At 64.3% G+C, this 46,709-nt stretch carries 41 protein-coding genes and 4 pseudogenes; 27 read left to right on the top strand and 18 right to left on the bottom strand.

Translation table 11 applies throughout. The annotated features are described in order from the left end of the window. The 3 genes and pseudogenes from ACK4OE_RS13690 to ACK4OE_RS13680 form a co-directional block, all read left to right on the top strand. A pseudogene (locus ACK4OE_RS13690) lies at positions 1–363 on the top strand (dihydrolipoyl dehydrogenase); the annotation flags it as partial. A 266-nt stretch (positions 364–629) separates the two neighbouring features. Beyond that, complete coding sequence (locus tag ACK4OE_RS13685) at positions 630–1,700, top strand: hypothetical protein (RefSeq protein ID WP_409885359.1); 1,071 nt, start codon at positions 630–632, stop codon at positions 1,698–1,700. A gap of 210 nt (positions 1,701–1,910) precedes the next feature. Continuing rightward, positions 1,911–2,981: a hypothetical protein gene (locus ACK4OE_RS13680; RefSeq protein WP_409885358.1), complete on the top strand. Its 1,071-nt coding sequence runs from the start codon at positions 1,911–1,913 to the stop codon at positions 2,979–2,981. Positions 2,982–3,172: 191 nt separating this feature from the next. Here ACK4OE_RS13680 and ACK4OE_RS13675 read toward each other — a convergent pair whose 3' ends face one another. Next, positions 3,173–4,069, bottom strand: coding sequence for a LysR family transcriptional regulator (locus ACK4OE_RS13675; RefSeq protein ID WP_409885357.1), 897 nt, complete (start codon positions 4,067–4,069; stop codon positions 3,173–3,175). A gap of 139 nt (positions 4,070–4,208) precedes the next feature. On the opposite strand from ACK4OE_RS13675, the gene ACK4OE_RS13670 reads away from it, so the two are divergent. From ACK4OE_RS13670 to ACK4OE_RS13655, 4 genes are all read left to right on the top strand, one after another. Beyond that, positions 4,209–4,790: a carboxymuconolactone decarboxylase family protein gene (locus tag ACK4OE_RS13670; RefSeq protein WP_409885356.1), complete on the top strand. Its 582-nt coding sequence runs from the start codon at positions 4,209–4,211 to the stop codon at positions 4,788–4,790. Positions 4,791–4,798: 8 nt separating this feature from the next. Beyond that, positions 4,799–5,662, top strand: coding sequence for an NAD(P)-dependent oxidoreductase (locus ACK4OE_RS13665; protein WP_409885355.1), 864 nt, complete (start codon positions 4,799–4,801; stop codon positions 5,660–5,662). A gap of 1,057 nt (positions 5,663–6,719) precedes the next feature. Beyond that, positions 6,720–8,141, top strand: coding sequence for an aspartate kinase (locus tag ACK4OE_RS13660; RefSeq protein ID WP_409885354.1), 1,422 nt, complete (start codon positions 6,720–6,722; stop codon positions 8,139–8,141). Between the two features lie 130 nt (positions 8,142–8,271). Further along, positions 8,272–9,420 carry an ATP-binding protein gene (locus ACK4OE_RS13655; RefSeq protein ID WP_409885353.1) on the top strand — a complete coding sequence of 383 codons (1,149 nt, stop codon included), beginning with the start codon at positions 8,272–8,274 and terminating at the stop codon, positions 9,418–9,420. A 71-nt stretch (positions 9,421–9,491) separates the two neighbouring features. Here the strand turns inward: ACK4OE_RS13655 and ACK4OE_RS13650 are convergent, their stop codons facing one another. Further along, positions 9,492–9,776, bottom strand: coding sequence for a DUF1731 domain-containing protein (locus tag ACK4OE_RS13650; RefSeq protein WP_409885352.1), 285 nt, complete (start codon positions 9,774–9,776; stop codon positions 9,492–9,494). Positions 9,777–9,995: 219 nt separating this feature from the next. Here ACK4OE_RS13650 and ACK4OE_RS13645 point away from each other — a divergent pair, with 219 nt between their 5' ends. Both ACK4OE_RS13645 and ACK4OE_RS13640 read left to right on the top strand, forming a co-directional pair. Then, a complete protein-coding gene (locus ACK4OE_RS13645) occupies positions 9,996–11,138 on the top strand; it encodes an RDD family protein (protein WP_409885351.1) in 1,143 nt (380 codons plus the stop codon). A gap of 57 nt (positions 11,139–11,195) precedes the next feature. Continuing rightward, on the top strand, positions 11,196–12,797 hold the full coding sequence (locus ACK4OE_RS13640; protein WP_409885350.1) for a hypothetical protein: 1,602 nt from the start codon (positions 11,196–11,198) through the stop codon (positions 12,795–12,797). Positions 12,798–12,800: 3 nt separating this feature from the next. Here the strand turns inward: ACK4OE_RS13640 and ACK4OE_RS13635 are convergent, their stop codons facing one another. Together ACK4OE_RS13635 and ACK4OE_RS13630 are read right to left on the bottom strand one after the other, a co-directional pair. Further along, a complete protein-coding gene (locus tag ACK4OE_RS13635) occupies positions 12,801–14,285 on the bottom strand; it encodes a TIGR01777 family oxidoreductase (protein WP_409885349.1) in 1,485 nt (494 codons plus the stop codon). Positions 14,286–14,294: 9 nt separating this feature from the next. Beyond that, complete coding sequence (locus ACK4OE_RS13630; RefSeq protein WP_409885348.1) at positions 14,295–15,044, bottom strand: DUF4166 domain-containing protein; 750 nt, start codon at positions 15,042–15,044, stop codon at positions 14,295–14,297. 245 nt (positions 15,045–15,289) lie between these two features. Between ACK4OE_RS13630 and ACK4OE_RS13625 the strand changes: the two genes are divergently transcribed. The 5 genes and pseudogenes from ACK4OE_RS13625 (at position 15,290) to ACK4OE_RS13605 (ending at position 21,114) form a co-directional block, all read left to right on the top strand. After that, a complete protein-coding gene (locus ACK4OE_RS13625; protein ID WP_409885347.1) occupies positions 15,290–17,176 on the top strand; it encodes an ATP-binding protein in 1,887 nt (628 codons plus the stop codon). After that, a pseudogene (locus ACK4OE_RS13620) lies at positions 17,173–18,168 on the top strand (sigma-54-dependent transcriptional regulator); the annotation flags it as partial. The gene ACK4OE_RS13625 and the pseudogene ACK4OE_RS13620, both read left to right, overlap by 4 nt. Before the next feature lie 126 nt (positions 18,169–18,294). Beyond that, positions 18,295–18,627 (top strand): helix-turn-helix domain-containing protein, encoded by a 333-nt coding sequence (locus ACK4OE_RS13615; protein WP_409885361.1) that lies wholly within the window; start codon positions 18,295–18,297, stop codon positions 18,625–18,627. A 223-nt stretch (positions 18,628–18,850) separates the two neighbouring features. Further along, the gene (locus ACK4OE_RS13610) at positions 18,851–20,035 is read left to right on the top strand and encodes a hypothetical protein (protein WP_409885346.1); all 1,185 of its coding nucleotides are present in this window, start codon (positions 18,851–18,853) and stop codon (positions 20,033–20,035) included. A 101-nt stretch (positions 20,036–20,136) separates the two neighbouring features. Next, a complete protein-coding gene (locus tag ACK4OE_RS13605; protein WP_409885345.1) occupies positions 20,137–21,114 on the top strand; it encodes a class I SAM-dependent methyltransferase in 978 nt (325 codons plus the stop codon). A gap of 3 nt (positions 21,115–21,117) precedes the next feature. On the opposite strand, the gene ACK4OE_RS13600 is transcribed toward ACK4OE_RS13605, so the two are convergent. The 5 genes from ACK4OE_RS13600 to ACK4OE_RS13580 all read right to left on the bottom strand — a co-directional run bounded on the left by ACK4OE_RS13600 (position 21,118) and on the right by ACK4OE_RS13580 (position 26,404). Then, positions 21,118–22,398 carry a TRAP transporter large permease subunit gene (locus tag ACK4OE_RS13600; RefSeq protein WP_409885344.1) on the bottom strand — a complete coding sequence of 427 codons (1,281 nt, stop codon included), beginning with the start codon at positions 22,396–22,398 and terminating at the stop codon, positions 21,118–21,120. Continuing rightward, positions 22,395–22,919 (bottom strand): TRAP transporter small permease, encoded by a 525-nt coding sequence (locus ACK4OE_RS13595; protein WP_409885343.1) that lies wholly within the window; start codon positions 22,917–22,919, stop codon positions 22,395–22,397. The genes ACK4OE_RS13600 and ACK4OE_RS13595 overlap by 4 nt, the downstream gene beginning before the upstream one ends. Positions 22,920–22,934: 15 nt before the next feature. Further along, complete coding sequence (locus ACK4OE_RS13590) at positions 22,935–24,368, bottom strand: FAD-binding oxidoreductase (protein WP_409885342.1); 1,434 nt, start codon at positions 24,366–24,368, stop codon at positions 22,935–22,937. A 93-nt stretch (positions 24,369–24,461) separates the two neighbouring features. After that, positions 24,462–25,493: a TRAP transporter substrate-binding protein gene (locus tag ACK4OE_RS13585; protein ID WP_409885341.1), complete on the bottom strand. Its 1,032-nt coding sequence runs from the start codon at positions 25,491–25,493 to the stop codon at positions 24,462–24,464. Next, complete coding sequence (locus tag ACK4OE_RS13580) at positions 25,490–26,404, bottom strand: fumarylacetoacetate hydrolase family protein (protein ID WP_409885340.1); 915 nt, start codon at positions 26,402–26,404, stop codon at positions 25,490–25,492. Before ACK4OE_RS13580 ends, ACK4OE_RS13585 begins: the two co-directional genes overlap by 4 nt. Positions 26,405–26,516: 112 nt before the next feature. Between ACK4OE_RS13580 and ACK4OE_RS13575 the strand changes: the two genes are divergently transcribed. Then, on the top strand, positions 26,517–27,206 hold the full coding sequence (locus ACK4OE_RS13575) for a GntR family transcriptional regulator (RefSeq protein ID WP_409885339.1): 690 nt from the start codon (positions 26,517–26,519) through the stop codon (positions 27,204–27,206). 36 nt (positions 27,207–27,242) lie between these two features. On the opposite strand, the gene ACK4OE_RS13570 is transcribed toward ACK4OE_RS13575, so the two are convergent. Then, complete coding sequence (locus ACK4OE_RS13570; RefSeq protein ID WP_409885338.1) at positions 27,243–27,818, bottom strand: TetR/AcrR family transcriptional regulator; 576 nt, start codon at positions 27,816–27,818, stop codon at positions 27,243–27,245. 263 nt (positions 27,819–28,081) lie between these two features. Between ACK4OE_RS13570 and ACK4OE_RS13565 the strand changes: the two genes are divergently transcribed. Together ACK4OE_RS13565 and ACK4OE_RS13560 are read left to right on the top strand one after the other, a co-directional pair. Continuing rightward, positions 28,082–29,605 (top strand): MFS transporter, encoded by a 1,524-nt coding sequence (locus ACK4OE_RS13565; RefSeq protein ID WP_409885337.1) that lies wholly within the window; start codon positions 28,082–28,084, stop codon positions 29,603–29,605. A 227-nt stretch (positions 29,606–29,832) separates the two neighbouring features. Next, entirely contained in the window at positions 29,833–31,161 is a 1,329-nt protein-coding gene (locus ACK4OE_RS13560) for a patatin-like phospholipase family protein (protein ID WP_409885336.1), read from the top strand. A gap of 50 nt (positions 31,162–31,211) precedes the next feature. On the opposite strand, the gene ACK4OE_RS13555 is transcribed toward ACK4OE_RS13560, so the two are convergent. The 3 genes from ACK4OE_RS13555 to ACK4OE_RS13545 all read right to left on the bottom strand — a co-directional run bounded on the left by ACK4OE_RS13555 (position 31,212) and on the right by ACK4OE_RS13545 (position 33,295). Then, complete coding sequence (locus tag ACK4OE_RS13555) at positions 31,212–31,715, bottom strand: flavodoxin family protein (RefSeq protein WP_409885335.1); 504 nt, start codon at positions 31,713–31,715, stop codon at positions 31,212–31,214. Between the two features lie 145 nt (positions 31,716–31,860). Beyond that, positions 31,861–32,643 (bottom strand): hypothetical protein, encoded by a 783-nt coding sequence (locus ACK4OE_RS13550; RefSeq protein ID WP_409885334.1) that lies wholly within the window; start codon positions 32,641–32,643, stop codon positions 31,861–31,863. A 163-nt stretch (positions 32,644–32,806) separates the two neighbouring features. Further along, the gene (locus ACK4OE_RS13545; protein ID WP_409885333.1) at positions 32,807–33,295 is read right to left on the bottom strand and encodes an EVE domain-containing protein; all 489 of its coding nucleotides are present in this window, start codon (positions 33,293–33,295) and stop codon (positions 32,807–32,809) included. Positions 33,296–33,371: 76 nt separating this feature from the next. Between ACK4OE_RS13545 and ACK4OE_RS13540 the strand changes: the two are divergent. From ACK4OE_RS13540 to ACK4OE_RS13530, 3 genes and pseudogenes are all read left to right on the top strand, one after another. Then, positions 33,372–34,112: pseudogene (locus tag ACK4OE_RS13540) on the top strand (class I SAM-dependent methyltransferase); the annotation flags it as partial. A 333-nt stretch (positions 34,113–34,445) separates the two neighbouring features. Continuing rightward, positions 34,446–34,655 carry a hypothetical protein gene (locus tag ACK4OE_RS13535; protein ID WP_409885332.1) on the top strand — a complete coding sequence of 70 codons (210 nt, stop codon included), beginning with the start codon at positions 34,446–34,448 and terminating at the stop codon, positions 34,653–34,655. Continuing rightward, positions 34,652–35,329, top strand: coding sequence for a cupin domain-containing protein (locus ACK4OE_RS13530; RefSeq protein WP_409885331.1), 678 nt, complete (start codon positions 34,652–34,654; stop codon positions 35,327–35,329). The genes ACK4OE_RS13535 and ACK4OE_RS13530 overlap by 4 nt, the downstream gene beginning before the upstream one ends. Before the next feature lie 170 nt (positions 35,330–35,499). Here ACK4OE_RS13530 and ACK4OE_RS13525 read toward each other — a convergent pair whose 3' ends face one another. Then, positions 35,500–35,994 carry an EVE domain-containing protein gene (locus tag ACK4OE_RS13525; protein WP_409885330.1) on the bottom strand — a complete coding sequence of 165 codons (495 nt, stop codon included), beginning with the start codon at positions 35,992–35,994 and terminating at the stop codon, positions 35,500–35,502. Between the two features lie 294 nt (positions 35,995–36,288). Here ACK4OE_RS13525 and ACK4OE_RS13520 point away from each other — a divergent pair, with 294 nt between their 5' ends. Continuing rightward, positions 36,289–38,082 (top strand): DUF3592 domain-containing protein, encoded by a 1,794-nt coding sequence (locus tag ACK4OE_RS13520; protein WP_409885329.1) that lies wholly within the window; start codon positions 36,289–36,291, stop codon positions 38,080–38,082. A 13-nt stretch (positions 38,083–38,095) separates the two neighbouring features. Here ACK4OE_RS13520 and alkB read toward each other — a convergent pair whose 3' ends face one another. The 3 genes from alkB to ada are packed head-to-tail and all read right to left on the bottom strand — an operon-like array spanning position 38,096 to position 40,655. Next, positions 38,096–38,749 (bottom strand): DNA oxidative demethylase AlkB, encoded by a 654-nt coding sequence (gene alkB, locus ACK4OE_RS13515; RefSeq protein WP_409885328.1) that lies wholly within the window; start codon positions 38,747–38,749, stop codon positions 38,096–38,098. A gap of 23 nt (positions 38,750–38,772) precedes the next feature. Further along, positions 38,773–39,525, bottom strand: coding sequence for a 2OG-Fe(II) oxygenase (locus ACK4OE_RS13510; protein ID WP_409885327.1), 753 nt, complete (start codon positions 39,523–39,525; stop codon positions 38,773–38,775). Then, positions 39,522–40,655, bottom strand: coding sequence for a bifunctional DNA-binding transcriptional regulator/O6-methylguanine-DNA methyltransferase Ada (gene ada / locus ACK4OE_RS13505; RefSeq protein WP_409885360.1), 1,134 nt, complete (start codon positions 40,653–40,655; stop codon positions 39,522–39,524). The genes ACK4OE_RS13510 and ada overlap by 4 nt, the downstream gene beginning before the upstream one ends. 377 nt (positions 40,656–41,032) lie before the next feature. On the opposite strand from ada, the gene ACK4OE_RS13500 reads away from it, so the two are divergent. From ACK4OE_RS13500 to fur, 6 genes are all read left to right on the top strand, one after another. Further along, a complete protein-coding gene (locus tag ACK4OE_RS13500) occupies positions 41,033–41,506 on the top strand; it encodes a hypothetical protein (RefSeq protein WP_409885326.1) in 474 nt (157 codons plus the stop codon). After that, positions 41,503–43,308: a DUF3592 domain-containing protein gene (locus ACK4OE_RS13495; protein ID WP_409885325.1), complete on the top strand. Its 1,806-nt coding sequence runs from the start codon at positions 41,503–41,505 to the stop codon at positions 43,306–43,308. Before ACK4OE_RS13500 ends, ACK4OE_RS13495 begins: the two co-directional genes overlap by 4 nt. Next, a complete protein-coding gene (locus ACK4OE_RS13490; RefSeq protein ID WP_409885324.1) occupies positions 43,308–43,907 on the top strand; it encodes a DUF3592 domain-containing protein in 600 nt (199 codons plus the stop codon). The genes ACK4OE_RS13495 and ACK4OE_RS13490 overlap by 1 nt, the downstream gene beginning before the upstream one ends. After that, positions 43,888–44,433: a DUF3592 domain-containing protein gene (locus ACK4OE_RS13485; protein WP_409885323.1), complete on the top strand. Its 546-nt coding sequence runs from the start codon at positions 43,888–43,890 to the stop codon at positions 44,431–44,433. The genes ACK4OE_RS13490 and ACK4OE_RS13485 overlap by 20 nt, the downstream gene beginning before the upstream one ends. A gap of 317 nt (positions 44,434–44,750) precedes the next feature. Next, on the top strand, positions 44,751–45,956 hold the full coding sequence (zigA, locus tag ACK4OE_RS13480; protein WP_409885322.1) for a zinc metallochaperone GTPase ZigA: 1,206 nt from the start codon (positions 44,751–44,753) through the stop codon (positions 45,954–45,956). Positions 45,957–45,984: 28 nt separating this feature from the next. Continuing rightward, complete coding sequence (gene fur, locus ACK4OE_RS13475) at positions 45,985–46,461, top strand: ferric iron uptake transcriptional regulator (protein ID WP_409885321.1); 477 nt, start codon at positions 45,985–45,987, stop codon at positions 46,459–46,461. Positions 46,462–46,525: 64 nt separating this feature from the next. Here the strand turns inward: fur and ACK4OE_RS13470 are convergent. Further along, positions 46,526–46,709, bottom strand: a pseudogene (locus tag ACK4OE_RS13470) (IS1595 family transposase); the annotation flags it as partial.

Genomic DNA, 46,709 nt, shown 5'->3' with positions numbered 1-46,709 from the left:
GTGGCATGGGTGGGCCTCACCGAAGACCAGGCCAAGGCGCAAGGCATCAAGGTCAAGAAGGGCCTGTTCCCTTGGACCGCCTCCGGCCGCGCCATCGCCAACGGCCGCGACGAAGGCGTCACCAAGCTGTTGTTCGATGACTCGCCAGAGGCCCACGGCCACGGCAAGATCCTCGGCGGCGGCATGGTCGGCACGCATGCGGGCGACATGATCGGCGAGATTGCGCTGGCCATCGAGATGGGGGCCGACGCGGTGGACATCGGCAAGACGATTCACCCGCACCCCACGCTGGGCGAGAGTATTGGCATGGCTGCTGAGATTGCGCACGGCAGTTGCACGGATGTGCCCCCAGCGCGCAAGTAATCAGCGCTGAAGTTCTGAACGCAAAAGCCTGAACTGGCAACAGTTCGGGCTTTTTGCTGTCTGGCGGTTTGCTGAGTTCTCGCCACTGGGCCCTCGACGCTCAAGCTACTCGGGTCAGAGGCGTTTTGGAGGTCTACAACCCATGCCACACTTGCCTTGAAACGGTTGAATTTTCTATCCGCTTTCCTATCCGTCGCAGTGGCAGGCCGGGGTGGGAGGCCGGTGATGCGCCGTGGGCACAATGCGCGGCATGTGAGGAGTCCATCATGAGTTATGTCATCCACATCTGGGACCACCCCAGCCCTGCGACCTGGGCCGAGGCTCAGGCCGTCTTCCAGCGCCTGGCGAATCGGGCGGCTCCGCGCAACCCGCGTTTCGCCGAACTGGCGCGACGCATCCAGGCCGCTTGGCCGGATCTGGCCGACGAATGGACGCTGGACGCACCCGATGGCGCCATCGACGAAGCCGTCTGGTCGCTGGGGCTCGATCGCGGGCTGCCTGAGACCTTCTATCCCCGGCTGATCGATGCGGCGCTTGCCTTGGGGCTGAGCGTCCACGACGAACAGGCCGGCGAATGCTTCGTGCCCGGTCCCTGGCGGCTGTCGGAAGCCGGGCGCGAGCCACTGGCTTGGCCGACAGCCCCTGCTGCGGCGCCCGCACTGCTGGACGTGCAAGGGCGTGCCCGCGCCTTGCTGCTCCCGCGACTGGCTGCCCACGGTTTCGAGCTGGAGACGCCGCCGTCACGCGGCAAGATGGTGCGGACCGTGCTGCGGCGTTCGACGCCCCTTGGGCGGCAGTGCATCGAGATCGCATGGACTGGCGACGCGGCCAGCCACCATGACGCCACGATGGTGTGCAGCATCGAGCCGGCACTGCCCGAGCCGGTGGCCAAGCTCTGTGGAGCCCAGTCGATCATCGGTCTCCGGATTCTCGACACGCCTCAGCTCAACGGCTTCCTGTACGGTTTCGTGCCCGAGCAGCCGACGGGGCGCGAGTACCGCGCCTCAGGCAGGGCGGGGCTGGATGCGCTGTTGTCGGCGTTAGCCGATTGGTTGCTGCAGGAGCTGCTGCCCATCCTGGACCGCTGTCAGACCCTTGAGGGTTTTCTCGCCCATGAGCGCGGAGAGCCCCGGCATCCGATCAGCGTGAAGCCCTATCTGGCCAACCTCGCCTTGGCCCATTGCGCCGGCGTGTCCGACCTGGACGAGCGCTTCGACCAGCTCATGCTGCGCCGCCGCGAGGCCAGATTCAATCCGGGGCAGATGGCCGAGGCTTACGAGGGTCTGCGGACGCAGGCTGCCAGTTACTTCGGCAGTTTCAAGGAGGCTTCGGCTTGAGTACCGGCATGGGTGAGTTCCTGGTTCGCGCCGTGGCCTGCGTCATGGTGGCGGACGAGCGCGTCACCCTGAGAACCTGACCAACACGCAGGCCGTAGGCCGCACCCCAAAGGCAAGAAGATTGCCGTCGGGTCGGCCATTTGTCTGCGCCAAAGCACGCATCGCTGTGTGCCTGAGGCAAGGCGCGCGGCGCATGGGTAGTATTCCATCATGAGTTACGTCATCCACATCTGGGATCAGCCCACCCCTACAAGCTGGCGCGAGGCGCAGGTCCTGTTCGAGCGTCTTTGGGATCAGCGGGCTGCACTGAATCCGAAGTTCGTCGAGCTGGCCCAACGCATGAAAGCGGCGTTCCCGGAATACGGCGACGAATGGGACTTCGGCTCGCCCCATGACCTGCCCAACGAAGCCGTGTTGGCTGTGGACATCCATGACCTGACTGTTTTCTATCCCCGGCTCGTGGATGCTGCGGTGGAGCTGGGGCTGAGCGTGTACGACGACAGCTCGGGAGAATGTTTCGTGCCTGGTCGCTGGCGACTGTCGCCAGAAGGGTGCGAGCGTTTGGCCTGGAGCAGCCCGGCGCCAGCGCCTGCGAAGCTGCCCGATGTGGAGCACCGCGTGCGAGCTTTGGTCCACCCGCGACTGGCAACGCACGGATTTCGGCTGGACATCGAGAGGTCGTCACCTGTCACGATGCAAGCCCACTGGCTGCGGGATGTGCCGCTGGGCCAGCAGCGGATTTCACTGGGATGGAAGAGTCGCTCTGAAGGTGCCCTGTATGAGGCGCGCACGTCGGCGGGCATGCGCCCGGCACTTCCGGCAGAGCTGGGAGCTGTGTGCAACCCGCAGCACATGATCGACCTGCACATCATCCATGCGGGGCCGCTGCAGCGCTTCGTCAGCCCTTTGCGGTCAGGCCCCTACGACACCACCCCAGTCGAGATTCCGAACGCCAGCCAACTGGACGAGTTTCTGGCCGCGACAACGGACTGGCTGGAGGCCGAGCTGCTGCCGGTGCTGGACCAATGCCAGACGTTGCCTGCGTTGCTGGCTTACGACCTGGGCGAGCCCCGACAGGCCATTGCCGTCAAGCCCTACCAGGCCAACCTCGCTCTCGCCTACTGGGCTGGCGACGCAGACTTTGAACGACGATTTGAGCTGCTCGTTCAGCGCTGTGTTCACCACAACATGACTCCCTATTTTCTGAAAACCACCCATCGCGCGCTGCAGGAAGACAGCTTCCAACCTGTGTTCGGAAAGGGGCCGGGAAGCACCGCCTGATCTGCAACAGTCAATTTTTTGGTCGCGCCATAGTCCGAATCACGTCATGGTGCCGACGCTGTGGGCAGAATGTGACGCACGCGCAGCGGTGCCTCAGCCGGTGCCAATCAATACTCTATCAATTGAATAGCTGCCGACACTTGTAAAAAAGGGGGAGGAGATCCTGCGGCCCGAAACCAGTGGCGCGTCCCTCAGCCCTGCAGTTTCGCGCGCAAAAAATCTGCCATCACACGCACCTTGTTCGGCAGGTAGCTGCGGCTGGGGTAGACGATCCACGCGGCCGTATCAAAGGTGGTGGCCGTGGCGGCGTAATCAGGAAACAGGTGCACCAGAAGGCCCTGGGCGACGGCATCGGCCACCAACCAGTCCGGCAGCAGCGCGGGGCCCAGGCCACCAAGGGTCGCCGTCAACAGCGCACTGGCCGGCGCAAAGGTCAGATTCCCCTGAATCTCCACACGCTCCTCGTGGCCCCCAGCATCGCGAAACAACCAGTGTGTGCGGTACGCACGCAGGTTGAACAACAACACTTGGTGTCGCGACAGGCCGGAGGGTTGCATGAGAGGTGGATGCCGGGCCAGGTAATCCGGGCTGGCATAAACGCCATAGCGCGTCTCAATGAGCTTGGCCACCACCACGTCGCCCCCGACGGCAGGAGCAAGCCGGATGGCCAAATCCATGCGCTCTGAAACCAAGTCCAAATTCTCATCGCTGAAGATGCACTCGACTTTCAGATCCGGGTAGCTGGCATGAAACGCGCCCAGCAGGGGCACGACACACATTTGCCCAAACGTCACCGATGCCGTCAGCCGCAACAAGCCACGTGGGGCACTGCTGACTTGCGCCGCCGCGTCGCGCGCGTGCTCCAGCTCGTCCAGCAAGGGCTCCAGCCGCGCCAGGTAGATTTCGCCCGCTTCGGTCAGCGTCATGGATCGGGTGCTGCGCTGAAAAATCCGCAGACCCAGCTCACCTTCAAGGTCCGCAATGGCGCGGGATACCGACGACGGGTCCATATCCCGCTCTTTGGCGACTGCGGCGAAGCTGCCGCGGCGGGACACGGCCAATAGCAAGTGCAGGCTGTCAATGTTCATTCATGCATTATTTGCACGTTATTGATGAAGTTAAAGATATTTATCCGTCGTTCGGTCATCAATACAGTCCATTTCCAGGCCCACAACACGCAGTTGTCGGCCAGTGACCCTCCTGCTGGACCCTTCAGAAAGACTGACCATGACCACCTTCACTTCCTATACCCTCGACACCGCACCTGCTGCCTCACAAGCCAAGCTGGCCGAAGTCGCCCAGGCCTGGGGTTTCGTGCCCAAGCTGCACGGCAATCTGGCTGAGAGCCCGCTCGCGCTCACGGCGTATGACATGCTCTTTGGCTTGGTGGCAGCCCAGTCCACGCTCACACCGATTGAGCAGCAGGTGGCATATCAGGCTATCAACGTGATGCACCAGTGTGAGTACTGCACCGCTGGACACACTTTCTTGTCGCGTTCGGTGAAGATGGACGAAGCGGCTATTGCAGCGCTGCGCAACGGCACGCCCATCCCAGACGCCAAATTGCAGGCCTTGCGAGTTTTCACCGAGTCCGTAGTGCGAGAACGCGGGTTTGTGAGTGACGAAACAACAGACAATTTCATCGCCGCTGGCTTTAGCAAAGCCCAGGTGTTGGAGGTCGTGACGATTGCGGCGACTAAGACCATCTCCAACTACACCAATCACCTGACCCGGACGCCGAAGGAAGCCTTCATGGCCGACCCGGCCCTGGTCTGGGTGGCGCCTCGTAACCGCGCCAAGTCGGCATGAGGCAGGCCATGCAACGCATTGCATTTCTGGGTTTGGGCGCCATGGGTGCGCGCATGGCCACGCATCTCGTCAAGGCGGGCTACCCTGTAACGGTGTGGAACCGCGACCCCGCCAAGGCCTTGTCACTGCAGCAAAGCGGCGCCGCGCTGGCGAACACGCCGGGTGAAGCGGCGCGAGACGCGGATGTCGTGATCTCCATGGTCAGCGACGATGCCGCCGCGCGCAGCATCTGGCTGAATCCGCACACGGGCGCTGCGGCCCGGTTGCAAGCCAACGCCATTGCGATCGAGTGCTCGACGGTCACGCCGGCATGGGTACGGCAACTTGCAGGCGCGGTGCATTCGCGCGGCGCCCAGTTGCTGGATGCGCCCGTGGCGGGATCTCGGCCGCAGGCCGACGCGGCGCAACTGGTATTTATGGTGGGCGGAGAGGACCATACGCTGACGCGAGTGCGCCCTGTACTGAGCACCATGGGTGCCAAGGTGCTGCGTGTGGGCACAGTCGGCCAAGGCGCAGTGCTCAAGCTCGCGATCAACGCACTGTTTGCAGCGCAGCTGCACAGCGTTGCCGAGTTGCTGGGTTTCCTCACCCGCAACGGCTACGCGCCCGCCGAGGCGGCAGATCTGCTCGCTGAGTTCCCCGTCGTGGCTGCCCCAATCAGCGCTGCGGCAAAAATGATGGCGGCACGGAACAGGGAGCCTTTGTTCACGATTGACCTGATCGAAAAAGACCTGGGCTACCTTGTGGATACCGCCCAGGTCAGTGGCGCAGAGTTGCCCGGCGTCGCTGTTGCGCGCATGACCTTTCAGCGCGCACAGCGGCTAGGCCTGGGCGGAGCCAACGTCAGCGGTGTTGCAGCGGTGTTTGAGTGAGCCTCAGCAATTGCACGCACATGCCGGTCGCACACGACGTAGATTGCGCGTTCGCACCTTTCATCGAGGCCCACGCTGAGCGCCTGACTTGCCGCCGGAGGTGTAGCAGTACCTGCGCGGCAAGCGCTTCTTCGCGATGATCGTGCTTAGGGCATGGGAAGACCTTGGGTTTGGGCACTTTGCCCACGCGGCCTTGGTCACGCGGCTGGCCACGGTCAACGTGTCGGCTGTGGCGACAGCCATGGCGCCCGACTCTATGGTGCCTGCCGAGCTCGCTGACGCCGGCCTGTCTGAATGCGGCAGAAAAGGTGATCCAGATGGATAACTTCAGGCCTTGAGGCGCTCTGCATGCGCCAATGGTCGCGGCAATAGCCGCTTTGCCAAAGCTCTATTGCTATATAAAAGATAGCTGCTTACGCTTTATTGATAGGCGCTAGCGTCTGTTTTGACTGCATTTTGGACCCGCCACGTGTGGGCATTTGCAGCAGGCAGCCTGTGCTGCAGGCCGCCACCAGCCTGCGAGACCGACGGGAGCCGACCAGCAAGGAGTAGAAGACGCAGAGTCAGGTCATCATCAACGCTTTCAAGCGGCAGAACCAGCTGACGGATGAGCACATGGCCAAGATCATCCAAAGCTACCAGTACCGCTCGGAAGATCCTCGCTATCCACGGCGGGTGGAGATGGCTCAAATTGAGAAGAACACTTCAACCTGAATATCTCGCGCTACATCAGCAAAGCAGTGGGTAGGCGGAGATTGATCTGGATGCGCCCCACCGGGCGTTGTAGGACATTTAGCAGGCAATTGCTGCCGCCAAGGAAAAGCACAACGCCTTTTTAAAGCAGCTGGGTCTGAAGCTGTTGCCGTAGCTGTCGGCTCGTTGTGCATGGATGCGGCGGCCGTGCGCCGCATGGTCCCCGAACGAGGCGGAAGGGTCGTTGGGACTGCTGAAGGTGCCCCCACAAAAGTAATGGAAAATACCGGGTTTGCTGCGCAGGCTCTGGGCAGCAAGCATTTTTGCCCGTTTGTCCCATTCCTCTGCTCCCCTGAGCCTCTCCATGCAAGACGTTCAAAACTCCAAGATCTCTGTCGAGAAAATCGGCGGCACTTCCATGACCGCATTTGGCGATGTGTTGCGCCACATCGTGCTGCACGATCCCAAACGCATCAACGGTCGGATTTATGTGGTGTCCGCCTATTCGGGGGTCACCAACCAGCTGCTAGAGCACAAGAAGACGGGCGAGCGCGGGATTTACGCACTGTTTGCGGAAGGACAGGGCTACCAGGATGCCTTGACCCAGTTGGCCACCAGCCTGAAAAAGCTGAACGCGGGCTACGCTGACCTGGGCCTGCCACTGGCGGTGGCAGATGCCTTTATCGACCAGCGCATTGGCCAGGCGCGCGAGTATCTGGGCGCCATGCAGCACGTGCTGGCCAGTGGCTACCTCAGCCGCAAGGATGTGCTGCTGGCCGCGCGCGAGGTGTTGGCCTCGATTGGCGAGTCGCACAGCGCATTCAACTCGGTCGAGATACTCAAGGCCAACGGCGTCAACGCCATCCTGATGGACCTGGCCGGTTTTGACGACAACGAAGCCTGGACCATTGACGAGCGCATTGCCCACAGCTTTAGGGGCCTGAACCTGAGCGACAAAGTGGTGGTGGCCACCGGCTACACCAAGGGCACCGAAGGCATCATGCGCGAGTTTGACCGAGGTTACTCCGAAGTCACCTTCAGCAAGATCGCCGTAGAAGTGCGCCCCGCCGAGGCCGTGATCCACAAGGAATTCCACCTTTCGTCTGCCGACCCGAACCTGGTGGGCCTGGAAAACGCCATCGTGGTGGGCGCCACCAACTACGACGTGGCCGACCAGCTGGCCGACGTGGGCATGGAAGCCATTCACCCCAAAGCGGCCAAGCCCATGGAGCTGGCGGGCATCCCCATCCGCCTGAAGAACACCTTTGAACCCGACCACCCCGGCACGCTCATCACCAAAGATTTTGTGGGCGAGCGTGCGCGCGTCGAGATCGTCACTGGCACCGACAAGGTCACGCTGATCGAGATCCACGACCCCAGCATGGTGGGCACCGTGGGGTTCGATGCGGGCCTGATGAACGTGTTCTGCAAGCACGACGTGAGCTACATCCTCAAGGCGACCAACGCCAACTCCATCGCCCATCTGGTGTGGGACAACCAGGTCACGCCCGAGCTGGTGGCCGAGCTGCAAGAGGGCTACCAGGTCGTGACGATCAAGCCCAGCGCCATCGTGTGCACCATTGGCTCCAACATCAGCATCCCAGGCGTGCTCGCCAAGGCAGCGCAGGCGCTGGCTGATGCGCAGGTCAACGTGAACTGCGTGTCGCAAACCCTGCGGCAAGTGAACATGCAGTTCGTCATCGAGCGCGAGGACTACAAGACCGCGATCAAGGCCCTGAACCTGGCGCTGTGCGTGAACTCCGGCACACCCGTTCCGCGCGTTTGATCTCGCAAGTTATTTGCTGAAAGCCCGCTGCCAGCGGGCTTTTTTGTGGGCCGCGCCAAGCCATCCAGGCTATTTACCTTTTTTTATCTAAACCAGATAATTAACCCGTTCTAGATAACTTGAGGTAACCATGGCCCCTGATGTCTTCCACCGCACCACCTACGCCGAGCAAATGGCCCAGCAGCTGCTGCAGCCATCGCCCCTGCACATGAACGTGCGCTCAGGCGTGCTGCTGTCAGGCATACGCCGCGTGGGCAAAACCACGTTTTTGCGACAAGACCTGGTGCCAGCGCTGGAGGCGCGCGGGGCGCTGGTGATTTACGTGGACCTGTGGGCCGACCGCAGCAAAAGCCCGGCTGTGCTGGTGCTCGATGCCGTGCGCGCCACGCTGCTACAAATGCAAACCCCAGGCTCAGGCTTGCTGCAGCGATTCAAGGGGCTGAACCTGGGCGCGGCGGGCATCACGCTGGGTTTTCAGGTGGAGCATTTGGGCACGCCGGGTGGCACCACGCTGGCGCAGGCGTTTTCAGAGCTGGTGGCCAAGGCCAAGGTGGATGTGGTGCTGATCGTGGACGAAGTGCAGCAGGCCCTGGGCACCGAAGACGGCACCAGCCTGCTGCACGCCCTCAAGGCGGCGCGCGATGCCGTCAATGCCCAGCCCGGCACGCCAGGGTACTTCTTGTTTTTGGGCACGGGCTCGCACAAGTCGCTCATCACCGACATGGCCACGCGCCACTCGCAACCCTTTACGGGTGCCTTGACCACGGCCTACGAGCCACTGGGGCAAGACTTTGTGCAATGGCAACTTCAGCGCATTGCAGGCAGCCCAGGCGTGGTACTGCCCACCACCGAAGTAGCTTGGGCCGGCTTTCAGTCACTGGGCCACCGCCCTGAAGAAATGCTCAAGGCCCTGGTGCAACTGCAAAGCGCCCAGGCCCCGGCAGACCAGGCGTTCCTCATCATCTGCGCCACGCTGGCATCGGCCGCTGCCGATGTGGAGCTGCGCGCCATTGAAGAATTTGGCGAGCTGGGCCAAGCGGTTTTCGACTACATCGCCCAGGGCAGCGAGACCGGCGTATCGGGCCTGTTTGGCGAAGAAGCTATGGCCAGCTACACCGCCCGCACCGGGGGCAAGGTGCCCACATCGCAGGTGCAAAAGCTGGCCGAAAAGATGATCAGCGCCAACCTGATCGCCCGCCCAGGCCACGGCATCTACACCGTGGCCGATCCGTTTGTGCGCAAAGTGTGGCTGGAGCGGCGGCGGTTGCTGCAGCGTTGATCTGAACGTTGTTCTGCAGCGGCGGAAAGTCACTTCAAATTTAATAGCTGTAAGCGCTTTACCAATAGGCGCTAGAGCCTGTTTTGACCCATATTTTGGAGTGCGGGGGCAGATTGTGTCACTTCAGCCTGCGCAAGGTCGACCAGTGCGCCGCCCAGTTGAGGGTGCACAAATGGGAAGCCGTGGGTCAGCGCTGCAGTCGGTACGGTGTTCTGCCCGTCCAACGCCAGATGAATCCAAGGAGCAGGTTGGTGACCATGCCCCAGCACGGCGCCCAGGCCCAGGCGGGCAGCCAGCGCCTGCATTGGGTAGGCGCCACCACTGTGCGCCAGCACCACGCCAAAACGCAGCCGCACCACGCGCGCGCCCAGGGCTTCGGCGCGACGGGCCTCGTGCTCAACGGCGGCGCACAGGTCGTATTGGAACTCGCCGGGGCGAGGCGGTTTCGTCTAGCGGTAATGGGACAATCTCGTATTCAGTTTAGGAACGGTGCGGCTACTACCCCCATGAGCCTAGAAGTATTGGCAATTTATCTCCCTGCGCGCGCTCCCCGTTTCCCCAGCCTCCCCATTCCCATGAAATGTTCGACATGCCAGTGGCACAACCCCGGCGAAGCAACCCACTGTGTGATGTGCCGCGCCCCGCTGGCTAGACGCGGCGAGCCTGATTTCGCCTCAGACTTCGCGCAACCCTCGCCCGTGGTTGTGGCCACACCAGTGGCCGTCTATCTGGCCACCGACCTGAGCCGTACCGCTGCCACCGTGATCGATGGCGTGCAAATGCTCGTATCTGCCGCGTTGTGGCTGGTGGTGGTGTGGGATGTGTCCTTTTCCATCTGGCTCAAGCTGCTGGGTGCCGTAGTGCTGTTTTTTCTGCCAGCCTTGCTCGACGCAGGACCTGGATCGCTGGGCAAACGGTGCCTGAAGATTCAGGTGGTGACGACTCATGGTGAAAAACCGCCGCTCGTCATCAGCATCTGGCGCCACTTCATCAAGTACGTCTTGCACATCGCGCTGCCCATCGTGTGGAAGCTGGTCGAGCCGTGGCTGACCGGCGGACGGTATCTTCACGATGTGTGTGCAGGCACCACGGTCATCGAGCGCTTGCCTGCCAGTGCCCGTGCGACCCGCGCCGCGCCGGAGCTATTTCATGAAGCGCTGATCATGCAGGCCCACGGCGTGCAGGCCGGCGCAGCGCCGCAGGCTCCGGTGCGGGCCGATGTGAAGAACGCTAGGCAGCAAGTCACGCGGGCGTCCAGGGCGTTCGATGTGTTCAAGAACCTGCTGGCGTGGTGCATTGCATGTGCGTTGCTGTGGCTCTTCGTTCCGGCGGTGTGGTCTTTGTACAAGGAGTCACAGGACCCCACCATGTCCGCCGTGTCAGACGCCAAGGCCGCCACCAAAAAGCTCACGCACCTGCTCAGCCAGCGATTCGAACAAGGCAAGAGCCTGGAGCTCGACTGGAGCGACCCTGCGTTGGCAGCTCTGGAGGCAGAAATGGGCGCAGTGTTCACCAGCATCACCACCGAGCCCAGCGGGCCCGTCACGCTGCAGATCAAGCGCGGGCCAGTGGCGGGCAAACACATCGTGCTTTCGCCGGAGTACAACTTCAGCAAAAAGTCCATCAAAAAATGGACCTGCGGCAGCCCTGACATCGAGCGGGCGCTGCTTCCCACCGGGTGCAAGGCCACGCTGAGCACGGCGCCTACCACCCCTTAATTTGGTTGGTGGCCGCCACTTCAGCGCGGCACCGATCGCACCAATACACCACCGACGATGACTGCTTTGTCCCAGCACCAACACCTTCTCGACCCTGTCGTTCTCAACCACCCGCAACGGCAATTCGCCTTGAAGGTGATGGACTTGCTCAAGACTGGGCAGTTCGACGCGCTCCAGGCGCTGCTGGCGCCCAGCTGGGCTGCCTTCGAGTCGGGTGCGTTGTCTGACTTGGGGCTGTCGCGCACGTGGTCCCACCTGAGATTGCAGCGTACCGATCTGATCGAGCCTGCCCAGGCGTGGGTGCAGGCGTACCCCAACAGCTTTGCGGCCCTGTTGTTCGCGGCGCAATTGCACTGCTCCGTGGCCTGGCAGGCGCGTGGTACTGCCACGAGCAACAACACCAGTGAAAAACAGTTTGCGGTGATGCAGCAGCATTTCGATGCGGCGTTTCCGTACCTGCACCGCGCCCTGGCGGCGGCCGCGCGGCCCACGCTCGCCATCGCAGTCGGGATCGCGATGGCGCGTGCGGGCAGCGATGACCCCGAACACGACTACATCGCGCGTGCCCAGCCCCACTTGCCGCACAGCCCGGTGCTGTATGGCTGCTTGATGTGGGCGCTGAACCCCCAGTGGGGCGGGTCGGTGGCGGAGGTCGACGCGTTGTTCCGCGCCGCACAACAGTGGAGTGCCTCGTGGCCTGACGAGGAGCGCAAACGTGTGCATGCCACCCACAGATCTGAACTGGCGAATATTGAGGCTTGCAATGGTGATTCGGATCGCGCCATCGCCTTGCTCAACGGCATCCTGCACGATGCGCCCGATTTCGACGTCGCGCACTCCCAGCTGGCCAGGCAATACAACTACAAAGACCAGATGCAGCGGGCCGCCGACCACCTGCTGCGCGCAGTGCGCATCATGCCGGAGGCGGACCGGTTTGACCGGCTGGGCGACTACTACGAAGAGCTGGGCCAACAGGACGTCGCCATGGCGTATTTTGAAGAGGCCATGCTGTGGGGCAGCGGCAGCGCGGCAGGCTCCGTGGCGAATTTGCTGAGCGACCAGCTCACGAGCGCACGCGCCGACCAGCGCCCCGCAATCGAAGAGCAGCTCGGACGGGTGGCCCCATACGGCATGCAGCAGTTTTCGCCAAGAACCATGTTCGTGATGGGCTCTATAGAGTTCTTTCAGCGTGGCGACGAAGCCGCCAAGGTGCGCGCATACGACTGGTGGCGCGAAGCCGCGCGATGGGGGCACAGCGGTGCCATGTTCAACCTTGGCATCGCGCACTTCGACGGCGAAGATGGACAGACGTTGAACAAGGCGATGGCCATCCAGTACTTGTCACGGTCAGCTTCGCTGGGTCATCTGTCATCCCATGAGCGCCTGGGCAAGGCATTGCTCACCGGCGACGGCATAGCGCAAGACCTTGAAAGCGCTGCCTACCACCTGGAGATCGCGGCCGATGGAGAAAACGTCTATGCCATGCGCGACTGGATTTGTTGCCTGTGGTTCGGGCGGGGCACGCCGCAGGACCGGGACACTGCCAAGCAATTGTTGCAACGCCTGAAAGCATTGAGCCCGGAGATGTACGAGTCGGCCCGCGAGCGCATCGGCCTGGGCGCCAGCATCAAGAATTGGGTGGGAAAGCTGTTCGCCTAGCGGTCAGGCCTTTTGACCCTTTGCAAGGTGAGCCAGGGCTCCACTGAGCAACGGGTGCACAAACCGGTATCCCTGAGCCAGCGCGGCACGCGGCACAGCGTTCTGCCCGTCCAGCAACAGGGTCGACATTTCCCCCAACATGGCCCGCAATGGCAGCCTCGGCATACGCAGCCAAGCACGCCGCCCAAACGATGCTGCCAAGGCCTGCGCAAACGTGGCCTGCGTCACCGCATCAGGCGCCACTGCATTGACAGGGCCTTGCAGTGTTTGGTGCGCCATCGCAAACCGCACCAGCCCCACCGCATCGGCCAAATGAACCCACGGCGCAGGCTGCCGACCATGACCCAGCACGGCGCCCAGGCCCAGCCGGGCGGCCAGCGCTTGCATCGGATACGCACCACCACCGTGCCCCAGCACCACCCCAAACCGCATGCGCACCACGCGCACGCCCAGGGCTTCGGCCCGCCGTGCCTCGTGTTCAATGGCCGCGCACAGGTCAGACTGGAACTCGCCCGGGCGGGGTGGGGCGGTTTCGTCCAAGGGCTCCATCGACGCGTTGGACGATGCGCCGTAGAAGCCCACGGCCGACGCGCTGACCAGCACGCGTGGTGCCTTGTGCAGGCGCCGCATCAGGCTGACGACTGCCACGGTGGTGTCTACGCGACTGGCCAGCAGTTGGCGTCTGCGCGCCTGGGTCCATGGCATGCCCAGCACGCGGGCGCCTGCCAGGTTGACCACGGCGTCGATGGTTGTTTCAGATGGGATGGCGTCCAGCGTGTCCACCACCCACACGCCGGGTCCAAAGCTGGCGCGGGCCTGCAGGGCGTCGCGCGTCAACACGATCACCCGCTGGCCGTCGCGCACCAGGTCGGCCACCAGGGCGCTGCCCACAAAGCCGGTGGCGCCGGTGACCAGGGTGGCGGGCTGGGGTTGGAGGCCACGGGTGTGCCGGGCACTAGATAGTGCAGGCTGTGCGGGCGGGGCCGTGCGGTAGAGCTGGATGGCGGCCAGTGTGTTGCGCACGCTCCAGGCCCACACGCCGACGGCGTAGGCCGTAAACAACCACGACACCCAGCCGTGCGGGGTCAGCACCATGGCGGTGGGTTGCTGCACCCAGTCCCACAGCACGGGGGCGATCAGGCCCAGGAATAGGCCGTAGCTGATGGTCAGCACGGTGTGCAGCACGCGCTCGAACGGCGGCAGGCGGCGGGTGCGGTCTTCTTCCAGAAAGTCGACCAGGGTGATGCCCAGCTCGACCAGCAGCAGGGCCGCCAGCACGGCGGCAAAGGCGCCGCGCCATTCAAACCAGGCCAGGCCGAAGAAGACGACGCCGTAGATGGCTTCGCGCGCGGCGTGCAGTGATATTTCATACCGGGCTGAGGTGCGCTGCGGCAGGCGGGCCTGCAGCTCGTGGTGCCACAGGTTGTCAAAAGCGCCCAGGGCAGCTTGCACGGTGAGCAGCAGAAAGAGGGTGTTCATGGTGGTCATGGCGTGGTCTTAAAGAGAGGTGGCGTTGAAGTGGGTGGCTGTATGGGCGTCTGTTTCCGTGTCCGTGTCTGCGATGGGGTCGGTGAAGACGCCGGACTGGTGAAACGTCTCGCCCCACCAGGGGTGAACCATGCTCAGCGTGAAGCGGAACTGGCCCGCGCCCAGGTCGGTGTGCGCCACGCGGCAGGTGCCGGGGGTGAGCAGGGCGGGCACGGGGATGCGCAGGCTGCCCAGCACCCAGAAGAAGCGGCGGCTGCGAAACACCAGGGCGCCGTCTTCTTCCAGTACGTCGAGCGACATGCTCAGGCCGCCGTCGGTGCGCTCCACCAGGCCGCCGTCGGTGCCCAGCTCCTTGGTGGAGCGCACGGTGCAGTCGCTGTTGCTGATGCCTCCGCTGCTATTGCTATTGCTGCCGCTGTGAAAGCACCGTTCCCACACCACGCCGCCGCGCCCGTTGTCGCTGACGCGCACGGTGGCGGGCAGGCCGGTGGTGTTGAGGTGGGTCAGCGGGCCGCCCCAAAACCTTGCCAGCGCCGCAAACACGTGGCCGATGCGTGAGCAGCGCAGCTCCATCACGCCCTCGTACGCGACGTCGGCGTGTGCTGCGGCAAAACGGCGTTGCACGGCGCGCGGCAGGCGGGCCCAGGCGGCGGGGCCGGCCAGGGCGGGCAGGTCCAGCGGGCGCGTTTGCGGTGCGGTGGCCTGGGGGGCGGTGGTGTTGATGGTGTTGGCAGCGGTGGGGGTGAACAGGGCAAACATCGGAGGCCTTTGCTGGAAGTGGCGTTTGCACTTCTTGTGACTCTCTATTGCGAAAGTCGGGCCAGCCTCTGTGCAGGTTGCAAGTCGTTGATTTCATTGGAAATCGCCCGTTGACCTGCATACTTGGTTTACAGTCTGCCGTCGGCAAATCGTCAACCGCAGGAACAGGTCGGCCACCGGTTGGCAACGTGTTGGCGGCCTCTTTCACAGCCTTTCATCCCCTTTCGTTTACAGATTCATCACCCATGCTGATCCACGCCGTTCTCGGGTTTGCACTGCTGGAGACCCTGGTGCTGGCCGCTGTGCTGCTGGCCTTTGCCGACCGGGTGGCGGGGGCGCGGCTGCTGTCGGCGTTTCTGGTGGGGATCTCGGTGTGGATGGTGGGCAACGAGCTGCCCAACTGGCTGGGGCCCCAGACCGAGCGGGTGATGATGTTTTTGCTGTCCACAGCGCCGTTCACGTCGGTGCTGTTCTTTCATTTCTGCGTGGTGTTCTGCCGCGTGAACATTGGCCGCGCCGGGTTGGCTGCCGCTTACGCCTTGGGCGGGGGGGCCACGCTGGCGGCCATGGTGATGGTGCCGGGCCATATCGAGCAGCACCCCGACATCGGCTGGATTGCCGTGGCAGACACGGTGGGCTGGGTGGCCAGCATGGCGTGGGTGGTTCTGGGCATTGGCGGGGTGTCGGTGCTGCTGCACGCGTTGCTGCGCGCGCGCAGGGAGGGCGACGGGCAGAAGTTTCGGCAGATTGCGGCTGTCACTGCGTCATGCCTGTGGGGCATGTTGTGCCTTACGGGCTATGGCATTGCAGTGCTGGGCTGGCCGGTGTACCCGTTTCCGCTGCTGGGCCTGCCGCTGTATTCGCTGATTCTGGTGTACGGCATCTTGCGGTACGGCGTGTTTGTGGCCAACGCCTGGGCGCGCAGGGCGCTGGTGTGGGCGCTGCTGCTGGCGCTGGGGGCAGGGGTGGTGGCGCTTACGCCGCTGCTGCCGTTCGAGTCGCGCTGGCTGGGCGGGCTGGCGGTGGCGGCCAGTGTGCTGGCGCTCAACGGCCCGGTGCGCCGTGTGGCCGAGCGGCTGGTGTACCCCGGCGGGCGCGTGTCCATTGCCGACCTGAGCGCCTGGCGCAGCGCGCTGCTGCCTGCCGAGACACCGCTGGCCTTGGCGCAGCAGGCCGCTGCACTGCTGAGCCACCGCATTGGCACCCAGGTAGAAGTGCACATTGGCGAGCCACCCCAGCCCGCCAGCAGCACGCCGCAATTGGTCTGCATACGCGGAAGCAATGGAAGCAGCAGCAACGACAGCAGCGGTGACAACGGCTGGCACGCCACGCTGCAAGGCTGGGACGCCGCACCGCCCGGCCCGCGCCATGTGGCCGAGCTGTTTGGCACCGTGGTGGCCGAGGCCGCCGCCCGCGTGGAGCAGGCCCAGCACGCCGCCGCGCGTGAGCGCGACCGGCAACTGCAGGCGCGCCTGGCCGAGCTGGGCACCCTGGCGGCCACGGTGGCGCACGACATCCGCAACCCGCTCAACATCATCTCCATGGCCGTGGCCGCCGCGCCGGGCGACACGCGGCGCGAGGTGGCCGAGCAGGTGGCCCGCATCTCCAACCTCACGCACGACCTGCTGGACTTTGCCAAGCCCTGGAAGCTGAGCCCCAGCACCATCGACCTGGCCACCCACGTGCGCAACGCCGCCCTGCGCCTGCCCGACGTGAGCCTGGGCGCGGGGCTGGACCAGCCTTTGCTGCTGCAGGCCGACCCGCGCCGGGTGGACCAGGTGCTGACCAACCTGTTTGAAAACGCGCGCATCGCCACCTCAATCGCCGATGACGCCACCGACGACCCCGCCACGCCCAGCAAGGCCGCCACGCACAGCCATGTCCACATCGACGCGGAACGCACCGCAGATGCCGTGCTGCTGCATGTGTGCGACGCGGGCCCCGGCGTGCCGGTGGAGATCCGCAGCCGCCTGTTCGAGCCGTTTGCATCGCGCAGCCCGGGCGGCACCGGGCTGGGCCTGGCCATCGTCGCGCGCATCATGGCCGCGCACGGCGGCTCGGTGGTGCTGACCGAGCGCCCGCCGTGGAGCACGTGTTTCACGCTCCGTTTTCCGTTGACGACATCTTCATGACCGCCATGCCAACTTCCGCCACAGACACCGCGACCGAAATTGCGACGGACAACCCAGGACAAGAGCCTGCCGCAGCAGCCGAACCCCAGAATGGCCATGTGCTGCTGGTGGACGATGAGGCCGCCTTTCAGCGCCTGGGCGGCGCCTTTTTGCGCAACCTGGGCCACACGGTGACGCTGGCGGGCGATGGCGAGCAGGCGCTGGCCGCCTTTGCCAAGCAGCCGCCCGAACTGGTGCTGCTGGACCTGGCCATGCCCCCGCACATGGACCCGGAGATCGGGTTGGAGCTGATTCCCCGTTTTGCCCGCGTGCCCGTGGTGGTGCTGACCGGCCACGGCGACCACGGCCTGGCCCTGCGCGCCACCGAGCTGGGCGCGTGGGACTTTCTGACCAAGCCCATCGACCCCGACATGCTGCGGTTTGTGGTGGCGCGCGGCCTGCGCAAGGCGCGGCTGGATGCAGAACTGTCGGCCCTGCGTGCGGGCCAGGCGCTGGATGACCTTGGAATGGTGAGGCAGGCTGCGGCCACGGTGCAACTGCGCGCCCTGGTGCGCCGCGTGGCGCCCACGCATGTCAGCGTGCTGGTGCTGGGCCCCACGGGCACCGGCAAAGAGCTGGTGGCCCGCGCCTTGCACGCCTGCAGCGCCCGCAAGAGCGAGCCCTTTGTTGCGATCCACTGCGGCGCGCTGTCGGCAGAGTTGCTGGAGAGCGAACTTTTTGGGCACATGAAAGGCAGCTTTACCGGCGCCTACCGCGACCAGCCCGGCCTGGTGGAGGCCGCGCACGGCGGCACGCTGTTTCTGGACGAGGTAGGCTAAATGCCACCGCCCATGCAGGTCAAACTGCTGCGCTTTTTGCAAGAGGGCGCTTTTGTGCCCGTGGGCGGCCGCGTGCAAAAGCGCGCCGACACCCGCGTGGTGGCCGCCACTCACCGCGACCTGGAGGCCATGGTGCGGGAAGGCACCTTCCGCGAAGACCTTTTCTACCGCCTCAAAGGCGTGGTGCTGCGCACCCCATCGCTGGCAGAGCGCCCCGCCGACATCCCGCTGCTGGCCACACGGTTTCTGCACCGCGTGGCGCAGCGGGCCAGCCTGTCAGCCAGCGCCCTGGCGTGGCTGATGGCGCGCGAATGGCCGGGCAATGTGCGCGAATTGAAGGCGGTGGTGGAGTCTGCCGGGGCCTTGCTGATGCCCGACCAGCGCGAGGTAGATGCGGAGCTGCTGCAACTGGCGAGTGGCGATATGCCCGACCCGATGGCGCAGACCCAGCCAGACCCATCGCCCCCTGCAGGCAGCACCGGGCCTTTGGACGCCGCACTGATGGAGCTGGAAGTGCGCATGGTGCGCGACACGCTGGCCGCAGCGGGCGGCAACCAGTCTGAAGCGGCCCGGCGGCTGGGGATATCGCGGGTGGGGTTGGTCAAGAAGTTGACTCGGCTGGGTTTGAAGTAGTGCATTGCTGACGGAAAGCACAAACGCGGTTTTTTACTTGGGGCGGCCCGGGGAATACGCGGCAGAGCCGTTCACGGCCCGCAGCACTGCGTAGCGCGGTGGGTGATTTCAAAATCAGATCAACACCCGAAGCTACCCCCGCGGCGGCTCTTATGATTTCAGGGTCTATCGCCTGCGCTGTGCTGTGCTGTGCATCTTTTGACCACTTAACCCCATCATCCCCATGAGCTTCATCGTCCAGATCTTTGACCGAGTCACCGCAACCGACGTGCGCAGTGCGCTGGCTGCCTGTAACAGTGATAAGCCCGTGACCCCGCGCGTGGCAGCCATGTTCGATCAGTTCCTGCAGGAGGTGCAGCGCTACTACCCTTTGGCGGCCCATGCCACAGGGGGGGAGCCCCACATTTGGTCCGAGGGCCTGCCGCTCGGCCCGGTGACCAGTTCGCCGCTCAACCTCGGCGTTGAGGTCAACGAACTGAATGACACGGTGCTGTCCACGCTGGGCCATGTGGCGGCTGATGCGGGGTTGCAGTTGTTGGAGCCGCAGGGCGGGGCGCTTTATCGGCTGGATCGGCAGGTCATTTTTGATGACGGCAGCGCTGAGCCATTCGCCGAGCGGGCGCCGCAGGCCGCACCGCGCGCAAAGGCTACCGAGGGGTTCGACCCAACCAAGGTGGGCTATTCGCTGGACGTGCTCTGCGGTGCGCTGATGGAAAAGCTGGCGCCTTTCGGGTTTGAAGTGATGCCGCACCCGCTGTGGGAGCACACGCGCTGGGTACAGCGGACCTTTGGCCCTACCGTGCAGGCATTCAGCGTGAAAGTGCAATCAGAGCAAGACAGGCAGATCGTGCACTTCTCAGTGCAATGGCGGTTGCCTGCGGTGCGCGAAGCGTGGCTGGAGCGCCTCGACGAGATCGGTGGGCCAGCGCTCCGGGAACGCATCCATCCGAAATTCATGCCTGAGCATGAACGGATGTTTGGCGACTTCTATGGACCACGCGATCCACGGCTCGCCCAGTACTCGTTGCGCAGCGAAGGCGACCTTCAGGCCTACGCCCAGGCCCTGGCCGAATGGTGCGCTGGGCAAGGCATGCACTTCCAGAATTCGTTCAAGGGCATGACAGATGTGGGCAAGTGGATGCTGTCGGTAGACCATCTGAACGGAGTGCTCAAGGCGGGTGAAGCGGGCGTACATGGCTCGTTTTATTTGCACCAGCAGATGGCGCTGCTGGTGCTGGCATTGACCTGCAAGACACCGCTGCGCGCGGTGTGGCTGGAAACCCTGCGTCACCGGCAGAGGACCACCCAGCACGTGCAGTGGAAGCACGTGACAGGCGGCGATGGCAATGCGCTGTTCGAGGACATCCTGGCGAGCTTGATCGCAAGGCCTCCTGTGCTGGGCAGTTGAGGCCAGCCGGCCTTGCCAAGCAAAGGGCTTTTGCTATCCAAATAGTAGCTGCTAGCGCTTGATGGATAAGCGCTAGAGGCCAAAAACAATCAAATTTTTCTATGCAAGCCCTGCTCGACACCATTGCCACCATGCCTTTGCCCACCGACGCCACGCGCGTCTTTCATGGCCGGGGTGGCAAACACCCGGGCGATGAGCAGTGGGCGCTGGATGCGTACCCGCCCGTTTTCGTCGTCACCAGCTTTTCCCCGGCCACCGACGAGCAACTGGCCACCATTGGCACCGCGCTGCAGGCGCGCTGGGCGCAGATTGCCCCGGCGGGCGAGCCGCTGAACTGGGTGTTTCAGCACCGAGGCGAGGCCCTGCGCATGGAGGGCCGCAGCGAAACGCGCCTGATGGCAGGTGCCGTGCCCGACCCGCATGGGGTAACCGAGGCGGGCGCGCGCTACCGCGTGCATGTGCTGCGCGGCCAAAACCACGGCCTGTTTCTGGACATGGCCGAGGGGCGGCGCTGGGTGCGCGACTATGCCGCTGCCCGCAGCACCGACCGCTATGGCCTCAAGGTGCTGAACCTGTTTGCCTACACCTGCGCGTTTTCTGTGGTGGCGCTGCAGGCGGGCGCCAAGCAGGTGGTGAATGTGGACATGGCCCATGGCGCCATTGCGGTGGGCCAGCAAAACCACCAGCTCAACGGCATCACCACCGGCGCCGCGTTTTTGCCGCACGACATTTTCAGCAGCTGGGGCAAGATCAACCGCAGCGGGCCGTATGGCTTGGTCATCGTCGACCCGCCCAGCTACCAAAAGGGCAGCTTTGTAGCCACCAAGGACTACGCCCGCCTGATGCGCCGCCTGCCCGACCTGCTGGCGCCCGGCGGCCACGCGCTGCTGTGCCTGAACGCGCCCGAGCTGGGCCTGGCTTTTTTGCAGGACCAGATGCGCGAACTGGCGCCCGAGCTGCAGTTTGTGGAGCGCGTGGCCAACCCGGCGGTGTTTGCCGATGTGGACGAAGAGCGGTCGCTGAAGGTGCTGGTGTACCGCGCGCCTTTGCTGGACGAGCCTGCAGCAGTCCATGAGTAAACGTCAGCGGGTAAAGAAGGCCAGCGGCGCCAGCACGAGCTGCGGGAACAGGATGAGCAGCAACAACACCGTCATCTGCGCCGCCAGGTAGGGCAGCACTGCACGGATGACCGGTTCCATCCGCTCTTTGGCCACGCCGCACACCACATTCAGCACCGTGCCCACGGGTGGGGTGATGAGGCCGATGGCATTGTTCATGATGAACAGCACGCCAAAGTACACGGGGTCGATCCCCGCCATGCGCACCACGGGCATCAGCACGGGCACCAGGATGAGGATGGTGGGCGCAAAGTCCAGCGCGGTGCCCACCACAAACACTATGGCCATGATGGCGGCCATCAGCAGCACGGGGTTGCTGGCCAGGGGCTGCAGCATGTCGGCCACCACCATGGGGATGTTGGCCGCGGCAATCAACCACGCCGATACCTGCGCGGCTGCAACGAGGAACATGACCACTGCCGACGTCTTGGCTGCGGCTAGCAGCAGGCCGTACAGCATGGACACGCGCAGCTCGCGGTACACCACAAACCCGATGAACAGCGCGTAGAACACGGCGACCACGGCTGCTTCGGTGGGGGTGAAGTACCCGGCCTTGAGGCCGCCCACGATGAGCAGCGGCAGCATCAGCGCCCAAAAACCCGCCACGGTGGCCGACAGCCGCGCGCGCATGGGCATCTTGTCGCCGCGGGGAATGTGGTCGCGCTTGGCCTGGTACGCCCAGGTGGCCACCAGCGCCACCGCCATCATCAGCCCGGGCACGATGCCCGCCATGAACAGCTTGGTGATGGAGATGTTGCCCACCACGCCCAGCATCACAAACCCGATGGACGGCGGAATGATGGGCGCGATGATGCCGCCCGAGGCAATGAGGCCCGACGCACGCGGAATGTTGTAGCCCGCCTTGCGCATCATGGGGATGAGTAGCGCGGCCACGGCGGCGGTGTCGGCAATGGCCGAGCCCGACAGCGACGCCATGATCACGCACGCAAAGATGGCGACATACCCCAGGCCACCCTTGAAGTGGCCCACCCAGGCGCCCGCCACATTGACTATGCGCCGCGATATGCCGCCTGCGTTCATCAGCTCGCCCGCCAGCACAAAAAACGGGATGGCCATGAGCGGAAAGCTGTCTGCGCCGGACAGCAGGTTCTGCGCCATGATCTGCGCGTCAAAGATGCCCATGTAGGCCATCATGGCCATGCTGCAGGTCAGCAGCGCAAATGCAATCGGCACGCCCAGTGCCATGGCCGCCAGCAGCGACACCACAAAGATGGCAACGATCATGCGGCGCTTTCTTCGTGTGATGCCACCAGGGACGCGGCCGTGATGCGGCCCGCGAGCAGCCGCACGATGTTGACCACCGCCATCACCCCGATGGAGGCAGCGCACAGGTACGCCACCGAATACACCACGCCCAGCGATATGCCCGTGACCAGCCCGATGTTGGCCACGTTCAGCGCATGCTGGCGCAGCATGCCCCACAAAAACACCGCGCAGCAGGCCAGCACCAGGCACTGGGCCAGCAGCACCGTGACAAACAGCGCCTTGCCGCGCAGGCGGTGCACCAGCATGTCCATGCCCAGATGCCCGCCCTCACGCATGGCCACGATGGCGCCCAAAAAGGTGAGCCAGATGAACATGAAGCGCGACAGCTCTTCCGATATGTTGATGCCTGAGTCAAACACGTGGCGCAGCACCACGTTGCCAAACACCATGACGCACATGGCGCCCAAGCACAGCACGAGGATGACATCCAGTGCCTTGAAGTACCAGTTGATGAGTCGTTTCAGACCAAGTTGGGGCATTTGTTTTGTGGGTATTTAGAGGTGACCAACGGCCGAGGGCTGGCTGGCAGGGCTGCCAAACGTGAAGATCTTGCCGGGGTTCAGCAGGTTGTGAGGATCCATGGCCTGCTTGATCTGGCGCATCACCGCCACAGCGGCCGGGCCCAGTTCATCGACCAGGAAGCCCTGCTTGTGCAAGCCCACACCATGCTCGCCGGTGCAGGTGCCGTCCATGGCCAGGGCGCGCTGCACCAGACGGGCGTTCAGCGCCTCGGCGCCTTCGACCTCGGCAGGCACGCTGGCGTCCACCAGCATCTGCACATGAAAATTGCCATCGCCCACATGGCCCACCATGGGCGCCAGGATGCCGGACTGCTGCAGGTCTTGCGCGGTCTGCACCACGCAGTCGGCCAGGTGGGACATGGGCACACACACGTCGGTGACGACAGATCGGCAGCCAGGGCGCAGCTGCAGGGCCGCAAAGTAGACGTTGTGGCGCGCCTCCCAAAGCCGCGTGCGCTCTTCGGGCGTGCCAGACCACTGGAACTGCGCGCCACCGCCGTCCTGCGCCAGGGCCTGCACCACGGCCACCTGCTCGCGCACGCCGGATTCGCTGCCGTGGAACTCAAAGAACAGGTGGGGTTGCTCTGGCAGCCCGGTCTTGCTGTACAGGTTGAGTGCCCGGATGGCAACGGCATCTACAAACTCGCAACGGGCAATGGGCACGCCCAGCTGAATGGTCTGGGTGACTACATCGACGGCGGAATGAATGTCTGGAAATGCGCAGACCGCTGCCATCACGCTTTCTGGCAATGGGTACAGGCGCACCGTGGCTTGCACGATCACGCCCAGCGTGCCTTCAGACCCTATGAACAGCCGCGTCAGGTCGTAGCCTGCGGCGGACTTTTTGGCGCGGCGTGCTGTGGTGATGACCTCGCCATCTGCCGTCACCACGGTCAGGTTCAACACGTTCTCGCGCATGGTGCCGTAGCGCACGGCGTTGGTGCCGCTGGCACGGGTGGCGCACATACCGCCAATGGTGGCGTCCGCCCCCGGGTCGATGGGGAAGAACAGCCCTTCGTCACGCAGCGCCGCGTTCAGTGCCTTGCGGGTGACCCCCGGCTGCACGGTGGCGCATTGGTCGTCCGCGTGGATGGCGATGACCTGGTCCATCTGCTGCAGGTTCAGCGTCAGTCCGCCCTGGGTGGCCAGGGTGTGGCCTTCCAGCGAAGAGCCCGCGCCATAGGGCACCAGCGGCACGCGGTGCTGTTTGCACAGCCGCACGATGGCCACCACTTCGTCGATGCTGCGCGCATAGGCCACGGCGTCGGGCGGCATGGCGGCAAAGATGGACTCATCTCGCCCGTGGTGCGCGCACACGGAGGGGCTGGTGGACAGGCGCTGGCCCAGAAGCTGGCCAAGCGATTCCAGAAAGGCAGGGGGCAAAGGCAGGGGCAGGCGGGCGTTCATGGCGGTGGGTGAATGTCGAAAATGCAGCCCGCGCTCTGAGGACTGACCCTGAGCGCGGGCTGGTGGCAAAAAGCGCTGTGGCCTTTGATCGAACTACTTGGCGCGGGCTTTGCCGATCTCGGTGCGCACCAGGGTCATGAACTCTGGACCGATCTTTTCGAGGTGCGGCGCAATCGCTGGTGGCACGCGGTCGCGGATGACCTGCAGATCGGCTTCAGAGAACTGGGTGACCTGCACGCCCTTGTCCTTCATGCCCTGCAGGGCCGTGCCTGCCTCAGCGGCGGTGGACTTGCGCTGGAACTCCGTGGCCTTGCGCGCGGCGGTGTTCATCATCTTTTGTTCATCGGGAGAGAGGCTGTCCCAGAACTTCTTTGACACGGCAAAGATCAGCGGCGAATACACGTGGCCCGACAGCGTCATGTACTTTTGCACTTCGTAAAAGCGCTGGGTGTACATCAGCACTACGGGGTTCTCCTGCCCGTCAAACGCCTTGGTCTCCAGCGCCACGAAAAGTTCGGACCATGGCAGCGGCGATGCGTTGGCGCCAATGGCCTTGAAGGCATCCAGCGTGAGCGGGTTGGGCTGGGTGCGCAGCTTCAGGCCCTTGAGGTCGTCGATCTTGTTGACCGGGCGGCGCGAGTTGGTGATGTGCCGAAACCCGTTCTCCCACCAGCCCAGCACGTGGATGCCCACGCCGTTGAGCTTGTTGTTGAGGTACTGGCCCACAGGGCCGTCAAACACCGCATGCGCCTCGGCCTCGGTGTTGAAAAGGAAGGGCACATCCTGAAACCCCAGCTCTTTGACCTGGCCCAGCAACGCCAGCGCGCTGCCGGTATAGAACTCCTGCACGCCGCCTTGCAGCGCGCCCAGCATCTGCGGGTCGGGGCCCAGGGCTTGGTTGGCGATGACGGCGATCTTCATCTTGCCGCCCGTGGCCTGGTCCATGTCGGCGGCGAACTGCTTGGCCGCCTGGCCCGCGGGGTGGGCGTCTGCAAGGCCATGGCCGAAGCGGGCAGTGCGCGCCTTGACGTCCTGCGCGTGGGCAGCGGTGACTGCCAGCGTGGCAGCGGCGCCCAGAACGGCGGCGCAAAGAAAACGGTGCAGTCGCGTGGTCTTCATCTTCATGATGTTGTCTCCTCTAGGGGTTGGGCTGGGGCCGGGGTTTGGGGGGCTGTGGCGGCGCTTTGCACCCGGTTGCGCAGCAGGCCGATGCGTTCGATTTCCACCTCGCAGATGTCGCCGGGTTTCATGTACAGGCGCGGCTCGCGGGCATGGCCAATGCCTGCCGGGGTGCCAGCCACGATCAGGTCGCCCGCTTCGAGCGTGATGGCCTCGCTGATGGTGACGATGAGCGATTCGACGTCGAACACCATGTCGCTGGTGTTGGCGGACTGCACGGTCTGGCCGTTCAGGCGCGTTTCCAGCAGCAGGCCGCGGGCACCGGGCGGCAGCTCGTCGGCGGTGACCATGCAGGGGCCGAACGCGCCGGTGCCGTCAAAGTTCTTACCCATCGTCCATTGCGGGGTCTTGAACTGGTATTCGCGCACGCTGCCGTCGTTGAACACCGAATAGCCCAGCACGTGCGACAGCGCGTTTTCACGCGTGATGCGGTAGCCGCCCGTGCCAATCACCACCACCAGTTCGCCTTCAAAGTCCAGCGTGTCTGACAGCTCGGTGTGCAGCAAGGGCGCGTTGTGCGCAGTGACGCTGGAGTTGAAACGTGCAAACAGCGTGGGGTAGGGCGGCTGCACAAAGCCGCTTTCGGCGGTGTGGTCGCGGTAGTTCAGGCCCACGCAGATGATCTTGGCGGGGTGGGCGACGGGTGCCAGGAACTGCACCGCGTCCAGGTCCACCACGGGCTGCCGCGCCATCGCGAGGGCTGCGGCATCCAGGGCGGCACGGCCCTGGCGGATCAGGTCGTCCACGTCGCCCGGGTAGCCGGGCTGGTTGTGGGTGGTGCCGCGCCACGCGGTGGTGGCGGCATGCCACACGGCCCAGCCCTGGTGCCCGTGCGATTGAAAACGAACCAACTTCATTTGTTCTCCTGGTAGGAGCGCACCGTGGTGAGTACCGTCTGCGCTGATAGATATTTGAACGAATAATCTATTATTCTGCAGTTGGTACATTCCCGCATACAATCCGACCGCCATGCTGACCACCTCGATTACGTTGAACAAGCGCACCCAGGCCGAAACCGCCTGCGACCTGATCCGCACCGAAATCCTGGACGGGCGACTGACGCCGGGCGCGAAGCTGAACATCAAGGCGCTGGAAGAACGGTTCGAACTGAGCCTGGGCGCCGTGCGCGAGGCGTTGTCCCGCCTGGGCGCCGAGGGCATGGTGATTGGCGAGTCGCACCGCGGCTACCGCGTGGCGCCAGTCAGCAAAGACGAACTGCTTGACCTGACGCGCGCCCGGGTCGAAATGGAATGCCTGTGCCTGGGCCAGGCCATGCGGCATGGCGATGTGGAGTGGGAGACACGCATCGTTGCGGCCGCCCACCGCATGGAGCGGCTGCAGTCGCAAACCTCGGACGTCGAAGCGCGGTCCACCAAACCCTGGAACGATGCCCACGGCGAGTTTCATGAGGCGCTGGTCAGCGCTTGCCCCAATCAGTGGCTGCTGCGCATGCGCCACATGCTGTACGAGCAAAGCGAGCGTTACCGCCGCCTGTCCGTACCCCTGAGCACGGACGAACGCGACGTGCGCAACGAACACCGCCAGATCATGGAAGCCGCACTGCGCCGCGACCAGGCCAGCACCTTCGCGGCGCTTGAGCAGCACCTGCTGGCCACGGCGCAGATCATTCTTCGGTCGCCGCTGCTGCAAGGCGACTGAGGCAAGGCCGAGCCCGTTACTCGCCGGTCTGCGGAATCAAGCCTGTGCCTGCGCCAAAGCGCCACGCATGAACAGTGTCTCCACCATCCCCGACAACCCAGCCCGCGCCACGCGTCCCCGGCGCTCGGCATCGACCATTCCCGTCACCAATGAGATGAGTGCCTCCATCATGGCTGGTGCGCTGATGTCGATGCGGAAGACGCCTTCACGTTGCCCTCTGAGAAAAAACGCATCCATCTTCTCCTCGAATTCGTTCCACAGGATGGCCCAACGCGTGTCCTTTTCTGAGTCCGGTCTCCAGTAGAAGGTGAGGAAGGCTGCCATTTCTCTGTGTTCTAACAGGCCTTGAATGACGCGGCGCAGCGCATCCACTGGTGCGCCGTCATCCACCGCTGCGTATGCCAGTGCGCGGTGCATGACCTGGGCGCCATGCGACATCAAGCGGTCCACCAGCTCCTCGCGCGTGCGGCAAAACCGGTAAAGGGTGGCTTTGCTGACACCGACGGCCTGGGCCAGTTCCTGCAGGGTTGCACGAGGCTGGCTCACCAAAGCTTGCGCCAGCAACACCAGCAGGCGTTCATCGTCGAGCTTGGTGGCGGGTGAAATGGTCATGGAGCTTGCCTTCATGTCGCTGTTTGATGCGCGCGGTCAACGTGTCGATGTGTCGATGTGTGGTGCGGGCGATGTTGTGCACGGGTTGTCGTTTTTGTCTTGCAGCGACAAGTTTAACCACACATGCATCATATGAATCATTTTTGATTCATATGATTTCATAAAGACTCATAAAATGCTTGTTTGACTCTGGACAGGCTTCGCCAGAGCCGCTCTTTCGTGTGTTTTAGTGCCGCCCAACGCCAGCCACCTCCAAGTGAACCATGTCCGTATCAACCGCTGAACCCAAACGCTGGCTTGTGCTCATTGCCGTCATGCTTGCTTTCCTGCCAGTCGTGCTGGACATGACGATCTTGCACGTCGCCGTGCCCAAGCTGACTCTGGACCTGGGCGCGAGCAATACGCAGGTCTTGTGGATCATCGACATCTATCCGCTGTTGATGGCTGGTCTGCTCGTGCCGATGGGCACATTGGCCGATCGCGTCGGCAACCGGCGCCTCTTGTTGATTGGGCTTCTGGTCTTCGGCACCGCGTCGGGGCTCGCGGCTTTCGCACCCAACGCGTACATGCTGATCGCCGCCCGGGTGTTGCTGGCCGTTGGCGGGGCGATGATCATGCCCTGTGTACTGGGCACCATCCGTCGCACCTTCGAGGATGAGGCAGAGCGCGCTACGGCGCTTGGCCTGTGGGGCATGGTGGGGGCTGCGGGCGCTGCTGTGGGCCCGCTGATCGGTGGCGGGCTGCTTGAGCATTTCTGGTGGGGCTCTGTCTTTTTGATCAACGTGCCGTTGGTCTTGGTGGTCGTTCCCGCCTGCTACCTGTTGCTGTCAAGGGTCGAGGTGACGACACCCGGCACGTGGCCCATCGGCCAGGCCGCCCTGCTGATTCTGGGCATGGTTTCGGTGATTTATGGCATCAAGGCGGCCTTTGGCGCAACCCAACCCACGGGGGTGGTGGTTCTCATGATCATTGCGGGTGCGGCACTGTTGGTTCTGTTCGCGCGCAAGCAACTGCAGTCAAAGACGCCCATGCTGGATCTGACACTGTTCTCACGCCCCGCCATCCTGGCAGGGATGATCATGGCCATGGTGACCGTTGGCGCACTGGCCGGGGTTGAGCTGACACTGGCCCAGGAGCTGCAATACGTGCTGGACAAAACGCCTTTGCAGGCGGGCATCTTCATGATCCCGATCATGGCGGCAGCGGCCGTTGGGGGGCCATTGGCCGGCAAGCTCAGCAGCCTTTTCGGGTTGCGCCAAGTAGCCAGCCTGTCGTTGATGGTGGCTGCAGGCGCGCTTGCGCACCTGGCCTTCAGTGACTTTCACCAACCAGGGCTGATTGTTCCGGCCTTGCTCGCCGTGCTGGGCCTGACACTCAGCATCGGGCTGACCGCGTCCTCCATCGCCATCATGGGTTCGGTTGAGGCCAGCAAGGCTGGCGCTGCAGGCTCACTGGAGGCCACTAGCTATGAATTGGGTACCGGGCTTGGTATTGCGCTGTTCGGCGTCTTCATGTCCAGCGCTTTCAGCCGGGCGATGCAACTGCCGTCTGACCTTGCACCAGATCTTGCGCTGCAGGCCGTTCGCTCCATCGGTGACACCTATCTGGTGGCAGCACGTTTGCCCTTCGATCAGGGCGCGGCATTGATCGCTGCGGGCAAGACTGCTTTTACAAGCACGCATTCGGTTCTGCTCTCGACCTCCGCAGCAATGATTGGCTTGCTGGGCATCGTCGTTTTCTTCTTGCTCGCCAGCTATAGGGGGGCGAGCAGTGCAGAAAGCGCCTGAACTGAAATGCAGCGTCATGGCACGCGAATCGTGCGATGGCCGGACAGCAATGCCTGCTGGCGCGTGTGCGTGTATGAGTACGTGTACATGTACGTCTACGTCTACGTCTACGTGTCACGCCATGGGTTTGAGCGCCCTTGATACGACTGCAATGTGTCCACGCCGTATTTAGGTTGCCTTGGGGCAATGCGTGCGGCAGCATGTGCGGCTTCAACCGGGAGAACCCCATGGCCCTTACTGCAGCAGATTTCCAGTCCATAGCCGCCCCCGCCGTGGCTGCCATGCGCGCCCAAGGGCTGGACCAAAAGCACTACAGCGACACCCTGGACGCCGCAGGCCGCCAGTATGTGGACCTGGTGATGGAAGGCGGCGGCGTGCTGGGCATTGCGCTGGCGGGCTACATCTACCTGCTGGAGCAGGCCGGGTTGCGGTTTGCAGCGCTGGGCGGCGCGTCGGCCGGGTCTATCACGGCGCTGGTGCTGGCGGCGCTGGACGAACCCAGTGCGGCCAAGGCCGACCGGCTGGTCGAGATCGTGGCCAACATTCCCATGGCCGAGTTCATGGATGGCAAGGACGACCGCGACGATGACGCGCGGGACTTCATCAGCACCATGCTGCAGCGCCCAGGCCTTGCCAAAGGGTTGTGGAAGGCCATGCAGATTCTGGACAACCTGGACGAGATACAGGGCCTGAACCGGGGCGACCGGTTTCATGCGTGGCTGACCGAGGTGCTGGGCCGCAGCGGCATTCGTACCACCCTCGCGCTGCGCCAGCGCATGGCGGCCACGCCACTGGGCTGGCACCTGCGCCCAGGCAGTGTGCACAGCGTGTCGCAACTCGATGGAAATGCCACATTGCAGCCGCTGGACCCAGCCAAGGACTACCTGTGCATCGTCACGGCCGACATTGCGACCGAGACCAAGGTGGAGTTCCCGCGCATGGCTGCGCTGTATTGGGATGCACCTGGCTCGGTGAACCCGGCAGACTATGCGCGGTGCTCCATGTCCATCCCGGTGTTTTTCAAGCCGTATAGGGTCCCACTGAAAATCCGGGACCAGAGCCATCGGGACTTGTGGTGTGAACTGGCCGGATTGGACAAGCGCGACCTGGACCCGGCGCGCGTACCGCCGTTTCCGCCGCCCGAAGCCTGCTTCATTGACGGCGGGGTGCTGTCCAACTTTCCCATCGACGCGTTTCACAACACCAACAAGGTGCCCGCCCGGCCCACGCTGGGCGTCAAGCTGCAGTGGGACGACCGCAGCCACACCATCACCAAGCTGACCAAGCTGGTCACCCAGACATTCAACTCATCGCGCCATTGCCTGGACTTTGAGTTTCTGCGCAAGAACCCCGACTTCAAGCAACTGGTGGCCTACATCGACACGGCCGACCATGATTGGTTGAACTTTGAAATGAGCGACCCCGACAAGCTGGACCTGTTCCGCCGCGGCGCAGAAACCGCGCGGGCCTTTCTGGCGGGGTTTGACTGGGGCAAATACAAGCAGACGCGCCAGTACCTGGTGGGTGCCTACGCACAGGCGTGGGACGGTAAATAGCACAGCAGGCTGCAGACCTGCAGATCTGCACAACAGGACTGCAGCGCGCGTCAGTACACGCCCATGGCCAGCCCGGCGGCCAGCGCTGCGCCCACATCGCGGCAGCGCTGCAGGTCTGCCTCGCCGATGCGTTTGGGCGCCAGGATGGCCTCGGGCGTTTGCGCATGGGTGCACACAATCAGCGGCTCTGCCACGGCTTTCAGACGCCAGCCGGTGGCAATGCGGTCCATCTGCCGCGCAGCGTTGCTGCCATCGCTGCCCGCACAGACCAGGCTGGCATACGGGCGGCCGTTGATCTGGTCGAGCACGCCGTAGTAGCTGCGGTCAAAAAAGTCCTTCATCAGCCCGCTGATGGCCGCCAGGTTCTCCGGGGTCGCAAACACATAGCCATCGGCCGCCAGCACATCGGCCGCGTGGGCCTCGGGCGCATGCAGCAGGCGCACTGCCACGCCAGGCTCGGCATCGGCAGCGCCTTGGCACACGGCTTGAGCCATCTGGTGCGTGCCGCCCGTCATGGAGTGGTAGACGATCAGCAGGGTTTTGGATGCAGGCATGGGGAGGGCGGTTTTGCTTCTAATTTAATAGCTGCTAGCGCTTTATCAGTAGGCGCTAGAGGCCAAAAACACTGAAAATTTGGATTGGATTCTTGAGACGCGCGCCCTAGCGGGCGGCATTGCATTGTTTTGCTACGCCATCGCATCATGGGGTGCCGCTGCTGGGTGGCTCGCCGCCGCCCACACGGTCTGCGCCGACGCCTGCTCCGGAACCCAGCGCCATGGCGCCCATGCCACCACCACCACCACCACCGGCGCCTCCACCGCCCGCCCGTCCACCGGCGGCGCCCGCAGCGGTACTGCCCCGCCTGCCTGCTGCGCCGCCTGCGCCGCTGCCACCTGGCCGAAGGGGGCCTTGGTTCGGAATGGCAAGGCTGGCGGGGATGGGCTCCAGGTCCAGCGCCGCGCGGATGAAGTGGCGCAGCGACACCACCAGCTGCGCCACCTCCACATTGCGCCCGGCCACCATCTCGTTGGCGGCGGTGGCAGCCAGTTGCACCTGTTCTTCGGTGCCCAGCAGGATCACGTCCGACAGCGCGGCCTCTACCGCGTCGCGTATGCGGCGCTGGCGGTCAGAGCTACTGCCGGGTTGCAGTGGCGCATCAGGGTCTGCGCTGATGGGGTCCGTGATTACGTCTTGCGCGGTGTCTGTGGCAGACGCTGGTTTGCGCTGTTCCATGGCACGCAGATCCCGCATGTGTGCCGGGCTGACCTGCAGCTGCCCGGTGAACGACCCGCCCAGGGTTTTGTAGGCCGCCATCAGGGTCTTCAGGCGCTCGTTAATCTGGCGGTTTTCGCGTTCGCGGCGGCGTTGCATGGTCTGCATGAACACCAGCCGGATGCCCACCATGACCAGCGTGGCCACCAGCAGCCCCATCACTGTGGAGAGCAGGGCGGACCATGAGCTGAAGTCGAGGATGTTGCGCATGGCGTGGGTGCGGGCCGGTGGCCGTGGGCGTTGTGGTCAGCAGGCCATGATAGGTGCGCGCCTGGCCGCAGGCGGTAGGCGCACACCGCGCGTATAGGTGGCGTGTATAGGTGGCACGTACATCTGGCGAGTCTCGGGGCGCTTCTCGGTGCGTGCAAGGCTCTCAGTCCGCGCCCAGCAGCGCCACGATGCGATGCCAGTGCGCGGCGTCCACCGGCGTGATGGACAGGCGACTGCCTTTTTGCAGCATGCGCAGGTCCGCAAGGTCTGGTCGCTCGCGCAGCTCGGCCAGGGGCATCAGCCGGGTCTTGCGCAGGGCCTGCACGTCCAGCAGCAGCCAGCGGGGCGCGTCGGGCGATGACTTGGGGTCGTGATAGGGCGATGCGGCATCAAACTGCGTGGGGTCGGCCCGGGTGCCGCTGGCCACGCGGGCAATGCCCGCAATGCCTGGCGCCGGGCAACTGGAGTGATAGAACAACACGCCGTCGCCCACCTGCATGTCGTCGCGCATGAAGTTGCGGGCCTGGTAGTTGCGTACGCCCGTCCAGGGCACCGTGGCGTCGGGCGCCGCCAGGGCGTCGTCGATGGAGCACTCGTCGGGCTCGGACTTCATGAGCCAGTAGTGTGTGGGGCGGGGTGTGGGAGAGGACATGCGGCATTCTGGCAAACACGGCATGCAGTAAGTCGGGGGCTAGCACTAGCCGCGGTGCAGGGTCCTCGGTAGTACACCTCTGACTTGGGTTGGTGAGAGTTTCAGGTTTCAGTTCTTCAAAGTGGCTGATACGGTGGAGGGCCGCAGCGAGACGCGCCTGATGGCAGGCGCCGTGCCCGACCCGCATGTGGTCACCGAGGCGGGCGCGCGCTACCGCGTGCATGTGCTGCGCGGCCAGAACCACGGCCTGTTTCTGGACATGGCCGAGGGGCGGCGCTGGGTGCGCGACTATGCCGCCGCCCGCAGCACCGACCGCTACGGCCTCAAGGTGCTGAACCTGTTTGCCTACACCTGCGCGTTTTCTGTGGTGGCGCTGCAGGCGGGCGTCCGGCAGGTGGTCAACGTGGACATGAGCCACGGCGCCATCGGCGTGGGGCAGCAAAACCACCAGCTCAACGGCATCACCACCGGCGCCGCGTTTTTGCCGCACGACATTTTCAGCAGCTGGGGCAAGATCAACCGCAGCGGGCCGTATGGCCTGGTCATCGTCGACCCACCCAGCTACCAAAAGGGCAGCTTTGTGGCCACCAAGGACTACGCCCGCCTGATGCGCCGCCTGCCCGACCTGCTGGCCCCCGGCGGCCACGCGCTGCTGTGCCTGAACGCACCCGAGCTGGGCCTGGCGTTTTTGCAGGACCAGATGCGCGAACTGGCGCCTGAACTGCAGTTTGTAGAGCGCGTGGCCAACCCAACCGTGTTTGCCGATGTGGACGAGGAGCGGGCGTTGAAGGTGCTGGTGTACCGCGCGCCTGAGTGAGGGGGGATGGCACGCGCGAACGCGATCTGGACGAGGGCGCGAACCATGTTCATGCGAAGCCCCAGGAGTGGGGCGTTTGGATGGCTGCCCGTTGCGAACTGTGAACCTACGGACGCAGGAGAAATCGCCCTGTTGCGTGGGTGCAGGGTGTATTCGGCTGCGTTGCGCCAAACGGGTGGCCTTAGAACAGGTTCTTAGGCAATGCCCTGCGCCAGGCACCGGCTACCTTCCTCCACCGACAATCCTGGCTGGCCGGTCAGCCGGTCGCTGGAGCAGGTTGTGCTCCTGTTTCGGCCTTGATTATTTCTTCCACGCCCCATATCGGAGAACCTTATGCCAGACGATGACCGTTGTTGCGGCACCGGCACCTGCATCATTGATACCCAGGGGCGCTGCTGGTGCGGGCAGGTGTGGAACGGCGAACAAATGTGCCGACCCGCGCTGACGGACGCCATTCCCGACGCTATTACCGACGCCACCCCTGACGCCACCCCCGCTCGCGGAACATCTGCCCCTGATCAGCCGGCAGGCACGGCTCCATGAGCGCCATCGCCCACACGCTGCTCAACAACGACTACGCGGCACGCTGCGTGATCGATAGCCAGGCATTGCCCTGGCAGCAGTCGCCATCGCCGCTGGTGCACCGCCGCCTGCTCGAGCGCGACGGGGGCGAGGTGGCGCGTGCGACCTCCATCGTGCGTTACGACGCCGGTGCGCGGTTTGACCACCATTCGCATGGCCTGGGTGAGCAGATCCTGGTGCTCGAAGGCACGCTGAGCGATGAACTGGGTGACTACCCCGCAGGTACGTATCTGCAAAACCCGCCGGGTTCCGGGCACGCGCCGTATTCCATTGATGGCTGCACGCTGTTCGTCAAGCTGCGGTATCTCGACCCCGCTGATACGGAACGGGTGGTAGTCAACACCCGCACTGCTTCCTGGTTTCAGGGCATGGTCGGCGGGCTGACGGTGCTGCCGCTCAGTACTTTCGGCTCCCGTCACACCGCCATGGTGCGCTGGGCGCCCGGCACCTATTTCAATCCGCACCGCCACCATGGCGGTGAGGAGATCCTGGTGGTCGAAGGCGTGTTCTCCGACGAGCATGGCCACTACCCGGCTGGCAGCTGGCTGCGCAGCCCGCATGGCAGCCAGCACCAGCCCTACAGTGTCGAGGGCTGCCTGATTCTGGTCACCACGGGGCACCTGCTCAATACCTGACCGGACACGCCGTCCTGTGTGTCCAGTTCGCCCCCGCCCGTGGGGGGCGCCGCAAGGGGTGCGCCATCTGTGCTCCAACTCAGTGTTTCCGTGATCGGGCCTGGCGCTGGTGGGCGTGGGCCTGACCGCCTTCGGGGTCTGGCTGGCGCGCCGGTGATCCGCCGCGGGCACTATCCCAGCGTCATCAGTTCGGTGGTGATCACCGTCCACTCGTCTTCCGAAACGGGTGTGATCGACAGGCGGCTGCCACGCTGCAGCAGGCGCATGGTGACCAGCTCGGGCCGGGCCCGCAGCTCGGGCAGGCCGATGAGCCGGGTCTTGCGCAGCGCCTGCACGTCCAGCAGCAGCCAGCGGGGCGCGTCTGGGGGCGACTTGGGGTCGAAATAGGGCGATGCGGGGTCAAACTGCGTGGGGTCGGCCCGGGTGCCGCTGGCCACACGGGCAAGGCCCGCAATGCCGGGCGCCGGGCAACTGGAGTGATAGAACAACACGCCGTCGCCCACCTGCATGTCGTCGCGCATGAAGTTGCGGGCCTGGTAGTTGCGCACGCCCGTCCAGGGCACCGTGGCGTCGGGTGCGGCCAAGGCGTCGTCGATGGAGCACTCGTCGGGCTCGGACTTCATGAGCCAGTAGTGCGGCGGGCGGGGCGTCGGGGCGGCAGTCATGGGCGCCATTTTGGCAAAGGTGTGGTGGTGCGCATACAGGGCATGCCGCGCATGTTGTTGCCACAGAGCTTCAATTTTGATAGCTGCTTGCGCTTGATGGATAAGCGCTGGGTGCCATTTTGGTTTGCATTTCTGCGTCAGAACTGCGGCAGAACCTGCCCCACAAAACCACAAGGGCCCGTAGGAGTTGCAAAACGTACTGGCCCGCCGCCGCAGCAAGCCGCAGAATCAGCGCCGCCCGGATTCCGGAAGAACAAAAGCCCCCAGCAAAGGGGACACGCAGAGGGAGGGTGTATGGCCAACCAGGCACGACAGCGCACCAATGGTGTCAACCATAAGACCAAGGCAAGCAACAACGGCGGCTCCTGGTTTCTGATGCTGTTTGCGCTGCCGTTTTCAGCCGTGGGCATTGGCATGCTGCTGCTGGGTGTGCTACCAACGCTGTATGACTGGTCGCGCATGCAGTTCTGGAACGAGGTGCCTGCACGGGTGGTGTCGGCACAGTTCCACACCCACCGGGGCAGCAAGTCCACCACTTACAGCGTGTCTGCGCACTACCGGTATGAAGTGGCCGGCGTTGCCTATGACGGTCATCGCCCTGCTATCAACACGTCAGCCGACAACCAAGGCAGCTTTTATGCAGACCTGGGCCACCGCCTGGAGAGCGCTCAGCGCAGCGGTGCACCCGTGACCGTGTGGGTCAACCCATCGCACCCCCAAGAGTCAGTGGCTGACCGCACCTTGCGCCTAGGTTTGCTGGGTTTTCGCATGATCTTTGTGGTGGTGTTTGGCGGCTTTGGGCTGGGCATGCTGGCCTGGGGTTGGCACATGCGCGGCAGCGGTGCCCGCAAGACCCAGCGCCTCCAGGTGGTGGGCGACGAACCGTGGCTGGCCAACAAGGCCTGGGCCGACAACCGCATCCGTTCCAACAAGCGCTGGGAGGTGTGGCTGGCATGGGGCTTTGCCGTGGTGTGGGGAGGCATTGCCTACCCGGCAGCCCTGTCAGCCCTGCCGCGCGCGTGGCACAACGAAAACTTCATTGTGGTGGGGGTGCTGACCCTGATGGTGGCCGTGGGGCTGGGCCTGCTGGTGTGGGCCGTGCGCGCCACGCTGGATGCGCGGCGCCATGGCGAGGTCTGTCTGGTGATGGACCCGTTTCCGGGTTCCATCGGCGGGCATGTTGGTGCCACGATGGATCTGCCCACGGTGCCCTACCGGCCTGATCTGCGCTTTGCCGTGACGCTGCGCTGTGCCTACCACTACCAGACCCGCACAGGCGATAGCGACAACAGCACCGAGTCGCGCGAGCAGGTGGTGTGGCAGGGCGAAGGCGCGGCGCAGGTGCGGCCCCAGGGGGCGGGCAGCCGCGTAGCGTTCCGGCTGAATGTGCCCAAGGGGCTGCCCGAGTCCGAACAACCGCTGGGGCACAGTGAACACCAATGGACGGTGCTGCTCGAAAGCACCGATCCTGCACTGAAGTTCTCGCGCCGGTTTGACGTGCCCGTGTTTGCCACGGGTGCCGAATCGACCTGGCTTGCGCAAGACGCGGCCCGGCACCCGCAGGCGCAGGCCCAGCGCGACGCCGAGCTGGACGCGGTGAGCGACATCGAGCCCGTGGAAGGCGGCGTGCGGCTGTACCAGCCCTACGGCCGCCTGTGGCGGCAGAACCTGCTGTGGCTGGTGATGGGCGGCGCTTTCTTTGGCATGGGCATGTTGGCGGGCTACAGCGGCGCGCCAACGTTGTTTCCGGTGGCGTTTGGCGGTGTGGGTGGTGCCATGCTGGTGTGGGGCTTTTACGCGCTGTGCAACAGCCTGACTGTGCAGCTGGACCGGCAGGGCCTGCGCACCGAACGCCGTCTGCTGGGCCTGATGCTGGCCTGGCAGCGCGTGCCCGCGAAAGACATTGCCCGCTTGCACATCAAGGAAAGCTACACCCAGCGAAGCGGCCACCAACACACCACCTTTTTCCGCGTGCAGGTGCACCTGCGCAACGGCAAGAGCGTGACCATTGCCGACAGCCTGCGCGGCCGCCCCGTGGCAGAGCAGATGCTGGCCAGGTTGGCCAAGGCGACCGGCTACCCCCGGTGAATGGGGCGCAGCGTCAGCCCGCCTTGCGAAACGTGAGGTTAATGCGGTGCGCCCCCGTCAGCGGGTGGCTGGACTCGGGCAGCGGCAGCACGCCATGGAACCGCAGGCGCGCCGGGCCGCCCCACACCACCACGTCTCCGTGCATCAGACCAACGCGCCGCGCCTTGTCGGCCCTCTGGGCACCGCCCCACAGAAACACGGCGGGTATGCCCAGTGACACCGACACGATGGGGTGCGCGTAGTTGCCCTCGTCCCGGTCCTGGTGCAGCGACAGCCGTGTGCCGGGTGCGTAGCGGTTGATGAGGCAGGCATCCGGCGCAAAGCCGGGGAACCCGGCTGTTGCAGCCGCTTCGAGCGCCAGCTGACGGAATAGTGGCGGCATGGCAGGCCAGGGTTTGCCGCCGTCGGGGTCGATGGGGTCGTAGCGGTAGCCGTTGCGGTCGCTCACCCAGCCCAGATTTCCACAGTTGGTCATTGCCACCGACATGCGCAGGCCGCCGGGGGTGATGAGGTGCCTGAAGGGCGCTTGTGCCGTGATCTGCTGTACCGCTTGCAGAAGGTCCGCCGCCTTTTCGAGCGCAAACCCGCGCAGCACCATGGCGCCGGGCTCTAGCAACTCGGGCGGCTGGGCGGGCTGGGGCGGGTCGTCGAAAAGGCTGAAGGTCATCACGCGGTCAATCCCTGGGGCGATCATTCAGCATCATGAAAAATGATGCCCAGCGTATGCCGCTGCCCGCTGCGCAAGCGGCTTACGCCATGTCGCATCTGCACGCGGTAGGGCCCGCGCGCGCCTTGCACGGGGCGGTGGTGCACGGCAAACACCACGGCGTCACCTTGGCGTAACGGCACCACCTCGGCCCGCGACTGCATGCGCGGGCGCTGCTCGGTCAGCACGAATTCGCCACCCGTAAAGTCGCACCCCGGCTCCGACAGCAGCACCGCCACCTGCAGCGGAAACACGTGCTCGCCATACAAATCCTGGTGCAGGCAGTTGTAGTCGCCGGGGCCGTACTGCAGCAGCAGCGGGGTAGGGCGCACCTGCCCGGCGGCGTGGCAGCGGGCGATGAAGTCGGTGTGTTGCGCGGGGTAGCGCACATCAATGCCCATGGCGGTGTTCCACTGGTTGGCGATGGGCGCCAAGTGCGGGTACAGCGCTTCGCGCAGCCCGGCCGCCACAGCGGGCAGTGGGTAGCTGAAGTAGCGGTATTCGCCTTGGCCAAAGCCGTGGCGCTGCATCACCACGCGGCTGCGGAAGGTGTTCTCATCCGCGTTGCCATACAGGCGGGCCAGCGCCTCACATTCGGTGGCGCTGAGCAGTTGCGGCAGCACGGCGTTGCCTTGCTGGTGCAGGGTCTCGGCGGCTTCGGTCCAGTGGATGGCCGCCGCGCGTTGGGCCCAGTCTGTGATCCGGTCAGGTGTTGGCGTCAGGGGGACAGCGCTCATGCAGCCTTCTCCACGGGTTGCGGCGCCGGGTCTGCGGCGGATTCGCGCGTCAACAGCGCCCGTTTACGCTCTACGCCCCAGCGGTAGCCCGACAGCGCGCCATCGCTTTTCACCACCCGGTGGCAGGGAATGGCCACCGCCAGCGCGTTGGCTGCACAGGCCTGCGCCACCGCGCGCACCGCAGTGGGCGAGCCAATGCGCTGGGCCACTTCGGCGTAGCTGGCGGTCTGCCCGGCGGGGATCGCCTGCAGTGCCTGCCACACGCGTTGCTGAAACGCGGTGCCGCGTACATCCAGCGGCAGGTTCAGCCCCAGGCCCGGTGCCTCGACAAACGCCACCACCTGCGCCACCAGGGCTTCAAACGCGGCATCGCCACCGATCAGGTGGGCGTGTGCAAACCGGTCCTGCAGGTCGCGCACCAGCACTTCGGCATCGTCCCCCAGCAAGATCGCGCAGATGCCCCGGTCGCTTTGCGCCACCAAGATGGCGCCCCGCGAGCACAGGCCAAAGGCAAACCCGATGTCTTGCGCCGCGCCGCCCGCGCGGTAGCGGCTGGGCGTCATGCCCAGCACCTGGGCCGATTGTTCGTAAAAGCGGCTGCTGGACTGGTAGCCCGCGCTGTAAATGGCGTCCGTCACCGAGGCCGTGGGCGCGTTGTCGAGCGCACTGCGCAGGCGCTGCGCGCGCTGGGCGGCGGCATACGCCTTGGGCGTGAGGCCTGTGGCTTGTTTGAAGATGCGATGCAGGTGCGATGGGCTCAGGCCCATTTGGGCGGCCAACGCATCCAGCGTGGGCGCCCCACCTGCGGCAGCGCCTTCGATGATGCGGCAGGCCTCAGTGACCAGCGCTGCATGGTGCGACAACGCCGTGGGCTGCCGGGGCTTGCAACGCTGGCAGGGGCGAAAGCCTGCGGCTTCTGCATCCGCGCAGCTGTCGTGAAACCGCACGTTCTCTGGCCGGGGTGCACGTGCCGCGCAGCTGGGGCGGCAATACACGCCCGTGGTCTGCACCGAATACCAGAAGCTGCCATCCGCCGCCGCACTGCGCGCCGCCACCGCCGCCCAGCGCGGGTCGGCCTGGGTGGCAGCGGCTTGCTGGGCTTTGGCTAAAACAGTGGCGCGGGTGGGCATGGTGACGAGGTGTCGGGCGGGTGTGTTGGCGCTGCGGTGGGTGCTGGCGGTGTTCGGGTTCATGGTGCATGGCTCACACGGTGGATTGCGATGCCATGCACTTTAGGGACGGGGTGCGCGGTGCGCACTCCGAAGCTTGCTTTTGAATTTTGCGCCAGGCAGGTCGGCTGCGCGAAGTGCGGGCTTCACTCTCGATTTCATAGCTGTTAGCACTTGATAGATAACCGCTAGAGGCCAAAAACACCAAGAAATACAGCGCTCAAGGGGTGGAAATCCTCGCGCCGCCTCTCTTTTAAACTGCACACGGTCTGCCGCCAGCACGACGCCAGCCAAACAACCCCAAAGCAAAATAGTAAAAAACTCTGGAGGGAGATTCCATGCCCCACACCCGTGAACCCCGCAGGGCCGCCATGCGCAACGCATTGCTGTTGGCTCTGTTTTCCACCCTTTTGGGGCCGGTCCCCTTGGCCCATGCGGCGGACCCCCAGGCCACGCACCCGCTCGTCGGCCGCTGGAAGGTTGCCAGCATCAACGGCGCGCCGCCCCCGAATTTTCTGAGCGGGCAGGTGCTGGTCATTCAGGCCGATGCGCAGCTCATCAACATCGACTTGAAAGCCTCCGGCAGCGCTGCTGCTTCAGAAAGCGCTGTGCAGAAGGCCCTGCGCGATGCGCTGATGCGCGGCACCTGGCGTGCAGACAAGGCACGGCTTTATGTGTCCAACAGCCCTCGCCGTGAAACCGGCAGCGCCTACACCATCACGCAGCAGGGCAAACTGCTGAGCCTGGACCCGGATCCGTATTTCTCGGATGCAGACGTACCCTCCAAAGCCACGTACGAGCGCCTGCGGTGAGGGGCGCTGCATCTTCCTTTCAGCGCGTGGCGCCCAAGCGCGAAAAGCCACCAGGAGGCATTTGGGTTCTCGCCTTGTTCGCCGTGCCGTTTGCCGCGGCGGGTATTGGCATCTTCGTGTTCATGGTTGTGTCGCCGTTGTACGACTGGGCGCGCATGCAAACCTGGCAACCGGTCGCAGCGCAGGTGGAATCGGCCACGCTACAAAGCCACCATGGCAGCAAAGGCGGCACCACACACAGCGTGTCGGTGCGCTACCGGTATGAAGTGGGCGGTGTGAGTTACACCGGACAGCGCGCAGCCATTCACGAACGGGCCGACAACATCGGCAGCTTTCAGGAGCAACTGGGTCGGCGGTTGAAGCGCGCTCAGCAAACGGGCGAGCCAGTGCAGGTGTGGGTCAATGTCCGGAACCCTTCAGATTCAATTGCCGACCGCAGCCTGCGGCCCGGTCTACTGAGTTTGGCGCTGGGTTTGTCGCTGCTTGCGGGCGGCTTTGGCCTGCTGGTGCTGACCAAAATTGTCCGCGCAGTCTGGCGCGGGACTCTGACCGAGCCGCCTGCGCAGGATGCCACAAGCAGCGACGAAGGCCCGTCCCCCTGGCTTCACCGCGCGGAGTGGGCGGACAACAGCATCCGTTCAGACCAACGCGAAACGCTGAAAGCCGCGTGGTTCATTGCGTTGGTATGGAATGCGGTGGCGATACCGCTGATGGTGCTCAAGCTGCCCGGGACGTGGGCGCGCGGCAGTTTTGTAGCGTTTGGCGCGATGGCTTTTTTTGGTGTGCTGGGCGCATGCTTGCTGGTGTGGGCGGTGCGCGCCACGCTGGACGCCCGCCGTTTTGGCGACGCTCGCCTGGTGCTGGACCCGTTTCCGGGTGCGATTGGTGGCCACTTTGGCGCCACCCTGGCGCTGCCGATGGCCTACGCGCCGGGCCTGGGTTTCGTGACCCGGCTGCTATGCATCCGCTACGAAAAAGGCAACGGCCGCGGCAACGACGAAGACAACGAGTACGAACTGTGGCGCGCGGAAGGCATGGCGCAGGTGCAACCTCAAGGAAATGGGGTGGCTTTGAGCTTTCGGTTTGACGTGCCTGCGCACTTGCCTGCATCGCAGGACCCCATGGTCCAACAGCACCACGGTTGGCGCGTGGAGGTGCAAAGCACCACGCCAGGGTTGAAATTTGCCCGTGGCTTTGTGGTGCCGGTGTACGCCACCGGCCTTACATCCACCCGCCTGAGCGCCGATGCAACGCAGCACCCGGGTTTGCATGCACTGATGTCCAAGGAGCTTTCTGACCTGGCCAGCGTGCAGCCTCTGCCTGGCGGCGTGGAGCTTTACTTTGCAGCCGGGCGGCGCTGGGCTTCTTCGCTGATGGTGCTGGTGTTTGGGGCCATTTTTGCCGGGGCGGGTTGGTTTGCGGGAAAACAAGGTGCGCCCATGCTGTTCCCTATTGTGTTTTGCGGTGCAGGGTGCGCCATCATGCTCGGCGGGCTGTACGAGCTGGCCAACAGCCTGCGCGTACACATCGACCACCAGGGGTTGTGGACAGAAAGGCGCGTGCTGGGCGTTGTCACGGTCCGCCATCAAGCCCGTGCCGAGCAGGTGGTGGGCCTGCGGCTCAAAGAGTGTGGCGGCACACGCTCCGGCTCATCCAGCGTGCCCAATTACCGCCTCATGGCAGAACTTCAAGGGGGAAGTCGCGTTACCCTGGCCGAGGGCGTGCGCGGGCAGGCTGCTGCAAAACAGTTGATGCAGATGCTGCAGTCGCGCAGCGGCTACACCGCGCTGGACGGGCCATAGTGGGCAAAGCCAGTGCGCGCAAACGGCTGCACCGAAACAACGCCGCCCCTTCTTCATTCGGATCGAAAGGCGCTTTCGGCGAGGGAATCTGGTCGCGGCTGGCGTTGATCTTGGTGGCCTTGATGCTTGTGGCGACGAGCCTGGGGCTGCTTGCCTTCACGGTGGTGCCCACCCTGTATGACTGGTCGCGCATGCGCCAATGGCAACCCGCGCTTGCGCACGTAGAGTCTGTGCGGCTGCACAAGGCCACCATGGCCCGTGGTGCCGCGTCCTACGCAGCCGTGGTTCAGTATCGCTATCGGGCCGGAGGCACGGAGCACATCGGCACACGTGCCGCGGTGGAGGGGACTGGTGACAGCTGGCTTGGTTTTCACCAGCAACTGGTGGACCGGCTGCTCAGCGCGCGGCAAACGGGTACCCCGGTGCAGGTATGGGTCAACCCAGCCAACCCGAAGGAATCGGTGGTTGACCGGAGCCTGCGTGCAGGTCCGCTGGTTTCAAACCTGTTTGTTGCAGGCGCCGCGGGTGGCGCTGGACTGCTTGTTCTGGTGATGCTGCGCGTGCTCAGGAGTGGTCGACGTGAAGCAAAAGGTGTCTAAACCCGCGAAGGCAGGGCAGAAAGTGCCTGGCGGGATGTGGCTGATGGCGTTGTTTGCTGCGCCATTTGCTGTGGCGGGGCTGGCCATTTTGCTGCTCCTGGTGGTTCCTGCTATCTATGACTGGGCACGCATGCAGTCCTGGCAGCCCGTGCCTGCAAAGGTGGAATTGGCTATTGTTCAGAACCACCCGGCCAGCAGAGGACGCGTTGAGTACACCGTGTCGGTGCGTTATCGCTACCAGTTCGATGGGGGCCGCTACAAGGGCACGCGGGCTTCGATCAGTGCGCGGCCCGACAACATCGGCGACTTTCAACAGCGGCTCGGTCGTCGGCTGCGAGACGCAATGGACATGCAGGCGCCGGTGCAGATATGGGTGAACCCCCGAAAGCCTGCCGAATCGATTGTTGATCGCAGTTTGCGGCCCCGTTTGCTGGTCAACACCCTGTTGTGGGCTGTGGCCTGTTGCGGCATCGGGTTGTTGACGCCAGCAATAGTAGCCCGCAGGTTCAGGCGCGATGCCGCTTGAGGTGGGTCGTAATGGGCAAGGCCAGCGCGCGAAAATGGCTGGGCCGAAACAACGCCCCTTCTTCTTTCGGATCGCAAGGCGCATTCGGCACCGGCATCTAGTCACAAGCCGCATTGGTGCTGGTGGCCCTGATGCTGATGGCGACAGGCTTGGGCCTGCTCGTCTTCAGTGTGGGCTCACGGTTTACGACTGGTCGCGCATGCGCCAATAAAGTGCCAGGCACAAATGCAATCAAGTTGCGTTATGCTTGTGTAACGTAATACTGTTGCATATGGCGGAGCCCAGCGCGGGCTCCGCCTTCACCCACCCCATCCGCCATGCCCCGTGCCACCCGTTCCCGCCTCCTTCCCGTCACCCTGCTGTCCGGCTTTCTGGGCGCGGGCAAGACGACGCTGCTCAACCACATCCTGAACAACCGCGAGGGCCGCCGCGTGGCGGTCATCGTGAACGACATGTCCGAGGTCAACATCGATGCGGCCCTGGTGCGCCAGGGCGGCGCCGAGCTGTCGCGCACCGACGAGAAGCTGGTGGAAATGAGCAACGGGTGCATCTGCTGCACGCTGCGAGAAGACCTGTTGCTGGAGGTGGAACGCCTGGCCAAGGAGGGCCGGTTCGACCAGCTGGTGATCGAATCCACCGGAATCTCGGAGCCGCTGCCTGTGGCCGAGACCTTTACCTTTACTGGCGAAGACGGCAAGAGCCTGTCGAGCATCGCGCGGCTGGACACTATGGTCACCGTGGTGGACGCGTTCAACTTCCTCAGGGACTACAGCTCGCGCGACAGCCTGCAGTCGCGCGGCGAATCGCTGGGCGAGGAGGACCAGCGCACGGTGGTGGACTTGCTGATCGAGCAGATCGAGTTCTGCGACGTGATCGTGCTCAACAAGGTGGATTTGATCGACGCAGCACAGCGCGAACAGCTCATGGCGATCTTGCGCAGCCTGAACCCGCGCGCTCGCATGGAGGTGTCGCAGTTCGGCAAGGTGCCATTGGCCTCGGTGCTGGACACCAAACTGTTCGACTTTGACGAGGCGTCCAAGGCGCCCGGCTGGCTGGCCGAGTTGCGCGGCGAACACGTGCCCGAGACAGAGGCCTACGGCATCAGCAGCTTTGTGTACCGCGCCCGCCTGCCGTTTCACCCGCAACGCTTCTTCGGCTGGGTGGAAAGCGAGTGGCCCGGCGTGGTGCGGTCCAAAGGCTTCTTCTGGCTGGCCAGCCGTCCGGCGTATGCGGGGGCGTGGTCGCAGGCGGGTGCCGTGGCGCGCCATAGCGCCGCAGGCTTTTGGTGGGGCGCAGTGCCTCGCGATCGCTGGCCGCGTGATGCCGAATCCTTGGCGGCCATCCAGAAGAACTGGGCCGATGGCGTGGGTGATGCCCGGCAGGAGCTGGTGCTGATCGGTATCGGCATGGATGAAGCCGCCTTGCGCCAGCGCCTGGACGCCTGCCTGCTGACCGATGCGGAGATGGCCCAGGGCCCGCATGCGTGGACGCGGTATGACGATCCGTTTCCCGCCTGGTCGTGATGGCTAGTCTCTGGAATAGGGCCGTTTCATGAGCTTGCACCCGAACCCCGGCGTCCGCGCGGACCCGCTCAAGCGGGCAGGGCTCAAGGCCACGCTGCCGCGCATGAGGATCCTGGAGGTCTTTCTGGCCGCGCAGGCGGCGCCCGATGGGCTGCGCCACTTCACGGCCGAAGACGTTTACCGGCGCATGCTGCATGAGCGCACGGACGTGGGCCAGGCCACGGTGTACCGCGTGCTGGCCCAGCTGGAGCAGGCGGGTCTTTTGCGGCGAAGCAGCTTTCAAGCGGACCGCGCGGTGTATGAGCTGGACGACGGTTTGCACCACGACCACCTGGTGTGCCTGGACTGCGGCAAGGTCGAGGAATTCCACGACGCATCCATCGAATCCCGCCAAGCGGAGATCGCGCATGCCAAGGGCTTTCGGCTGCAGGAGCATGCGTTGTCGCTGTACGGCACGTGCACGCTAGCCCAATGCCCTTCGCGCCCGCAGCGCGCAAAAGCTTGAATTGCTATATTAGTGATAGCTTCTAGCGCCTGATGGATAAGCGCTAGAGGCTAAAAATACCTGATTAGCGACTTACCTCAGATGAGCGTAGTACGGTCAATGGAAGCGGTCGTGTAGTAGCCACAGCTCGCAGCAGTCTGGGCAGCATGGCAGGCAGATCAAAGCGACGGTTAAATCGCCAGCAGAACTCGGCCAGATAGCGCTGGGCATACTTGGCATGGTCGAACGAGTGATAGGTTCCGGCCATG

The sequence above is a fragment of the Acidovorax sp. genome, assembly GCF_046314175.1.
Classification (GTDB): Bacteria; Pseudomonadota; Gammaproteobacteria; order Burkholderiales; family Burkholderiaceae_C; genus Acidovorax.
The sequence above is the reverse complement of the archived record's forward strand: the minus strand, read 5'-3'. Positions and strand labels throughout refer to the sequence as shown.

What these genes read in the sequence shown, in the direction of transcription:
- ACK4OE_RS13580 (WP_409885340.1), bottom strand. Translation starts at nt 26,404, where the DNA reads ATGAAGTTGGTTCGTTTTCAATCGCACGGGCACCAGGGCTGGGCCGTG.
- ACK4OE_RS13585 (WP_409885341.1), bottom strand. Translation starts at nt 25,493, where the DNA reads ATGAAGATGAAGACCACGCGACTGCACCGTTTTCTTTGCGCCGCCGTT.
- ACK4OE_RS13655 (WP_409885353.1), top strand. Translation starts at nt 8,272, where the DNA reads ATGGCCCCTGATGTCTTCCACCGCACCACCTACGCCGAGCAAATGGCC.
- ACK4OE_RS13595 (WP_409885343.1), bottom strand. Translation starts at nt 22,919, where the DNA reads ATGCCCCAACTTGGTCTGAAACGACTCATCAACTGGTACTTCAAGGCA.
- ACK4OE_RS13560 (WP_409885336.1), top strand. Translation starts at nt 29,833, where the DNA reads ATGGCCCTTACTGCAGCAGATTTCCAGTCCATAGCCGCCCCCGCCGTG.
- ada (WP_409885360.1), bottom strand. Translation starts at nt 40,655, where the DNA reads ATGCCCACCCGCGCCACTGTTTTAGCCAAAGCCCAGCAAGCCGCTGCC.
- ACK4OE_RS13550 (WP_409885334.1), bottom strand. Translation starts at nt 32,643, where the DNA reads ATGCGCAACATCCTCGACTTCAGCTCATGGTCCGCCCTGCTCTCCACA.
- ACK4OE_RS13630 (WP_409885348.1), bottom strand. Translation starts at nt 15,044, where the DNA reads ATGTTTGCCCTGTTCACCCCCACCGCTGCCAACACCATCAACACCACC.
- ACK4OE_RS13555 (WP_409885335.1), bottom strand. Translation starts at nt 31,715, where the DNA reads ATGCCTGCATCCAAAACCCTGCTGATCGTCTACCACTCCATGACGGGC.
- ACK4OE_RS13670 (WP_409885356.1), top strand. Translation starts at nt 4,209, where the DNA reads ATGACCACCTTCACTTCCTATACCCTCGACACCGCACCTGCTGCCTCA.
- ACK4OE_RS13525 (WP_409885330.1), bottom strand. Translation starts at nt 35,994, where the DNA reads ATGACTGCCGCCCCGACGCCCCGCCCGCCGCACTACTGGCTCATGAAG.
- ACK4OE_RS13675 (WP_409885357.1), bottom strand. Translation starts at nt 4,069, where the DNA reads ATGAACATTGACAGCCTGCACTTGCTATTGGCCGTGTCCCGCCGCGGC.
- ACK4OE_RS13600 (WP_409885344.1), bottom strand. Translation starts at nt 22,398, where the DNA reads ATGATCGTTGCCATCTTTGTGGTGTCGCTGCTGGCGGCCATGGCACTG.
- ACK4OE_RS13615 (WP_409885361.1), top strand. Translation starts at nt 18,295, where the DNA reads ATGGCGCGCGAATGGCCGGGCAATGTGCGCGAATTGAAGGCGGTGGTG.
- ACK4OE_RS13565 (WP_409885337.1), top strand. Translation starts at nt 28,082, where the DNA reads ATGTCCGTATCAACCGCTGAACCCAAACGCTGGCTTGTGCTCATTGCC.
- alkB (WP_409885328.1), bottom strand. Translation starts at nt 38,749, where the DNA reads ATGACCTTCAGCCTTTTCGACGACCCGCCCCAGCCCGCCCAGCCGCCC.
- ACK4OE_RS13500 (WP_409885326.1), top strand. Translation starts at nt 41,033, where the DNA reads ATGCCCCACACCCGTGAACCCCGCAGGGCCGCCATGCGCAACGCATTG.
- ACK4OE_RS13520 (WP_409885329.1), top strand. Translation starts at nt 36,289, where the DNA reads ATGGCCAACCAGGCACGACAGCGCACCAATGGTGTCAACCATAAGACC.
- ACK4OE_RS13535 (WP_409885332.1), top strand. Translation starts at nt 34,446, where the DNA reads ATGCCAGACGATGACCGTTGTTGCGGCACCGGCACCTGCATCATTGAT.
- ACK4OE_RS13640 (WP_409885350.1), top strand. Translation starts at nt 11,196, where the DNA reads ATGACTGCTTTGTCCCAGCACCAACACCTTCTCGACCCTGTCGTTCTC.
- ACK4OE_RS13575 (WP_409885339.1), top strand. Translation starts at nt 26,517, where the DNA reads ATGCTGACCACCTCGATTACGTTGAACAAGCGCACCCAGGCCGAAACC.
- ACK4OE_RS13605 (WP_409885345.1), top strand. Translation starts at nt 20,137, where the DNA reads ATGCAAGCCCTGCTCGACACCATTGCCACCATGCCTTTGCCCACCGAC.
- ACK4OE_RS13545 (WP_409885333.1), bottom strand. Translation starts at nt 33,295, where the DNA reads ATGTCCTCTCCCACACCCCGCCCCACACACTACTGGCTCATGAAGTCC.
- ACK4OE_RS13635 (WP_409885349.1), bottom strand. Translation starts at nt 14,285, where the DNA reads ATGACCACCATGAACACCCTCTTTCTGCTGCTCACCGTGCAAGCTGCC.
- fur (WP_409885321.1), top strand. Translation starts at nt 45,985, where the DNA reads ATGAGCTTGCACCCGAACCCCGGCGTCCGCGCGGACCCGCTCAAGCGG.
- ACK4OE_RS13590 (WP_409885342.1), bottom strand. Translation starts at nt 24,368, where the DNA reads ATGAACGCCCGCCTGCCCCTGCCTTTGCCCCCTGCCTTTCTGGAATCG.
- ACK4OE_RS13625 (WP_409885347.1), top strand. Translation starts at nt 15,290, where the DNA reads ATGCTGATCCACGCCGTTCTCGGGTTTGCACTGCTGGAGACCCTGGTG.
- ACK4OE_RS13510 (WP_409885327.1), bottom strand. Translation starts at nt 39,525, where the DNA reads ATGAGCGCTGTCCCCCTGACGCCAACACCTGACCGGATCACAGACTGG.
- zigA (WP_409885322.1), top strand. Translation starts at nt 44,751, where the DNA reads ATGCCCCGTGCCACCCGTTCCCGCCTCCTTCCCGTCACCCTGCTGTCC.
- ACK4OE_RS13645 (WP_409885351.1), top strand. Translation starts at nt 9,996, where the DNA reads ATGAAATGTTCGACATGCCAGTGGCACAACCCCGGCGAAGCAACCCAC.
- ACK4OE_RS13685 (WP_409885359.1), top strand. Translation starts at nt 630, where the DNA reads ATGAGTTATGTCATCCACATCTGGGACCACCCCAGCCCTGCGACCTGG.
- ACK4OE_RS13570 (WP_409885338.1), bottom strand. Translation starts at nt 27,818, where the DNA reads ATGACCATTTCACCCGCCACCAAGCTCGACGATGAACGCCTGCTGGTG.
- ACK4OE_RS13610 (WP_409885346.1), top strand. Translation starts at nt 18,851, where the DNA reads ATGAGCTTCATCGTCCAGATCTTTGACCGAGTCACCGCAACCGACGTG.
- ACK4OE_RS13680 (WP_409885358.1), top strand. Translation starts at nt 1,911, where the DNA reads ATGAGTTACGTCATCCACATCTGGGATCAGCCCACCCCTACAAGCTGG.
- ACK4OE_RS13660 (WP_409885354.1), top strand. Translation starts at nt 6,720, where the DNA reads ATGCAAGACGTTCAAAACTCCAAGATCTCTGTCGAGAAAATCGGCGGC.
- ACK4OE_RS13530 (WP_409885331.1), top strand. Translation starts at nt 34,652, where the DNA reads ATGAGCGCCATCGCCCACACGCTGCTCAACAACGACTACGCGGCACGC.
- ACK4OE_RS13665 (WP_409885355.1), top strand. Translation starts at nt 4,799, where the DNA reads ATGCAACGCATTGCATTTCTGGGTTTGGGCGCCATGGGTGCGCGCATG.